Below are 57,671 nucleotides of genomic sequence, written 5' to 3'. Positions count from 1 at the left end.
TTCTTTCCTCCGCGCTTGTCTGTGCGCTCAAAGCTCTTTCCTTTGCGGTTAAAGTCTTTGCCTTTGCCTGCGAAGGGCTTCCCGCCGCGCTCGGACGAACGGCCACCACGCTTGTCATCGTGGTCGGCATACGATGTCGTTCGTTTGCGTTTGCGTTCTTCGTTGCGCTCCTCGGTGTGCGCGAAGTGGTTTTTAAAGGTGTACGAACGTATGTCGTCGGTGTCTTGCGAACCGTCGTCGTCCAGCCTTTTCTTAAATTCGCGGTTCTTCTTAAACCTGTTTTTCTCGGCCATTTGGCGCTTTTCTTCGTCGGTTTTTACCACTCCACCCTCTTGGCGGAAGTCTTTTAACGACCCGTCGAATATGGCATACTTGCGAAATTCGCACTCCAACGACCCATTATATACGGGAATTTTGATGGATGGTTTCAGTCCAATCTGGTCGAAACACTCCTCGCGATAGCTCAACACCCACGCATCGTTGCCCATGAATTGGTGTTTAAGCCTCTCTCCAATCATCTTATATGTCCCAAGAAGGTTGGGTGTAGAGATGCGTTCGCCGTAAGGCGGATTGGTAACGAGTATGCTTTTGTTCTCAGGTTTCTTGAAATCCTTGAAGTCGGCTTGCTCAATGGTGATGTCTTTGGTAAGTCCCGATGCGCGAACGTTTAGTCGTGCCGTGTTCACAGCCTTCATATCTACGTCGTAACCGTAGATGTGGTGGTTAAATTCGCGTTCGTTGCTGTCGTCGTTATATATGTTGTCGAACAGCTCTTGGTCGTAGTCGGGCCACTTTTCGAAAGCGTAGCTCTTGCGGAAAACGCCTGGCGAGATGTTGCGAGCGATAAGTGCGGCCTCTACCACGAGCGTTCCCGACCCGCACATGGGGTCGATAAAGTCGGTTTCGCCTTGCCATCCCGTCATCAATATCATGCCGGCGGCCAACACTTCGTTAAGCGGAGCCTCCACCGACTCTTGCCTGTAACCGCGGCGATGCAGACTTTCGCCACTCGAATCCAGCGATAGCGTACAGTCGTACTCGGCAATGTGGATGTTCAAACGTATGTCTGGGTTGCTCACCGATATGTTGGGGCGTTTGCCCGTGCGCTGGCGAAACTGGTCCACGATGGCGTCTTTCACCTTATAGGTAACGAAACGTGAGTTGCGGAACTCTTCCGAGTACACCACAGAGTCAACCGAGAAAGTCTTTCCTTCCTCGATATGCTTGCTCCAATCAATCTTTTGTATCTCCTCGTACACGTCGTCGGCCGACCTTGCCTTGAACTTGGCGATAGGTTTTAAAATCCTAATGGCCGTGTGCAGTTGGAAATTGGCGCGATACATCGTTTCTTTGTCGCCCGTAAACGACACCATACGCCTGCCAATTTGTACGTTGTTTGCCCCCATTTGGGTAAGCTCCTTGGCCAAAACGGGTTCCAGGCCCATGAAAGTTTTGGCTATGAGTTCGAATTCCATTGTATATAGTTGTTGTTATTTCGTTTTCTTAAATATGCGCGTATTAGGCTCCACGTCTTCTGTTACCCACACATTGGCGCCCACCACGCTGCCTTTGCCGATGGTTACACGGCCTAGGATGGTGGCATTAGAGTAAACCACCACGTCGTCTTCCAATATCGGGTGTCGGGCTATGCCCTTAATGGGGTTGCCATCTTCGTCCTTGGGGAAACTTCGTGCGCCAAGCGTAACGCCTTGATACAGCTTAACGTTGTCGCCAATGATGCAGGTAGCCCCGATAACAACGCCCGTACCGTGGTCGATGGCGAAGTGTTGGCCAATCTGTGCAGCGGGGTGTATGTCTATTCCCGTTTCCGAATGCGCCATTTCGGTTAGCATTCGCGGTATCAGTGGCACGCCCATAAGCAGCAGTTCGTGCGCAATGCGATAGTTAACCAATGCCTTGATGGATGGATAGCACGATATTATCTCGCCGAAACTGCCTGCTGCTGGGTCGCCGTTGTATATGGCGGCCACGTCGGCAGCCAGCATTTGGCGCACGGCAGGCAGCCTTTTAATCAGGTCTATCGACATTTCTTCGGCTGTGCAGCGCATGTCGGTGTCGGTGTCGCTTGTGTTGCAGCCATCGCAGCTGGCAAAGCACAGGCCTGCCTGTATCTGGTCGGTAAGAAGTTGGTTGAGTTTTTCTACATTAACACCAACATGAAACTTGATGGTGCGCGAGTTAACGGTAGACTTGCCGTAATATCCGGGGAAGATAATGGCACGCAACAGGTCCACAATCTTTTTGAGAACCTCTCCCGAAGGGATAGGGTTTCCATCCTTGTGTTGGTGAAAAATGCCTTTCAATGCCTTGGCATCCGAAAGCTCTTCCGCGATATGGGTCAGCGTGCGCGTTAAGTCGGCAGTGGTCATCAATGTTGTTATGTCAATGTAGATGTATGTGTGGTGTTGCCGCTAGTGCCTGCAAGAGGTGCTTGTTTGGCCTTTGCGAATACAGCCTATTTAGTGCAAAAGTAGCAATAATTTATCATTTGTCAACAGATTAAGGCCGAAATTTATATTAAAATGTGCAACTACTTGACCGCTGATAAGGAAATGCGTGAGTACGAACCCGTCGAACTCACGCATTTCCGTTATTATAATGGTAAAAGATATGCACGATGCACCCTGTTAAAATAGCTTTCGGGGGCGTGCCGTTTACTTCACCAACTTTTGCAATATGGGTGTGGTTTGTCCGGCAACGCTTGTTTGAGGTGTGTCGTTTTGCTGTTCGAACACCACAATCTTGTTTTCGCCCTTCTTTAAGAAACAACCGGGAAGGTAGAGCGTTTGTTGCGGTCCGCGTTTCCAATAGCGGCCAAGGTTAATGCCGTTAACAAATACGATGCCCTTACCCCAGGTCTCCATGTTGAGGAAAGTGTCGCCAGTGGTGTCTAGGTTGAACGTTCCCGAATAGAGTGTAGGCAGCCCCTTGTTGTTGGCCGTAGGCAAGGCGTTAACGTCGGGAGCATCGTTCATGGGCAGTTTGTACATCTGCCAGTTGCCCGTTATCTCGTTTCCGTCGATAACCACAGGTCCGTTAATGCCCTTGATGCTTTGGGTGATGCGTGCGCCGTAGTTTATTCGGCCCATGTTTTCAATCAAGATGTCGAGCACGCCGTTGAACGGAATGTTTATCTCGATGCTGTCCACATCGCTAACGCGGTCTAGTTCGCCCACCTTCTGGCCGTTTACGTAAACCAAAGCGTAGTCGGCCAAGCCGGCAACTTTCAGCATTCCGCCGATGGGTTGGTTAAAGTGTCTTCTGTATAGCACGTAGCCATGCCCTTGGTTCAGGTCTTCAAAGGTAAGTGGCTTATCGCTTTCAACGGCTTTACCCTTGGTAAGCAGGTTCAACACGTCGGCACTTTTGTTCAGCTTGATGTTGGGGATGGCTATAACGGGAATGCGTTGGGGCACGGCAGGCACGTTATACTTAACGTTCTTTATCATCAATGCGCGCAACGCATCGTACTTAGGCGTGTTCCAACCAGCCTCGCTGATGGGTGCATCGTAGTCGTACGAGGTGAGGTCGGGCTGCAAGTTGGTGGCGGTGGTGTAGTTGGCACCCGACGTAAAGCCGAAGTTTGTTCCGCCATGCACCATATAATAGTTAAAGCTAATGCCGTTTTCAAGATACTTGGCGGTTTGTTTCACTATCGACTCGGTGCTTACTTGTGGGAAAGGCTCTGCCCAATGCGACAGCCATCCGGGGTAGAACTCGGCTACCATGTACGGACCTTTGCCGCCATTATATTCGTTTACCACCTTTTTAAGTTTCTCGATGTCGCTTTCTCCGTTAGCCGTTGGCAGTGCGCCTTCTATCGTACCGCCCTTGAAAAGCCAACTTCCGTCTGATGTGAACAAGGGAACATCGAAACCCGCATCGAGCAATTGCTGCTTAATCTTGGCACTATAAGCACGATGGGTTTCTAAGGGTATGTCTTTGCGTTGTGCTACATACGAACCGAACTCGTTTTCGGCCTGCACCATAATGATTGGTCCGCCCTTGGTTATCTGCAAGTCGCGCATCTGCGAGGCCAATTGGTTGATGTAAACACGGCACGAATCGAGGAATGGCTGATTGTCGGCGCGTATCACCAAGCCCTTTGCCTTAGACAGCCACCAAGGGTAGCCGCCAAACTCCCATTCTGCACAGCAATAGGGACCAGGCCTAAGAATAACCAGCATACCTTCTTCGGCAGCCGTCTTAACAAACTGTCGCAGGTTGCGGTTTCCCGTTTTCCAATCCCACTTGCCGGGTTCTGTTTCGTGATAGTTCCAAAACACGTATGTGGCAACAGCGTTCAAGCCCATTGCCTTCATCATTTTCATTCGGTGACGCCAATAAGGGGCAGGCACGCGGGCATAGTGCATCTCGCCCGAATGCAATTGCATGGGCTTACCGTTGTAAACGAATTGGCCATCTGCGATGGCGAAAGTGTTACGCGTAGTTTTTGTTTGCTTGTTTTGTTTGGCCTCGGCATTTGTTGCGGCAAGCAACATCAAGGCTGCCACGGCCAAGAATTTAAGATGTTTCATCTGTCTATTCTAGTTAGAAAAATATCGGGTTTCGGTTTTAGTTCATTGTCTTCTTGTGGCATCGCATGGCTCGTTGTACGGGCATTGGCGATAATCGGTACAAAAATAACAAAAGATTGGTAGATGAGAACTAATATAATGGAGGTTTAGATAAATTTAACGAGTGGCAAGGTGTTGCGTAACTAAACAAATGATGGGCATGATGTGCTTTTAACTCGATGTGGTTATGTGTGGATTAATTATATATAACTCTGTCGTGCCTGTAAGAAATATAACGGAACATTTGCGGAATCTCAAAAAGGTGAAGTATTTCTTTGTTGAAAATTAATTTCTTCGTATATTTGCAAATATCCAACAATAACTTTATCAACTAAAAACTTATATTATGGATAAATTGCTTAAACTTATGCCGTTAATGCTACTTCTATTTTTAGCAGGATGTAGTAGCAAGAATGACGATGAAGAGTCGGAAGTGTTTAGCACAACCCTCAACATGATGAATGAGGATAATGGTAAAACGTTGTTTGAGAGTACTGGATATTATATTGACAACGCGGGTAATTTTACGTCGGAGTATGGCTATTGGTGTATTGTTGATGCTGGCAATACTTCCTTGTCAAATACGAAGTGGCAAGCCGACTTGGAAAACAGAGTTCGGACGGCTGCGGTACAATATAATCACAGTTACCATTTTTTCAGGAATGCCGATTTAATAGAATTTCCTTCTGGAACATTTGCCGTCCCATTGGAAACAGACTTTTATAAACTAAGAGTGGAAGAGCCTATCAAGGAAAATGGCGTGACCAAAGGAGCTGTTGTTAAGTTTGTGAAGTCTAAAGTATCTTCTAGAACTCTTCCTGCAAAAGGAAGTGTTATTGGAAGTATGGTGAATACTGCTGGTAGCAAAATAGAAATCCCCGTGCCAAAAGGTGCGGAATATTGTGAAGGAGAAAAAATAAAATCTATCGGTAACATTTTCGATATTCAAATAAACGATGGTAAGCTTATAATTAAACCAAATTATTGGAGCGATGGTTCTTCTAGGAGGGAGGAATTTGACTTATATATCAGACAAGGGAGTATATGCACAAAAGTGCTTTTCTATGTTGTCAGTTAATTATAGTTGATGTAGAAAATACTCCGTATCTTTAACTGGTATGAATACTGTCTTGGTGTTCGTACCAGTTTTTTTTGTTAAACCCCAATTGGGCATTAGACTGCTTGTCAATTATTTTAAGTTGTATGCATCGCTTCCTGTTCGTCTTTCGTTTGCTTGTCGGCATCTTGCCTGTTTTATTCTCTTGACGTAGCTCGCTAAGACTTCAAGAATAAAACAGACCTTATGCTTAACAATCAAACAAAATCAGCATAGGCTCTAATGTTGGATTTGGGTTAAATTTCCCGAAGGTAACACTCTTCTAGAATAAATTAGATAATCTTACTGTAAACTAGGAATGTTTAAGGTATATTAGTTTTCTTGATTTTTTCAATTTAACTTAAAAGTAAATCTCGCCCTCGCCATACATAGCTTAAATTACGAAGTTGTCCTCACTTTTAATGTTTGGCCTGCAGCCGCTCGCACTGGCGGTAGTAAGTGTACGTGCTTTCCATATTGTTGTCCATGCGCTTGTACGTGGCATAATCGTTTTTATTGTCTAATTTTTAGTAGAGAATTTAACATTCTGAGTGCCCATTTTGTCCACCGATTGTTATCTTGCCGCAAAAAATCGATTCTCGCGAAGGTTGGATTTGATGCAAAAAGGGGGTAACCCGTGAATACGACAAAATGAATTTTTATTTAAAATGACCGCCATTTGTACCAGCTTTTGGGCTATTTGCTGCTAAAAGCACTGTAATTTGGTGCTAAACGCAGTGCGTTTTGATGCTAAATGCAGTGCGTTTTGATGCTAAATGCAATGCGTTTTGGTGCTAAATGCAATGCGTTTTGGTGCTAAACGCAGTGCGTTTTGATGCTAAATGCAGTGCAAAATGCTGCTAAATGCGAGGCGAAAAGAATAAAAATACATCGTAATGGTATAAATAATATCTTTTAGAGTTATTGAAAACATGGCCGAAAAGGACAAAATAGCCATTAAAAAGTGGCATTTTAGGGGTTAAAAGCGGGTAATTGGGCATGAAAAATTACGAGTTGGCAGCTAAACTAGAAAGGCTAAATGGTGCAAAATGCAGGTTTTGGTCTTAAAAATAGACAAAACGAGATGCGTGAAGAGCTAGAAATAGTGGATTTTTACCTACTTTATGACCGATTTTTTCGCTAGAACGGAGTGAAAATTAGAACGATTTTGTAAAATAAAAGACAGGAATTTAAGTTTTTGAGTTAGTGAGTTGGTGAGTTAGTGAGTTGATGAGTTAGTGAGTTGATGAGTTGGTGAGTTGATGAGTTGGTGAATTTGTGAGTTGGTGAGTTGATGAGTTGATGAGGTGGTGAGTTGATGAGTTTTTGAATTTATGAGTTGGTGAGTTTATGAGTTGGTGAATTTGTGAGTTGGTGAGTTGATGAGTTGTCGAGTTGATGAATTGATGAGTTGGTGTGTTAGGGAGTTGTTGGGTTTTCACGAGTTTATACGCCAGTGAGTTGATTTGCCCTGCACTTTGTATATGGGACGAGTGCTTATCTTGTGTTGGCATCACAGAGATAACAAACTCCTCTCAATTTATTGGAATATTATAAGTCAAGACGTTTTCAATGAGTGTACAAGTTGATAAGTTGATGGGCATATCCATTTTTTCACCTTTTCACCTTTTCACCTTTTCACCTTTTCCCTTTTTCACCTTTTCCCTTTTTCACCTTTTCCCTTTTTCACCTTTTCCCTCTTTCACCTTTAAACGCTTTCTTTACTTTAAGAGGTAACGTTGGCGCGACTCAATAATCTCACCCATGTGTTCGGTTGCCCACGCAAGTAGGTTACTAATGTGTGGAAGTAGGCTCTTGCCCTTGTCTGATAGCGAGTACTCTACGCGTGGCGGAACTTCGGGAAAAGCAACGCGGGTAATAAGTGCATCGCCTTCGAGCATCTTTAAAGTAGCCGTGAGCATCTTTTGAGATATGTCTGGAATGTTGCGTTGCAACTCTTTGAAACGCAGGTTGCCATTTGTTTCTAAGGTGAAAAGCACCAACATCGACCACTTATCTCCCACTCTAGATAGTATATTTCGGACGGGACAATTAGGGAAAAGCGCGTCACGTACTTCTGTTCTGTTCATGTCAATAGGGTTTTTAAGTTGCATTACTGCACAAAAGTAACTATTATCCTTTGCAATGCTTGTTTGTTTATTGTTAAACAGTGCTAAAACTTAAAGACATAACTCGATATATTTCAGCATTACTTACTTCAAGGTAACTGACTCACCTTATTGTGCCTACTTGTGCGAGCCATTGATTGTGAATACCTTTGCATCGTCAGAACAATGACGATTAAACACAAAATTAATTATACAATAAAGATTATGAAGACTGTAAAGACAACAACAGAAGGTAAGAATTTCACAGCAGTGAACATCGGTAAGTTAAGCGAAGTGAAGGATTATGTACTGCCTTTGGGCGACATTGAAATACCTGGAAAGGTGTTTGTGGGCCAGGCATTGCAGGCAACAGGTAGCGAAGTGTCGTTCCAAACGCTGGTTCCTGGTCAGGATAGCGGTTTCCTTCATACGCATAAAACCCACGAAGAACTGTACTTTATCCTTAAAGGCGAGGGCGAGTATCAGGTTGATGGCGAGGTGTCCCCCGTGTCGGAAGGTAGCATCGTACGAGTTGCGCCAGCGGGTAAGCGCGCCTTAAAGAACACTGGTGAGGGCGAGATGCTGATGCTTTGCATACAATACAAGGCCGATAGCTTTGGCGAGAACGATTCTCCTGCTGGGGATGGTGTGATACTTGGCGATAAGCTAACATGGTAATCGATCCGCAATTTCCTACATGTCCAATCCGCAATGTCCTTTCAAGGCTTTGCGGATTAGATGCTTTATGGGTGATACTTGTTCTAGCAGAGCGCGTGTCGGGTTCAATGGAGCAACTTTGTTGGGGTATAGTAGGGATGAAGCATCAACAGGTTGCATCTGCCGTTCGTATTTTGATGGAAGACCATCTTGTTGAGAAGTCAAGCGGTGTATATCGCTTATCGCCATTAGGGCAATCGGTATTGCCTTATGTTAAAGAACTTGTGGGTTGGTGCGAGATGCAAAGTAAGTGCTGACAAAGTGCAGTGCCATTGCGCATTAGGTGTTATGGATGGGCATGTATTATCTAGTAATGCCCGCGTTTAACGAGAAAAAGCCCCGAAAGCATAACGCTTTCGGGGCTTTATTACTTGTGTGCCCTTAGGAGAATAAGTGTCCTATCCTCGTGGGCAAGATGGTTCGTAGGGTTTACAAGGCTGCGAAAATCCAGTCGTACACGTAGCTGCAAACACCGAAGAGTGCAACGCCTAGGGTGCAGATGGCTAAGGCCAAGCGCGTGTTGCAGTCGCTTTTGAAGGCTGGCAAGGGGTTTTCGCTCTTGTTGATATACATCGCCTTAACGATGAGCAAGTAGTAGTAAAGGCTGATAACGGTGTTAATCAACGCGATGAACACAATTAAATAAGCCCAAGCACTGCCCTGTTCGAGAGCGGCCATAAATACGAAGAACTTGCTAAACATACCTGCAAAGGGCGGAATGCCACCAAGCGAGAAGAGGGCCAACGTCATAAGGAAGGCCAACTTGGGGTTGGTGGAGTAGAGTCCGTTGTAGGCATCCATGTCGGTTACGCCGTTGTTGCGCTCTTCGATGGCACTGATGATGGTGAAAACACTCATGTTGGCCACCACATACACCAATATATAATAGGTGAGAGCGGTTACGCCCATGCCCGAATCGCCCATCACGGCCAGCATGATATATCCTGCTTGCGAAATAGAGCTGAACGCCATGAAACGTTTAAGTTCGGTTTGGCGTATGGCGAAAAGGTTGGCAATGGTGATACTCAACACAATGACAATGCCGAGAAGATATTGCCATTGTTCTAACAATACACCGAAAACGTGCATCAGGATAGAGCAAAGCGCAAAGGCAGCGGCACCCTTAGACACTACGGAGAGATAGCCCGTGATGGTTGTTGGCGCACCTTGGTAGGTGTCGGCTGTCCAGAAGTGGAAGGGCACAAGCGAAATTTTAAAGCCCAATCCGCTGAAGAAGAACACCATTCCCATAACCGTCATGGGCGTGGCCGATAGGTGTTGAGACACTTCGTTGAAGTAAAGCGAACCTGCATCGGCATAGATGAAGGTGAGGCCATAGAGCATCACGCCGCTTGAAAAGGTTGCGGTGAGGATGAACTTGGCACCAGCCTCGGCCGAATTGTGGCGATACTTGTCGAATGCCACCAAGCAAGCCATAGGCACGGATGCCATTTCGAGCCCTAAGAAGAAGAGCAAGAAGTGGTCGGCACTTACCATCATGTTCATTCCAAGCAGTGTTGAAATGATGAGCATATAAAATTCGCCTTCCTTAAAAGTGCTGTCGGGACGCGAAAGCCACGTGCGTGCCTGTATGAAAACGATGAGTGTTCCGAAGGCAAGGATGGTTTTCAACACGCCAATCATGGGCGTGGTGGCATACATTCCGCCAAAGGCCGTGGCTGGTTCGGTGGAACAACAGTTCAGAAGAATATGTATCAGCATGAATGCGCACACCAAAGGATTGAACCAAGGACGTGGCGAAGGTGCCGTCTTATCGTCGGTTATCACGATGGGGGCTTTATGAGCTGTGGCGAAATCTATGATAAAGACAATCACCAACATGGCCATCAAGGTAACCTCGGGCATCATGTGGAAAAACTGACTATAATCTAAATTCATTGTACGAAACGTTTAAAGTGATGCTATTGCGGTTACGTTGTGGATGTGGTCGATAATCGGACCTAGCGTGTCGCTGATGATGTTGCTTGCCCAAAGCGGTGCGAGGCCAAGGCCTGCAACGCAGAAGATGAGGCAGCCAACGGCGAAACGTTCGTCCCAGGTGGCGTCGGTGAGTTGCTCGTAGTGGGGGTCGGCAACCTTGCCAAAGAGTATCTTACCCACAACACGCAGGATGTAGACCGCCGTGATAACGATTGCGGTACAGGCAATGATGGTGGCCGTGCGGTGGAATACGTCGTTGTTTTGGAACGAACCCACGAAGATGGTCATTTCGGCAACGAAACCAGAGAAACCTGGCAAGCCCAAGTTGGCCAAACCTGCAATGACATAACCCACGCTAAGGAAGGGCATTATCTTCATCAATCCGCCCAGCTGACGGATGTCGCGCGTGTGTGTACGGCCGTAAATCATACCGATAAGGGCAAAGAAAAGGGCCGTCATCAGTCCGTGAGAGAGCATCTGCAAGATGGCTCCCGTACACGAAGTCTGCGTCATCATGAGCAGGGCAAAGAGCACCAAGCCACAGTGCGACACCGAAGAGTAGGCGTTAATGTACTTCAAGTCGGTTTGCACGCAGGCCGAGAAGGCACCATATACCACCGAAATGGTGGTGAGGATGATGAAAATCCATGATAGCTGATGGGCAGCTTCGGGCAAAAGCACGATGGCAATGCGGAAACATCCATAGCCTCCAAGTTTCATCAGTACTCCCGCATGGAGCATAGACACGGCTGTTGGAGCCGATGCGTGACCGTCGGGCGACCATGTGTGGAAGGGGAAGAGTGCGCCAAGCACGCCAAATCCGATGAAAACGAAGGGGAAAAGCACCTTTTGTACACTCTCTGGAATGTTGTGCAGGGCTTGCAATTCGAGGATGTTCATCGTGGTTGCACCACTGAAGAAGTAGATGCCGATGATGCCGATGATGAGCAAAGCCGAACCACCCATAAGCATGAGGGTTAGTTTCATGGCCGAATACTCCTTCTTGCCGCTACCCCAAACGCCGATAAGCAGGTACATGGGGATGAGTGCCACCTCGTAGAACATGAACATGGTGAAGAGGTCTACCGAGATGAAGAAACCGTAAACACCAATGCTAAGCAGGGTGAACCAAAGGAAATATTCTTTTGTTAGTGGCTTTAACTGCCACGATGCAAATGTGCCTGTGAAGACGATGATGCTAGAAAGGAGGAGCATCACCACCGAAATGCCGTCGACACCAACGGCGTAGGCTATGTTGAGCGGCTTAAACCAATCCACGGTGTATTGAAACAACATGGCATCGGTGTTGCCTGCATCGCGCATTTGAAGGAAAGCGATGGTGAGCCAAACCGAAAGTACCAACAAGCACGACGAGCCGACAACCATCACACCGCGCACTTGATTGAGGTTGCGCGAAAGCCAAAGGCCCAGCAACATCAGCACGGGGATAACTACGAATAATGTTAATATACTCATTTTGTTTTTCTTTTATTTGGTTGTTACCTCATATTACAACATATATAGCAAAACCAAGGTAAGGGCAACGGCTCCGGAGAGGAACCAAATGGCGTAATGACGCACGTCGCCGCTTTGCCAGGGACGTATGCTTTCGCCCGCTTCGTTGGAACTCCAAGCTAAGAAGTTGAACGTGCCGTCGATTACATGGCGGTCGAACCACGCGATGGGCTTGGATATAAGGCGGAAGATGATGCGATGGGTAACGTATTGCCAAATCTCGTCCATATAGAAACGCTTGTAGGCTGCACGGTGAAGTGCGGGGAACGTCTTGGCCAACTTGTCGGCGAAAGGCGTTTCGGCCTTCTTGTACATCAGCATCGCTGCTGCAATTCCAATAAGGGCCAATGCCACACTGGTGCCTGCAACGGCCCAATTGATGTGGGTATGGAAGCCTATGCCGTTGGCTGAAACGAGTTCGCCGAAGGGCAAGAAACCGCAAGTTACCGTGATGATGGACAGGAATATCAAGGGGAAAGTCATCGTGAGCGGAGCCTCGTGGGGCTTGTGCGCTCCTTCGTTGATGTGCGTTTCGTAGTAGCTCTTGCCCCAGAATATCACATAGTAGAGTCGGAACATGTAGAAAGCCGTCATCATGGCGATGCCGCTCATCACTGCGCCCATAACAGGACTGAAATTGTAACAAGCTACTAATATCTCATCTTTCGAGAAGAAGCCTGAGAAAGGCGGTATGCCAGCGATGGCGAGACAGGAAATGAGGAACGTCCAGTGCGTAATGGGCATGTACTTGCGTAGTCCGCCCATGTATTCTTTCTCGTTTGAGTGTACGGCATGTATGATACAGCCTGCACCTAAGAAGAGACAAGCCTTGAACATGGCGTGAGTGAAGAGGTGGAACATGCCTGCCATGTAGCCAAGGCCTTGCACATCGGCGTATTCTTCGGTCATAGCCACGGAGCCTGTTGCAGGGTCGGGCAGACAAACGCCAAGTGCCACGAGCATGAAACCAATCTGCGAGATGGTAGAGAAGGCCAAAACGCGCTTGATGTCGCTCTGTACGCAAGCCACAGCAGCGGCATAGAAGGCCGTGAAAGCTGCGATGTAGGCTATCCAATGCAACTGTTCGGGGGCGAACTCTACGAAGATGGGGAAGAGGCTGGCCACAAGGAACACACCTGCTACAACCATCGTTGCGGCATGGATAAGCGCCGATACGGGCGTAGGACCTTCCATTGCATCGGGCAACCAAATGTGCAAGGGGAACATCGCGCTCTTACCAGCACCGCCGATGAACATGAAGAACAGGGCTACGGGCATCATTACGGCCGAACCAGCCACCTGCTCGTGGAGCGAAGGCATGGCGTTGAGGTCGTAGTTGAACGTTCCGACGTAGAAACTGTAAATCAAAATGCCGATAAGGAAGAACAAGTCGGCAAAGCGGGTTACGATAAATGCCTTCTTCGATGCGGCAACGGCAGCCCCTTGGGGGTAGTAGAAACCGATGAGAAGATAGGACGACACACCCACAAGTTCCCAAAATAGGTACATCTGGAAGATGTTCGTGGCCACAACCAGGCCCAACATCGACATGGTGAAGAGCGAAAGGAAGGCGTAATAACGCTGGAAACCCTTTTCGCCGTGCATGTAACCGAACGAGTAGATGTGCACCATGAGGCTCACGGTGGTGATAACCACCAGCATCATCACCGAAATGGGGGTGAGACGGAAACCTAGGTTGAACGTCAGCAGTTCGGAAAACTTCAACCACGAGAAGTTAAACGCCGTAACGTGGGGGTAAAGTCCGTCCGCTCCACGGCCTTGTCCGATGAAGTATTCGTACGCCGTATAGATGGAAAGGCAAAAGATTGTGCCCAAAACCGCCGTACCGATGGAACCTGCCACCTTATGCGGCATCTTCATGCCTAATAGTCCTAGCACGAGGAACGATAGCGCAGGCAGAAGTAGTATCAAAAATACAAAATTGTATTCCATTGTCGTTTATAGTTTCATGTTTTCAATACTGTTCACCTGATCACTGTGGAACCTGCGGTAAACGTTAAGGATGATAGCGATGGCCACTGCCGTTTCGGCGGCGTTGATGCCGATGGAGAACAAGGAAAAGAAGAAACCTTCGAGTTCGCCAGGGTAAAGTATGCGGTTGAATACGGCAAAGTTGATGTCAACCGAGTTGAGTACCAGCTCAATGGAGATGAGCATCGCGATGAGGTTACGCCGCGTTACAAAACCGAAAAAGCCAATGAAGAAGAGCAAAGTGCTCAGTCCCAATAACAATTCTACGGGTATCATTTCTTATCCTCCTTTCTTGCAATCATTATTCCGCCGATGATACATGCCAAGAGAAATACGGAAATGAACTCGAAAGGCAGCACATATTGATACTTGCCTGCACCAACGAGCTTCTCTCCGATAACCGACATGGGCACTTCGGCATCGACCATGCTGGCCGACATGTCTATAAATTGGTTCTTAAGCAACACCAATGCCACGGTAACCAGTCCGATAAGGGCCACCAATGCGCCAGCGACAACGGTCTTTCCGCGTTGTCTTTCTTGCAAGCCTTGCAAGGTTCGCTTGGATACCAGCTGGATGGCGAAGATGTAAAGCATCGTCAATCCGCCGGCGTAGATGGCTATTTGTGCCGTGCCTAAGAAGGTATAGTCTAACAGGAAGTAAACACCTGCGACGCCAAAGAGCACGAACAGCAGGAAAGTAGCCGCCCGCATAATTCTCTTTGTGAATACGCATACGATGGCCGAGCCGATAATTATCACGGCCAAGATGCAAAACATGATGATATTTGCCATAAAGATGTCTACTCCTATTATTTTGTTTTAGTGTTGAAAGTTCCGATTTCATTTTCCGCACCGCCGTCGATGATGTTGGGCAAAGAACTCTTATAATGTTCCTTGTCTAGCTCGATGACAAGCTTGTCGCGGTTGAATACGGCATTTTCGAAGTCGTTGGTGAACTCGATGGCGTCGAAGTTGCAGGCGTTTGTGCACAATTCGCAGAACATGCAGTCGCCCAAGTCGTAGTCGTACTTCACCAATTGGCGTTTCTTCTTGCCCTCCTCGTTGGTCACCATTTCCGAAACGATGCGAATGGTTCCATTGGGACATGCCTTTTCGCACATCAGGCAGGCCACACATTTCACCACATCGTTCTCATCGCGTTTCATAACGAGCCTGCCACGCGAACGCTTTGCCACGTGCAAAGTGGTCTTTCTGTTTTCGGGGTATTGTTCAGTTACCTTCGGCGTAAAGTACTCGCGCAGCGTGACACGTAGGCCCGTGACGAGCGACTTGATGCCCTCTCGTATACCGCCAAAATATGATTTCTTGTTATCTTCCATGTCTTTTTCGTTATTTAATATACCAACCAAAGGCCACGACAATAGTCATGAACACGAGGTTGAGCAAGGACAGGGGCATCAGGTATTTCCATTCCAACTTCAATATCTGGTCGATGCGAAGGCGGGGGAACGTCCAACGTATCCACATGAGCACCCAAACCAGGGCGAATGCCTTGCCCAAGAACCAAACGATGCCTGGAATATAGTCCATCACCTTATCAAAACCTTCAACACCGATGTGTATCGGCATCCATCCTCCAAGGAAAACCATCGAGGCAACACCTGCTACAATGAAGAGGTTTAGATACTCGGCCAAGTAGAAGAAACCGAAACCCATACCCGAATACTCGGTGTGATAACCTGCGGTAAGTTCGCTTTCGGCCTCGGCCAAGTCGAACGGACCACGGTTTGCTTCGGCATTTCCTGTGATGAGGAACACCACGAAGGCGATAATGGCAGGGATATGGCCCTGGAAGATAAGCCAACCGAAGGGGCCGCTCTGTGCTTCCACGATGCCGCTAACCTGCATTGTGCCCGTAAGAACCACGGCTGCGATGAGGCAAAGGCCCAAAGACATCTCGTAAGAAATCATCTGCACCGCACCACGCATGGCCGAAATAACGCTATATTTGTTGTTGGAACTCCATCCGGCGATGAATATACCAATAACGCCGATACTCGAAATGGCCGTCATCAGGAAGATGCCGACGTTGAAATCCAAGATTGTAGCGCCTTTGTTCCACGGCATGAACGAGAAAGCACCCACCGAACCAATCAGCACCAGAATGGGAGCGATGGAGTAGAGCAGCTTGTCGGCCTTGTCGACAGCGAAGATTTCTTTGATAAGCATCTTCAAAACGTCGGCGATAACTTGGAAAATACCCCACGGACCAACACGCATCGGGCCAAGACGGCATTGGAAAGCCGCACACACCTTGCGTTCCATGAAGATAAGTAGGATAGCTAATATGGCGTAGGCAGCCAGTATGAATACACCCACGAGCACACATTCGATGAGTATGGCCCAAAAGCTGCTCAGTCCGCAAGTGTCTCGCAGCAGACTGTCAAACCACGTCGTAACGATTGAAAAGTCAAACATAATTATCTGTCAATATCGGGTATAACATAATCTAACGATGCGCCGACGGCGATAAGGTCGGCTATCTTCTCGCCACGTAGCATGGTGTCTAAGGCCGAAACCAAAGGAAGACCCATCGGACGGAACTTCAAACGATAGGGGCTCTTGTCGCCTTTGCTGTCAAGGAACACGCCAATCTCGCCGCGCGAACCTTCGCATGAGAAGTACCATTGGCCTTCGGGAACCTTGATGATGGGCTTTTGCTTGATATAGAAGTCGCCTTCGGGGATGTTGTCGATAAGCGTTTCCATGATATGAACGCTCTGTTCCATCTCCTTCATGCGCACCATATAGCGGTCGTAGCTGTCTCCGTTGTTGTAGGTAATCTCTTTAAAGTCTACCTTATCGTACACGCCGTAGCTGTGGTGCTTGCGAACATCGTTCTGCCAGCCCGTTGCACGACCTGTTCCGCCCGTACAACCATAGCTGATAGCATCCTCACGAGATAGCACACCCACACCTTTGAAACGGTTTTCGAGAATAACGTTGCCCGTAAACACATCTTGATATTCTTTGAACATCGGCTTGATGTAGGCGCAAAGTTTCTTTACGTTCTGCACAAAGTTGGGGTCGATGTCTGCTTGGCAACCGCCAATGCGATAGTAGTTCATGATGAGTCGGCCACCAGTGGTCTCTTCCATCACGTTGATAACCTGCTCGCGGTCGCGCATTCCATATATAAATGCTGTCAAAGCGCCAAGGTCTTGCGCACAGCAGCTGTAGAACAGCAGGTGCGAGTTAAGGCGTTGCAGCTCGTCCATGATGGTACGGATATATTTAATGCGGTCGGTAAGCTCCACGCCCATAGCCTCTTCAATCACGCCCACCAGTGCATGGCGGTTCATTGTTGCGCTGAGATAGTCCAAACGGTCGGTAAATGCCAGTGTCTGGGGATAGACATAGCTTTCCGAAATCTTCTCCACGCCGCGGTGAATGTAGCCCAAGTGTGGGTAAATCTTCCTAATCACCTCGCCATCGAGTATCGTTTGCAGGCGCAACACACCGTGTGTGGCAGGGTGCTGCGGTCCGATGTTCACCACGTAGTCGTCTTCTCCAAACAGTTTATGGCGTGTTTCCACCAAATTCCCGTCTTTATCTAGGCTATATTGTAAGGTATAGTCGGGTTCGGGGTCGTCGTACATGTGAGCCTTGTTCTTCTCGGGGTCCATGTCGTAGTCTTTTCTTAGGGGGTAGCCCGTGAAATCGCTACGCAGATAGAGCCTTCGCATGTCGGGATGTCCGATGAACTTGATGCCGAAGAAGTCGTAAACCTCGCGTTCCAGCAGGTCGGCGGCCTTCCAAAGGCTAGTCACCGATGGTAGGTAAGGGTTCTCGCGGTCGGCTGAAACGACTTTAACCGAGATGCGTTCGTAGGTTTGAGTGTTCTCCAGAATATAGATACACCCGAAACCTTCCTCTCCGAAGTCTTCACCAACGATGGTGACGAGGAAGTCGAAATGTTTTTCATTTCTTAATTTTGCCATCTCGTTGGCAAAATCGTTCGCGTTTAATTCAATGTTATTTAGTTTCATAATAGCGTCTCATTCCTTGTCCTTATCGAAATCCTTTGGCACATCCATGATAACCATGGGTTTCTTTTCCTTGCGGTTTGCTCCGCCAAAGAATTTCTCAACCTTCACTTTACGTTGCAGCTGCATCATTCCGTAGAGAATGGCCTCTGGTCTTGGAGGACATCCGGGAATGAAAACGTCTACGGGAACAATCTCTTCGATGCCTCGCACCACGTGGTAGCTCGACTTGAAAGGCCCGCCGCTGATGGCGCATCCGCCAACGGCGATAACGTATTTCGGGTCGGCCATTTCGTCGTAAAGGCGTTTCATAACGGGCGCCATCTTGTTGGTGATGGTTCCTGCGCACATGATGAGGTCGGCCTGACGGGGCGAGTTGCGTGTTACTTCAAAACCGAAGCGTGCGAAGTCGTAGCGGGCACATCCCACCGACATGAATTCGATACCGCAACAGCTCGTTGCGAAGGTAAGCGACCACAGCGAATTGCTGCGTCCCCAGTTGATGGCTTGGTCTAGCGAACCAACAACAACGTTCACGCCACCTTCGTGTAGTTCGTTCATGATTTGTTCGAGCGTGTCGTTGTCTTTAAATTCCGCGTAGGGAATACTCTTGATATGGGGTTGTTTCACTTCCATTCCAATGCTCCTTTCCGCCAAGCGTAGGCCAGGCCAAATACAAGTACCACCAAAAAGAAACCAATGCTCGCCAGAGCCAAAGCTCCAAACTGCTTAACAACTACTGCCCAAGGATAGAGGAATACGGTCTCTACGTCGAACATGAGGAAAAGGATGGCAAAGAGATAATAACCGATGTGCACGGGAATCCACGAGGAACCGCGCGTCGGGATACCACTCTCGAATGGCTCACCTTTCACCGCATTGTACGACCGAGGCCCTATCGCCTTGGCTATGGCAAATGCCGCCACAACCAAAAGGACAGCCGTTATCAGAACGGTAATAAATAAAATAAAAGACATATAACGTTATTATATAATTGTTTGTATTCAGCCAAATATGGTGCAAAGGTAATAATAAATATGAAAATGATTACATGTTTTCCCAAAAAATGTAATCCCCATGTTGCAAAATGTGGGTATAAACGTCATCATTATTGGGTAGCGGTGAGTTTTGCTTGGTTTTATATTCATTTTGGCTGTTCAATTTTGGTGTAGCTTTGCCTATTGTACCACGCAAAAAACGCTTTCGGCTGCCTCTCTGTGCTTGCCGAAAGCGTTTCTTGGGTTTGTGGTTGCCTATATAAATAAGGTGTGGGGCAGGGGGCGAGTGCCTAACTTCCCATTATCAAACTGCCCACTTGATATACCGCGGCACTAACAACCCACGCCAGTCCTGTTGTGTAAATGGCGGCGAACAAGGCCCAACGCCACGAGCCGCTTTCGTTGCGAATGGCCACAACAGTGGCTATGCAAGGGAAGTAAAGCAACACGAAGATGAGGTAGGCATAGCCCGATAGGGGCGAAATGCCATCGTTTATCATTTGCTTTCGCAAGCGGGTGTATTTCTCGGTGTCGTCGCTGTAACTGTTGTCATCACCAAAACTGTCGTCGTCGGCATATAGCACGCCCATCGTAGAGGCCACAATCTCTTTTGCACCAACGCCTGCAAGCAAACTAACGTCTAGTTTCCAATCGAAACCTTGCACACGGAACACAGGTTCGACGGCCTTACCCATCCTTCCGATAATGCTTTGTTCTTGCTGCTGTTGCTTGTCAAGCTCGTCGTTATGTGGGAAATATCCCAATGCCCAAACAATGATGCTGGCCACGAGAATAATGCCACCCATCTTTTGCAAGTATTGTTTGCCTTTCTCCCAGGTATGTCGGGCGATGGCCTTCTTGGTGGGGAAACGATACGGCGGCAACTCCATCACGAAGGGCGTATCTTCGCCTTTCACCAAGAAACGACTGAAAATCTTGCTCATTATCACGGCCATGAGTATGCCCACAACGTAAAGCGAAATCATAATTGCCGAGCGATACTTCAAGGCAAAGAACGTTCCCGTTATCATGATGTAGATGGGCAGGCGCGCCGAACAGCTCATCATGGGCAGGATAAGCATCGTTATCAGTCGGCTTCGCCTACTTTCGATGGTGCGTGTGGCCATTACCGCAGGCACATTGCAGCCAAAACCCATGATAAGGGGTATGAACGACTTGCCGTGCAGCCCCATCTTGTGCATCAACTTGTCCATGATAAAGGCAGCGCGTGCCATGTAGCCGCTGTCTTCCATGAACGAGATGAAGAAGTAGAGGATGAGAATTTGTGGCAGAAACACGATAACCGCGCCCACGCCGGCAATAATTCCTTCGGCCAACATGGCCTTTACTGGCCCATTGGGCAGGGTCTGCTTTACCCATTCTCCCAACCAATTTACGCCTTGGTCTATCCAATCCATAGGGTATTGACCCACGGTGAACGTTACCTGGAACATGATGTAGAGCAGCAAGAAGAAAATGGGGAACCCCCAAAACTTATGGGTAATGATGGCATCTAGCTTGTGGGTAAGTTTGTAGGTGTCGTTGGCTTTACCCTCCTTGTAGCCAGCTTTGGCCAAAACGCCATGAATAAAGGCGTATTTGGCATCCATAATGGCTGTTTCGCAGTCCTCGTTAAGTTGTGTTTTTATGCTTTGTGCCTCCTTGTCGCGCGTGGCCAATATGGCCTTGGCGTTGCTTAACGAGGCCACTTCGCGTTCTGTTTCGGCATCGTTCTCCAACAGTTTGATGGCCAAGTATCGCGTATGGAACTTGTGCATTACCTCCGGGTTCTGCTCAATTTGCAGTTTCAACCGACTGATACATAGTTCTAGCCTTGGGCCATGATTGATGTGTATGTGTCTCGAAACCTTGTTGTGTGGTCGGGCATCGGTTGTGGCAAAGTCTTCTTGGTGCTCGGTGGGCACGTCATTCTTATATTCCTCGTGCCACTTTTGCAGGTCGGCGGCCACTTCGGGGTTGATGTTGCCGTCCTTGTCGATAAAGTCCATACCCTCATACATGTTGATGATGATGTGGAAAAGCAGCTGCACGCCCCGCCCTGTCTTAAATACGGTGGGTATCATGGGTACACCCAATTGCTTGCCTAGCATCAGCAGGTCTATGGTATCGCCGCGTTTCTCAAACTCATCGTACATGTTTAGGGCGCACACCATGCGCAAGTTCATGTCTACGAGTTGGGTGGTGAGGTAAAGGTTGCGTTCCAAATTGCTGGCATCTAGCACGTTGATAACCACGTCGGGCGTTTTCTCTACGATTTGTTTGCGCACGTACAGTTCTTCTGGGCTATATGCTGAGAGCGAGTAAGTGCCCGGCAGGTCTACCAAATGAAACTCATAGCCCTCGAAACGTGCGACACCTTCCTTGGCATCGACGGTTACGCCCGAATAATTTCCCACCTTTTCGTGTGCTCCGGATGCGAAGTTGAAGAGCGATGTCTTTCCGCAGTTGGGGTTTCCCACCAGTGCCACGTTTATCACGCGGCGCTTGTGGCGTGCCGCTTGTTGCATCTTTTCTTCGCTAACGGGCATGTCGGTTGCCGTTGGATGAGGCATGTCGTCCCTTTCGGTGTTCGTGGCCAATGTGTTTTCGGTGTCTTTCGTTTCGTCGTTGGACGTGTCGATAAGCTTGGCCTCTTCTTCCGAAACCACTTCAATCATTTGTGCCTCGTCGCGGCGGAGCGAAATTTCGTAACCAAGTATCTTGTACTTCACGGGGTCTTGAAGGGGCGCATTGAGCAACACCTCCACGGTTTTACCCTTAATAAAGCCCATCTCTACGATGCGTTTTCTAAAACCGCCGTGGCCCAAAACTTTCACCACAACGGCTTTTTCTCCCGTTCTTAGTTCCGATAATCTCATTTCCTGTTTGTCTGTGTTACGTGTTTATGCCTACACAAAGTTATAACATTTCCGTTTGAGGGGTGGCAAATGGTGCGTTATCTTTTTTTAAAATACCTAGAAGTGGGTACTGCGCGGGTGTGTGATTGCCTCTTGCCTTACCTATTATTAATGATTTTTCTACCTTGTATTTTGCTTTTCTCTTGTGCTAGTTAATGTGAGTAGTGCAGTTGTTGCACGGCATATCACGGCATTTACCCCAAACGGTGTAATGCGCGATTTGGGTTAAAGAAGAATGGATGTACCAATTTATCCGCCAATTTTACCCACCTGTCACAACAGTAAGTATAACTATGATTTGTTAAATGGGTAATAATGTTTTACAAAACATACTCTTTGTGACACCACCTTCTAGACGAAAATGAGGTGAAAACACATATAAAATGCGCCGATATAATCAATTTTGCGCATCGCTCCAGCACGTTTTCTCTACCATTTTTTGCAATCTCATATAACATTGCATCTCTCTTTGTTGAAAATAATCGCCCATTTTGCATTCTCAATAACACGAAAATGTATGAATATCTCTCGCTAATATGTGGTAAATATGCAGCAAAACCTACTGCAATATGCACCAAAGCGTATTGCGTTTAGCATCAAAACGTGCTGCATTTTGCACCAAAACGCACTGCGTTTAGCACCAAAACGCAATTCAATATGCTGCAAATTGCCATATTTTGGTGTTGATTTGTGGTCTATATCCGAGATAAAATGGTTTAGAATGTATATTTGACGGCAGGTAGCGACAAAGAAATGAGAAATAGCTTGATGAGCGTTTGGTTGACGCTTAAACCGTATAAATATCCTACTTGCCGACCATTAATGTGGCTGTTTTGCCTAATATTGTTATAATTGGCAATAAATCAGACTGTTAAGAACTTGAAGAATACAAGCGAAAATTCGCCCAATGTCCAGAATTTTTGCGGTGAGGGCACTCATAATGTTAAAAAACAGTACAAAAATTTTACATTGTTTGCGTGCAGCTAGGGGCAAGTAAACTCGTATTAGTGGTTCGCCAGCTGGTGCCAATGGCTTATAAACACGATGTATTAGTGTCAATTACTACCAGTTTAACCAACTTATACACCTTTGTAGTTGGCATCGCTAGGCCAGCAAAAGTTTGTGAAGAGGTACTTACAGAATGGCTTGCCTTTGGTTGCAACCGAAATAGGTGGAGTGGGGAATGTGGGTGCGAGCAGTGTCACATCGTGTTGCGACTATCTCCAAAGCATTTGAACAATCTGTGCTTCGGTATATTCAAAGTATTCGCCTTTATCGTTTATATTCCTTTCAAACAGTTTAGGGTCGTACGTATTAAAGTTCCTTTCCAAGAACAACTTATAATACTCGTCTAGATGATATTTAAAAAGCTCTTTCAACGAACCATCTTCGGAGGGAGTGTAAATGTCGGTTTTAAGCCTTTTTACAACCTCATAAAGTTCGTCCATAGTGATATTGTGTACGCATTGAGGTTCGGGCAGCACAATTCTGAAGGCCAAAACCTCGGCACCTTCTTCTTCCCACCATTCCCGAAGATTAAACTGCGACATGTCTTTACCCGTAAGCTGATGAAGATAGTCGGCCAATTTGTTATACTCCACCAAGTCTTCGTCCCCGTTTTCATCGCAATACGCTGTATAACTCATTATTGCTTTAAGGACTATTGGGTAGCTTTTTTCAACCGTTTTGAAGTCGGGTTCTATCTCTTTTCTTAGTTGCATGTTCGCAATTGTGTTTATGCACGTCCTTTCTTATAGTGGTGCGTTTATCGCATATCTAGGTGCTTAAAGCCACGCCATGCTTGGGAAAAAACATCCTTGTAGAGGCTATTGGGCAGCGAAATAGTTTTCCAATTCGCGTATGGCAGCCGTATCAACAGTCTTGAAGTCGTTGATGATGAGGCCTTTTTCTAGTAAAACGATGCGTGTGGAAATGTCGATGGTGTGTTGTAGGTTATGGCTCGACACGATAATCGTTGTGCCTTCGCGTTGTCCAAACTTAGAAAGTATGGCCTTTAAGGCATTTTGGCTTGTAGGGTCGAGAAAGTTAAAGGGTTCGTCGAGAATAAGAAATTGCGGGTGTGCAAGCATGGCGGCAATGATGCCCACCTTTTGTTTGTTGCCTGCCGAGAGGTCGCGTATAAGTTTCTTTTGGCCAAGTATTTCGCCAGCCATAAAGTTTTCAAACTGCTGCAACGTTTGTGTTAGGCTTTCATTGTCTATGCCCGATATGCTTGCAACGAAGTCGAAATACTCTTCGGGCGTGAGATAGTCGATGAGAAAGCCCTCGTCGAGGTACACGCCCGTGTGCTGTTTCCACGACTCGCTTTGGGTTGGGTCCACACCATTGAGGCTCACTTCGCCCGTGTTGGCTTTAACCAAGTCGGTAAGAAGTCTGAAAAAGGTGGTTTTTCCAGAGCCGTTGTTTCCCACTAGTCCTACAATTTCGTTGTCTGACATAGAAAAAACGGGGATAGAAACTGCCGTTTTATCCCCGTATTTTTTTGTAAGGTTGTTGATGTTTACTTGCATCTTGTGCTTGTTTATGGCGGGTTATGCAATGCCATAGGCTCAACTTAACCCGCTTTGTTGGTGTGTATTTTCCTCCCCACAAAAGCATTTTGTAGGGAGGAAAATGTTGTTGCGATGTTGTATAGGCATGTTCTATAAATTCCCCGCAAGGGTTCAATTGGCGTTCGTTGTATTGCTCTTCACTGTCTTTTTGCTTTTGTCTGGCATCTTTCGCTTACGCTTTCAGAAAGCATAGCTCACTATGCTCCATCAAGAAGTAAGCAAAACCTGCTGAGCTAAAAGCTAAAAATACAGCAAAGGTAATTTTTAGAACCTGCCTATAGCCCTGTTAGTGGCTTACACGATGCCCCTTCCGTGGCAGTCTTTAAACTTCTTTCCGCTACCGCAAGGACATGGGTCGTTCCTTCTGGGCATGTGTTCCTTCATCACGGGCGTACGGTTTTGCGGTGCAGCACTCTCGCGCGTGTCTTGCTGCCTAGCAGATCTTTGCGCCTGCTCGTCGAGGTCTTCTTTGCTCTCGGTGTACTGTTGTTGGTGGTGTACTTCGGGCGCCGCCTCTTGCACTTGCTGTTCAACGTGCAGTTGTGCACGCATCAGCAAGCTTGTTATGCGGTCGTTCATCTCGTTAACCATGTTGTCGAACAGTTTCACACTTTCGAGTTTAAACACCAGTAGTGGGTCTTTTTGCTCGTACGATGCGTTTTGTACGCTGTGTCGCAGCTCGTCTAGCTGTCGCAGGTTCTCTTTCCAACAGTCGTCGATGATGTGCAACATCACATTCTTTTCGAACTGCTTAATCACCGATTTGGCCTCCGTTTCGTAAGCCTCTTTCAGGTCGCACACAATCTGTACGATGCGTTTACCGTCGGTTATGGGCACAACAATGCGTTCAAAGCGGTCGCCTTGGGTTTCGTACACCTCTTTAATGGTGGGGTAGGTTACCTCTTGCAGGCGGTCGGTTTTGCGTTTGAAGGTTCCCATAGCCATTTGGAAGGTTCTTTCTTCCAATACATCGTGTGGGGTATTGATGAATTCCTCTTCGGTGAAGGGGCATTCCATAGCGAATATCTTGATGAACGCCTCTTTGCAACCTTCGTAATCGTTGGTTTGTATGATGTTGATAACGCGGTCCCAAATAATGTTGGTGATGTCCATGCCGATGCGTTCGCCCAGCAAGGCGTGGCGTCGTTTCTCGTAAATCACGGTACGTTGCTTGTTCATCACGTCGTCGTATTCAAGCAGGTGCTTACGAATACCGAAGTTGTTTTCCTCTACCTTCTTCTGTGCACGCTCAATACTCTTCGAAATCATTGGGCTTTCGATGCGTTCGCCCTCTTTAAATCCAAGGCGGTCCATGATGCTTGCGATGCGTTCTGATGCGAAAAGGCGCATCAGCTTGTCTTCGAGCGAAACGTAGAATACAGAAGAGCCGGGGTCGCCTTGACGGCCGGCACGTCCGCGCAGCTGTCTGTCTACACGACGGCTTTCGTGCCTTTCGGTACCGATGATGGCCAAACCGCCTGCTGCTTTCACTTCGGGCGACAGCTTAATGTCGGTACCACGACCTGCCATGTTGGTGGCAATGGTCACAGCTCCCAGTCCGTTGGTTGACTGTCCGGCCTTTGCCACGATGGATGCCTCCTTTTGGTGTTGCTTGGCATTAAGCACTTCGTGGTCTATCTTGCGCATGTTGAGCATCTTGCTAAGCAACTCGGATATTTCAACCGACGTTGTACCAACGAGCACAGGGCGACCTTGCTTGCGCAGGTCTTCAATCTCGTCGATAACGGCAGCGTATTTTTCTCTGGCCGTTTTGTACACGCGGTCGTCCATGTCGTTACGTGCGATGGGGCGGTTAGTGGGAATTTCCACCACGTCTAGCTTGTATATGTCCCAAAACTCGCCTGCCTCGGTAGATGCCGTACCCGTCATACCAGCCAGTTTGTGGTACATACGGAAATAGTTTTGCAGGGTAATGGTTGCGAACGTTTGCGTAGCGGCCTCAACTTTGACGTGTTCTTTGGCTTCAACAGCCTGATGCAGTCCGTCGCTCCAACGTCTTCCTTCCATAATACGGCCCGTTTGCTCGTCCACAATCTTCACTTCGCCGTCGATAACCACGTATTCGTCGTCTTTATTGAACATGGTATAGGCTTTGAGGAGTTGTTGGAGGGTGTGCACACGCTCGCTTTGGATGGCGTAGTGGTTAAGAAGTTCGTCTTTAAGGTCAATCTTTTGCTCACTGCTCATGGTCTTATCGGCTTCAAGTGCCGAGAGTTGGGTAGCGATGTCGGGCAAAACGAAGAGCTCGGAGTCGTTAACCTGCTTGGCCAACCATTCTGTACCCTTGTCGGTAAGGTCGCACGAGTTTTGTTTTTCGTCAACAACGAAGTACAACGGTGCAACGGCCTCGGGCATTTTGCGGTTGTTGTTCTCCATATAAATCTCTTCGGTCTTCAGCATTCCTGCTTTGATGCCCTCTTCGGAGAGATATTTGATGAGCGGTTTGTTCTTTGGCAGCGACTTGAACGAACGATAGAGCGAGAGGAAACCCTCGTCTAGTTTCTTTTGGTCGTTCTGTTCCTGGCCTTCTGTTATCAGCTGTTTGGCCTCGGCAAGGTATTGTGTGGCCAGCTTGCGTTGTACGTCTACAAGGCGTTCTACCAAAGGTTGGTATTCTTCGAACATTTGGTCGTCGCCCTTGGGGATAGGACCTGCGATGATAAGCGGCGTACGAGCATCGTCGACAAGTACCGAGTCGACCTCGTCGACAATGGCGTAGTTGTGTGCCCTTTGCACCAAGTCTTCGGGCGAGTTCGACATGTTGTCGCGCAGATAGTCGAAACCGAACTCGTTGTTTGTACCAAACGTAATATCGGCCATGTATGCCTTACGGCGTTCGGGCGAGTTGGGGCGATGCTTGTCGATGCAATCAACCGACAGACCGTTGAACTCGTAGAGCGGACCCATCCACTCGGAGTCGCGTTTGGCAAGGTAATCGTTCACTGTAACAACGTGTACGCCGTTGCCAGTAAGCGCGTTTAGGAATACGGGGAGCGTGGCCACGAGGGTTTTTCCTTCACCCGTTGCCATCTCGGCAATCTTTCCTTGGTGCAAGGCAATACCGCCGAAGATTTGCACATCGTAGTGAATCATGTCCCACTTGGTGTCGTTTCCGCCTGCAATCCAGTGGTTAGAGTATATGGCATTGTCGCCTTCGATGCGCACGAAGTCTTTGGTGGCGGCCAAATCGCGGTCGAAGTCGGTAGCCGTAACCACAATTTCTTCGTTCTCGGTGAAACGTCTGGCGGTGTCGTGCATAATGCCGAACGCCACGGGCATCACCTCGTTGAGGGCCACTTCGTAAACTTCGAGGGCCTCTTTCTCCAACTTGTCAATCTGATTGAACAGCGATTCGCGCTCGTCGATGGGCGTTTCTTCTATCTGTGCTTTCAGTTCGGCAATTTTTTCCTTTTGTTCTTTTGCCGCGTTTTGCACATGCGCCTGTATTTCTTTGGTTTTGGCGCGCAGCTGGTCGTTGCTAAGGGCCTTTATTTCGTCGTAAGTGGCCTTTACCTTTTCAACAAGTGGCTGGATAAGTTTCATATCGCGCGTCGACTTATTGCCGAAGAGCGATTGTAGGATTTTATTTAAATTCATTTTCGTTGTATTATCTGTGTTGTGTGATGAAAGTTTGCACCATTGGCGTAGGCCTATCGTGGGCTGTGCCACATGTTGTTTTTGGCATTGCGCCTAAATGTCTGCAAAATTACAAATAAATTGGTTTATTTGGCTAGAAATTAGCCAACAATCCGCCTTTATCGTAGAATTATTTAAGTGGGAGCGGCGGTACAACACAGGCATTGGGCGCCCTGATGCGGATAAAGCGGGCAATGGTGGGCGCAATGCGGTTGGTGGTTACAGGCGTGGAAATGGTATTGGGTTTCACGCCTGCCCCGTAAATGATGATGGGGAAAGGCAGGCTTGCTGTTGCAGGCAATTGCTCTTCCTTGGTTTCTTCGTTGTAAATCTTCCATCCCGGAGCCACTTTCACGATGATGTCTCCGCTTACGGCATGGTTGAAAGCGTTGCGCACTTTCGAGGAAACGCCGTTGTCGATCAGTAGTTGGTCGGCTGTATATACTTCTTTCACACCCGAAATCTGTACGAGAAACTCGCGTGCGTGGCGCAAAACCTCGCTGATGTTGATGCGCTTTTGCTCTAAGATGGTTTTGTTGATGTATATTTCGTTGTTCAAAACGCCGTCTACCAGTCGGTTAATGCCGTATATGGCGTTGAGATACATGTTCAGAAGGTTGGCCGTTCGGTTAATGTAGAACGTGCCAGTGGGTACGTTATACTTGGCGTAGTGTTGTATGTTGCTTTCCGAACGCCCCGTGGCGGTAAGCACAAAGAGCACGTTTTCTTTGCCCACCTTTTGCTCGATGTTGAGGATTAAGTCGGCCAGGGTTTTGTCAAGTTCCCTATAAGTGTTCTCTCTGGCGAGCAAAGGGTTGCTTTCGGCAGTGGAATTGCTGGCCGAAAGGGTGACGAAGAGCAAGTCGGCCTGTGCGTCGCGCCCCATAACATGGTCGCTAATGCAGTCTAAGGCAAATTGGCAAGTGGCTTGGTTGGGGTTTTTCTTCGCCACATCTAGCCCCGGCATGCGCAGGTAAGTGTCGAGCCATGTTTGTGCGGAACGCGGATAGAAGGCCGATGTTTTCCAAGTTTTCGTGGCCTCGTCAATCCAAAAAGCCCCGTCGGCAGCGTGTCCGCCCTGCAATACGGCCGCATCTTGGTTGGCAGCTACCGAAAACACCAATGCGTTTCCGTTGCTGGCCATCTTCATTTCGTCGCCGATGGTAGACGATTTCACGTTGTTTGGCGAGACGAAAAACTTCTTGTCGAAGGTGCATCCCACGGGTCGGAGTGTTTCGCGACTAACCCATCGCTCGGCCGTTATGCCGTTGTCTACAGGCGATGCGCCCGTGGCAATGGCTGTTGTGGCCGATGCCAAGTTGATAGGAGCGAAGTCGTATTGGGCGTTTTCGTACACCACGCCTTCTCGGAGCAGCTTTTTGAAACCGCCATTTCCGTAAAGTGCGGCGAACTGTTCCATGTCGTCGCTGTTCAGTTGGTCTACGGTAATGCCCACAACAAGGCGCGGAACGGCCACGTTAGGCTGTGCCTTGCATTCGATGTTGGCAAGCGTGGCCAACGCAAAGAGGGTTATGTACTTGTTCATGCCCTTTTATGTCGATATATTAAATATATGTATCTAATGAGCAAAGATAGTGCCAAAAACCTCACTCCTTCGGCATAGTGTTGGAAAAAGCCGCCAATGAGGAAGAGCGAAATAAGTATGCACCATATCTTTATGCTGCGCAAGAACTGCGTTTCCTTGCCTTTTTTAACGGCCCTATATATATATAATAAGGTGTAAGGGCAGAAAAAGAGTATTTGGAGGTTGAGGCTGACGGTGGGATGTTGCGAGAAAATCATCACAAACAATGGGATGCCGATTAGTCCGCAGATAAGAAACCAAAAGCCATCAAACCATCTGAAACGCGTGTTAAGCTTGCTTTCGATGGCTGTTGTGCCGAGAATTATCGCCGCAAGAATGAGCATGAGGGCCGTGGGCGATAGGGGAAACGACGACGAGGAGGTTTGAACGCCTGGCTGAACAACCCATCCCGAAGAGACAACAAGTTTGCGTTTGGTGGGCGAACCATTGTTTAGCGTGGCGCTTTGGAAGTCGTTCATGAGGTTTGCAGGCAAGAACTGGCGTTGCGCCCTGTCGATGGGCAGGTCGGCCTTAATGCCTAACAGCATGTCGTTTCCAAACCTTATCCAAGGCGTTTGACTGGCGCATTGGTGCACAATCTGGCGATAAGAGGTGGCATCCTCCGCTTTTTCGTTGCCATATTCTACGCTAGCTTGCAGGTGGTTGGTAATCATGTCGCGTGCACGAGTGGTACAATTGTCGTAGAAGTAGTTGTACCTGTACACGCGATTTTGCGGTTCGTAGTTGGTGTCGATGGCCTTGGCGATGGTCAGTTTCTCTTCGGGCGTGAGGTTAAGCACCTGCTCGTACACGCCACTTCCGTACGAGGCGTATTGCGCGCAGAAAGCGTCGAACGACTCGATGCCCATTTCGTAGTCGGTAAGTCCGAACACGAAACGCAGCACGAAGTAGGGCTTGTGAAACGAGAACATCCCATAGTTCACGGCTAAGTCTGTTCCGCGTGCCACATCCTGATATCTGATGGCCGTGTGTCCGTAAATGCTATATACTTCTTCGTGGGGCTGACAAGTGAGTAAGGATATGCGCACGGCGTCCATATCCTTTAATTCAAGTGTGCCTTGAGCCTGTGCCGAGAGTTGGAAAGCACATAACAAAACAGCGGCAAGAAGGTGCCGCAAAAGCAACATAATTGGTTTCACGATGCAAAAATAACCTTATTTTTGAACATTTGATGCGATTATATCGTTTTTTTTCGATAATTTTGCCCCTAATTTGGCGTACCATAACAAGTCTGTATGTTTTTCGCCACATTTCAAAACGGATAAATGGAGCCCCCAGCTCCGCAATAAACATATAACTCATAATGAAGAAAGTAATAGGCATTGTCTTAGCGTCTACTGTCAGTATGGCGGCTTTTGCGCAGAGTGGAACTAATTCTCCTTATAGTCAGTTCGGCTTAGGTGTGCTCTCCGAGCAGTCCAGCGGATTTAATCGAGGCATGAATGGACTGGGATTAGGTTTCCATGAAGGCAATCAGGTGAACTACCTAAACCCCGCATCTTATGCTCGACTGGATACGCTTACATTCCTTTTCGATGCCGGCATATCGTTGCAACTCACCAATTTCTCGGAGAAAGGCGTGAAGCGTAACGCTAAAAACGCCAATATAGAATATGTGGTTGCAGGCTTTAAGGCCGCCCGTAGGCTGGGATTGAGCTTTGGTTTGATACCTTTCACAAACGTGGGGTATCAGTATTCGGCCGCTCAGGCATTGACAGATCAGCCAGATGCTACCATATTAACCAACACCTACACGGGTACGGGCGGCGTGCGCCAAGCTTATTTGGGTATTGGTTGGGAACCCATTAAGGGCTTGGCCTTGGGTGCTAACATGTCTTACATGTGGGGAGACTACGATCGCAGGCTCATCAACAGTTACAGCGACGGCTCTGTTAACAACCTTGTGCATCAGTACACGATGGACATACGGAGCTATAAGGTAGACTTCGGTGCGCAGTACACAGCCAAAGTGTCGTCTAAAGACAACATCACTTTGGGCCTAACGTTTAGTCCTGCGCACAAGATTGGCGGCAAACCCAAATTGCAAGAGATACTTACCAACTCGCAAACGAACGTGTCGGACACCACCTCTTATGGCGGAAACTTCGACATAAACTTGCCGAACTTCTTCGGTGTGGGGCTTATGTGGGACCACAACGGCAAATGGAAGGTGGGCGCAGACTACACTTTACAACAGTGGTCGAGCGTTAAATTCCCCAGCTACGAAATCGTCGGGGGCTTTTCTAGCTTTGCCTTGCGCGACAATTTGCTTACCGACAGGCACAAGTTTACCCTTGGCGGCGACTTCTGCCCTGCGCCATTTAGCCGCAATTTCTTCAATCGCATACACTATCGCGCAGGCGTTTCGTACGCCACTCCTTATATAAAGGTGTACGGCAACGATGGTCCAACGGAGATGAGTGCCAGCATTGGCTTTGGCATTCCCATCATCAACCCGTACAACAACCGCTCGTTTCTCAACGTTAGCGCACAATGGGTGCATTCAACGGCCAAGAACTACATCACCGAGAACGTGTTCCGCATCAACGTGGGGCTGACTTTCAACGAACTATGGTTCAAGAAATGGAAGTTGGAATAACCCCGTTATCGTAAAGAAAAACAGCGCATGTACACCTTGTTAAGAACTTCGGGCTTGGCGTTTATGCTGAGTTGCATCGTGGCATTGACCGCTTGCGAGCAGGCGGTGGAGCATACCGCACCTGCGGTAAATCCCAAAGACTCGGTGCCGACGATGGTAACTTATGGCGTTAATACGCTTATTTCAGACTCAGGTCTGGTAAAATACCGCATCGTTACAGAGCGTTACGAGGTGAACCAAGTGAAGAATCCACCGCGTTGGACTTTCGATAAGGGCGTTTTTCTGGAAGAGTTTGACGAAAACTTTCACGTACAACTCTACATTCAGTGCGATACGGCCTACTATTACGACCAACAACGCCTATGGGAACTGCGCGGAAGAGTGCGCGTAAAGACCAAAGACGGCGTGCGCTTTTATAGTGAAGAGCTGTTTCGCGATGAGAACAGACACGAGCTTTACTCCAATAAGTTCTCCCGACTTATCACTCCCGACCGCCAGTTGCAGGGCAATTACTTCCGTAGCGACGAGCGTATGACCAAGTATTACGTGTCTAACTCGAAGGGTTCGTTTGCACGAACCGACATCGCCGGCAAGAACGACAGCCTCAGTTCAGCGCCCGATACCCTCAAAGAAACCATTCGCCCCTCGGCCATGCCCCAGCGCAAGTTGGGTGGTTAGTAGCGATAGCTTGTGCCAACACACGGCTCAACACATCAACCCATAACAAAAAGACAACTCTAAGTTCTATATGGACGACCCTATTAGTATAAGCCTTGTACTCGGCATACTCGTTACGATGGTGTTTTCCGCGTTCTTTTCGGGCATGGAAATAGCCTTTGTCACCAGCAATCGCATGCTTGTTGAGATGGACAAGGAACGCAACGGCCTCTCGCAAAAGGTTCAGGCCATCTTCTATAAAAATCCCAACAACTTTGTAAGTACGATGCTTGTGGGTAACAACATTGCGCTTGTGGTATATGGTATACTTATCGCTAAATTCTTCGACAATACCATCTTCCGCGGCATGGATGCCAGTTTCACCGTGCCTGCCGACACCATCCTCTCAACGCTTATCGTGCTTTTTACGGGCGAATTTCTGCCAAAGACCTTCTTTAAGAGCAACCCCAACAGGCTGTTTTCTTTCTTCGCCGTGCCGGCTTACCTTTGTTACCTGCTGCTTTGGCCTTTCAGCCGATTCTCAACGTTTCTGGCGCGCGTCCTTATGCGCATCGTTGGCGTTCGGATTGAAAAGGAAAACGAGAACATCCTCTTTTCAAAAACCGACTTAGACTACCTCGTACAGAGCAGTTTAGACAGTGCCAAGAACGAAGACGACATCAACGACGAGGTGAAAATCTTTCAAAACGCCCTGGAATTTAGAGATACCAAGGTGCGCGATTGCATGGTGCCGCGAACCGAAATCAACTCGGTAGACCTCAACGAATGTACCATCGACGAGCTTACACAGAAGTTTATCGAAAGCGGAAACTCCAAACTTATCGTCTACCAAGAAGACATCGACCACATAGTTGGCTATATACACTCCTCCGAACTGTTTCGCAATCCCGAACAATGGAAACAGCACATCCGCAAAATGCCATTCGTTCCCGAAACGATGGCGGCACAAAAGCTGATGCAAACCTTCTTAATGCAGAAACGTAGCTTAGGAGTTGTGGTCGACGAGTTTGGGGGAACCAGCGGAATAGTTTCACTTGAAGACATCGTTGAAGAGATTTTCGGCGATATAGAAGACGAACACGACAACCAAAAGTATGTGGCCAAGCAAACAGCAGAAGGCGATTATGTGCTGTCGGCCCGCTTGGAGATTGATAAGGTGAACAATATGTTTGATTTAGACCTGCCCGAAAGCGATGATTATATGACCATCGGCGGACTTATCTTGCACCATTATCAGCGTTTCCCGAAGATAAACGAGGAGGTAAACATCGGTTCTTACCAGTTTCGCATTCTCAAAAACACGATGAATAAAATCGAACTCGTGAAACTAAAAGTGCATCAATAAAGCACTTTTTGCACGAAACGTTAAAGAATATCATTTCTTTTTCGTATTTTTGTGCGCATTTTAAAGCTCATTAGCCCTAGCCAATTGCTTTTGCCATGCAAGCATCTACGGCGTGATGACAGCTTGGGGCTCGCCCCAACCAAAGCTCGAATAATAAATTAAACAACTAAAATAATAATGGCAGTATTAGGAAAAATTAGAAGCCGTGGCATGATTCTCATCGGAATCATTGGTCTTGGCTTGTTGGCATTTATTGCCGAAGAGGCATTCCGTTCTTGCGAGGCCACACGCAACAACCAACGACAACAGGTTGGCGAGGTGAATGGCCAGAAAATCAGCGTTCAAGAATTCCAAAAAATGGTTGACGAGTACGCTGAGGCCATCAAAATGCAACAAGGACAGGATAACCTGAACGACGAGCAGCTTAACCAAGTGAAGGACATGGTGTGGACTAGCTATGTGCAAAACAAGCTCGTGGAGAAGGAGGCCAAAGAGTTGGGGCTCACCGTTACCGACCAAGAGATGCAAAACGTCTTGAACCAAGGCACCAATCCCATGCTGATGCAGACGCCCTTTGTTAACCAACAGACGGGTCGTTTCGATGCAAGCTCGCTCAAAAAGTTCTTGGCCGAATACAAGAACCAACAAACAACCAATCCCCAGATGGCTCAACAATACGAATCCATCTACAAGTTTTGGACGTTTATCGAGAAACAGCTGCGCACACAGTTGCTTGCACAAAAATATCAGAGCCTGCTAGCTCACTGCCTGCTCTCTAATCCCGTAGAGGCTAAGATGGCTTTCAAGGAAGAGAACGAAGAAAGCCAAATACAGTTGGCCGCTTTCCCTTATTCGAGCATTGAAGACAGCAAGGTGCAAGTTTCCGAATCAGACCTCAAAGCCAAATACGAAGAACTGAAACCGCGCTTTAAGCAATATGTTGAAACACGCGATATCAAATACATTGACATACAGGTTGAGGCTTCTCCTGAGGACAAGGCTGGCTTGAAAAAGCAGTTCGCCGACTACACGAAGGAACTGACTGAGGCTGCCGACCCAACTAACGTGGTACGCAAGAGTTCGTCGCTTGTAAACTATTTGGGCCTACCCGTTGGCAAAGACGCTTATCCAAGTGACATTGCAGCACGTCTCGACTCGATGGGCGTTGGCTCGGTATATGGTCCTGTTGAGAATAAGCAAGACAATACGCTTAACCTGGTTAAGCTTGTTGCCAAGGTTCAGCTGCCCGACTCTGTTGAATACCGCCAAATCCAAGTGGGTGGCGTAACGCCAGAGGCTGCACACAAAACCGCCGACTCTATCTACACTGCCCTCACCAACGGCGCCGACTTCGAGGCTTTGGCTAAGAAATACGGACAAACTGGCGAGAAAGCATGGATGACCACCCGCCAATACCAAATGGCACCCTCGATGGACAAGGACACAAAAGACTATATCAACAGTCTGAACACGATGGGTGTGAACGACATTAAGAACATCACCTTGGCGCAAGGCAACATCATTTTGCAGGTGCTCAACCGCAAAGGCATGGTTACTAAGTACCAAGCAGCCGTTGTAAAGCGCACCATCGACTTCTCGAAAGAAACCTATCGCAAGGCTTACAATCAGTTCAGCTCTTTCGTTAGTGCCAATGCCACAGCCGATGCCGTGGTGAAGAATGCCGCAAAGAACGGCTATCGTGTGCAAGAGGCTAAGGATGTTACCACCTCTCAGCACAACTTGGCTGGCATCCGCAGTACGCGCGAGGCTTTGAAATGGCTCTTCGATGCTAAGGAAGGCAGCGTATCGCCCCGTTACGAGTGTGGCGACAACAACCACTTGCTGCTTGTGATACTCGATCGCATCAACCCTGTGGGCTATCGTAGCCTTAACGACTCGCAAGTGAAAGAGATGGTGAAGGCCGAAGTGATAAGGGATAAGAAGGCCGAACAGATTTTGGCTAAGCTCAATGGCGTAACAAGCATTGCCGCAGCAAAGGCTAAAGGTGCCGTGGTAACGCCCGTTAACCAAGTTACTTTTGCCTCGCCCGTGTTCCTTACCGCAACAGGTGCAAGCGAACCTGCACTTAGCGGTGCCGTTGCAGCCACTGCCAAGGGTGCATTCGATAAGACTCCCGTTAAGGGTAACGCCGGTGTTTACATGTTCCAAGTAACAGGTCGCACCATGCGCCCCGTGAAGTATAACGCTAAGGAAACCGAACTACGTCTCCGCCAGCGTGCCATGCAATATGCGGGCAACTTCATGAACCAGCTGTACATCAACGGCAAGGTTGTAGACAACCGCTATTTGTTCTTCTAAATCATTGCTACAAACGGGGGCATAAGCCGTTAAGTTGTTTTAATAACCCAAACAGCTTTTATGCCCTGCGATAAAATCGCGCTGTTGTGTGTCAACGCGATGCACATAGTAGCGCGTAACAGTCAACCTAATGGCTCCGAACATGTTTCGGAGCCATTTTTACTTTTTAAAACGATGAAAACAAAACAAATGTATCCTTGGCGCACGCTCGCCTCTTTCCTAGTTGTGCTGTTTTCCATGCCCTTGGGCCATGCGCTGATGATTATCATGGAGCATACCATGAATCCTTCTGCCATGCACGTTGCAGGTTTCCTTTTGGGGCTTGTTGGCCTTGTTATGGTTATTGTTGGCGTGTTCGTCAAGGGCGATACGCGGCAAACCATTTGGGGGTTGATAGGTGGCCTGCTCTTTTGGACAGGTTGGGTAGAGTTCCTTTTCCTTTATTATGCTCGCCGTTATGGTGTTCAGCCCGAAATAGAGAATGGCGAAGTTGTTACCAAACCCGAATATCTCATCATGCCCGCATCCTTTGGCTTGTGGATGATGGTGATGGTGATGTACATTTTCAGTACGCGCAACGGTTGCGATTTCATCACCTGGATACAAAAGGTTTGTTTCCGCGACCAGCGCAAAGTCATCGTTGCACAACCCATGACGCGCCATACCAGCATCGTAACCTTTATGGAAGTGAACATGATGTTGTGGGGTTGTTATCTGCTTTTGATGTTCTGTTACGACAAGAATTTCCTTGGCGATCACCATCCTGTTACCTTCCTCGTTGGCCTAGGTTGCTTTGTTGGTTCGCTTTTCATGTTGAAACGGCAATTGTATTTAGCCTCATGGGGAGCCAATATCCGCATGGCCATCGCCACAGTAATTGTCTTTTGGACGCCCGTTGAGATATTGGGCCGCATCAACTTCTTTAAGGAGTTTTGGACAGAACCCCAGCATTACGTCTTCGAGTTGTCTTCCATCCTTGTTGTTTTCCTGCTCCTCCTGCTGTATCTTTGGATGAAAGGAGCCAAGAAAAAGAAGGGATAACATGCCGCTTGTCTTGCTCTATGTAGCATAGGCATAGCTATACGAAATAGCGATAAGTGCGTTATACACTTGCTTGTAGGGTGAAACTAGCGTGTAAACGCACTTATCATGTTCTACTTACAGGTAGCTGTGCCAAAATGCCATCGAATTTATAAAACCATTGCAAGTGCTTTTCACAGCCTATGCCACGTTACTTACATCACAATAATACATGCTTGCATGAGAAAAGTTTTTTGTAATACAGCTTTTCTCTGGCTTTTAGTCCAACAAGCATTCCTTATGCTTTGGCAATAGGCATTTAGCTGTCGGCATCTTTAAGTGTAATACCATATAAAACCATTCTATATGAATACAATAAAAGTTTCTGTTTTGTTGATAGTTGTTCTTGTTGTAGCTGCAGGATGCAACCATACTGGTAAGCCTCGCACTTTTGATCGTGAACAAGCAAGACTTTACCCTCGTGTGCTTTACAAAGCCATTAACGACAATAAAGATTCTCTTGACTTTATCCTGTTATTAGAAACGTTTTATGAGGAGTTTGGGAATGATAAGAAACCTTATCAATTGTCGGTTGATGAAATGAAAATGGCCAAAAAAATATTGGAAAAGTATGTGGAGAATGGGGGAGACCACCTCGTTGTCGATTCTAAGGCGAGCACGAAAACGGGGAAAGAGGGGTGCGACGTAATGGAGAACATAAAGCCCTTACCTCTCACACATTATTATAAGCAGTACCTTGGGTACGAGCAAAAGGGGCATCTAATTGTGGAAATAAACTTGCTTGCTTTTGTTTATGTGAACTATGGGGAAAGTGTGAGTGCTTACCTTCAACGTGTTTACAGTCTCCCGCATGACGGCGGAAAGCATTTTGGCAGAGTGTTGGTCGACCTTACAGAGAAGAAGGTGATACGTTTCTCTTTGAATGCAGTTGCGTAAGGCCGCTCGTTTTATACTTACTTCTAGAATGTGGCAGTTACCGTTTATGTTTCAATACGATGCAGTAACGTTTTTGTTTCGTTTTGAGAAGTTCTTTCCATGTTCTATCAATGTCTCCCTCATACACCATGATAATGCCTTTGATAAGTTAGCGTTTTATTGGGCGACATCACTTTTTTTCGTACCTGCTTGGATTTTCTTCGTTGTTCCATCGTCTAACGAGCATTAATATTAACCAAAGCTGTGGTTTGGCGTAAGGATAACTCGTCTAACGCACATCACATCGTTAGTATGTTAACCACATTACCGACTTTCTAATTTAAATCATTGTGTCTTATACAACGAGGTCGTCTTGACTTTTAATATTTCTATAAATTACGAGAAGTTTATTGTCTTTGTGCCGTAAAACCAAGATAAACCCTCCTATCATATACGAAGAGCAGGACAAATCAACTCACTGACTTATAAACTCACAAAAAACAGCAACTCCCGAATACATCAACTCATCAACTTGCAAAGCCAAAGACCCATCAACTCAAAATCTTAAATTGTTGTCTTTTATTTTACAATCCATCTCTATTTTTCACTTCGTTCTAGCGAAAAAACAGGTTAAAAAGTAGGTAAAAAGCCTCTTTTTCTTGCCTTTCAAGCATCTTGTTTTGTCTATTTTTAAGCACAAAACCTGCATTTTGCACCATTTTGCCTTTCTAGATTGCTTGCCAACTCATTATTTTTTACGCCCCAAAACCCACTTTTAGCCCCTAAAATGCCACTTTTTAGTGTCTATTTTGCCCTTTCCAGCCATGTTTTTAATGGTTCTAAAAGGTTTTATTTATACATTTGCGGTGTATTTTTATGCTTTTTACCTTTCATTTAGCAGCACTTTGCCCTGTATTTAGCACCATTTTACCTTGCATTTAGCGCCAAAACGCACTGCATTTAGCATCAAAACGCATTGCGTTTAGCGGCATATTACACTGCGTTTTGCAGCAAAACGCACTACATTTTGCTGCAAATCGCCAAAAAACGGGTGTTAGTGGCGGTCAGTTTAAATAATTATTCATTTTGCCTGCATGTACAACTAACCCCATTTTGCATCAAAACGAACCTTCGCGAGAATCGGTTTTTTGCGGCAAGGTGGGCGATTGTTGGCGAAAACTGCACTCATAATGTTAAATTTCTTACTGAAAACAAGACAAAATAGATTGCGCTGTGTACACATGCAAAGGCAACGGCGACGGAAAGCACGTTTGCTTACAACCGTCAACGCGCGCGGTTGCAGGGCATTCTGCCCACGGCCAACGGAAACAGCATCATGCAAACACAGAAGTAATCTGCCATTGGCAACCAGTTTTCAACTTGTAGAAAATACATTGAATAACTTCCGCCAGGTCACTTTTTGAGGCATAACCACGTTTTGACACAGACAAATGGCGCAAAATTTCAGATTTTATCGTATCTTAGTCTAGTACTTCGTACATGCGCGGAGTGTTTATCTTGGCCTTACGGTACAAAGATAATAAGCACCTCTCACTTTGTAGAAATATTAAAAGTCAAGATGAACTCAATAAATAAATTACTCAAATTATTTTGATAAAATTGGCGTATAGTTTAAAATATTGATTATATTTGTAGCGAATATCAGAAGATTCACAAACTTAAAATAAGATAGCTTTGATAATACATTGATTTTAGCAGCAATACTTATAATAAACTAATCAACCTTGACTATTAGAGTAGGTTTGATTCAGTTTAATAAGATGTTGATATTGATCATTGAGTATGACAAGAGAAAAACAAGAACAAACTAATAGTATAGATATTATGTTTACAAGTGATAATCCAACTTCATATCGTGTGGAATACAAGTTTATTGTAGTGTATGATAAGTTTACTAAGCCTGTAGCTAACTCTATAAAGAACAAGGCTCGAGATCTGTCTATCAGTAGTACAGCTTGGAGTGAGGAACAGTATCTTAGTCAAGAACCAAGTCTGAGTAACGATAACCATGTTCTTTTTCTGTCAAAGTCATTGTTAAAGGAAAACTTATCAAATCCTCAACTTCAATTAAAGAAGTTAACTAATGGCACTAAATACAAGAGTCAGGGAAATGTAGCGGGTATTTTTGTTGAAAAGGTTGATTTTATTGAAGTTGCAAGGCAGCTTAGTGCTAGTTTGAACGAAAAATGGTTATATGTTGTTGGAACTCTAATTTGTACAACAACTATAGGTCAATTATTAGCTGCATGGCAGTACATGTCTAAGAAAAAGAAAGCAGAGCTGTACTTACTTTACAAGGCAACTGACAAGTTTGCGAAAGATAATCTTAAATCTTTTGTGGCTGGTAAATTGAAGTAGTTATGAAGTTATCTTTTGAAAGAGGATATGAATCTTTTTCCAACATAGTTGGTGCTGTACATGGAGTGCATAGTGCGGCAGGTTATGTTGGCAAAGTATCTGATGCTTGTAATGAATTGCAATCTAACATTAATAAGTTTAAGGGATTTGAAACAGGCATTAAACAGTTGAAAGGTGATGTTTTTGAGTTTCGTTCATCTGGAAGTTTTAATATTAGTGCTGCAATTAATGAATCTCAATATTGTACGATAGTTGATAGAAATCACGGCTATGCATCAGCTGATATAACAACGAATTGGGGTGAAGATTATGGATTAAAGGCTTTATTTAACGGAGTAGCTTCTGCTAAAGCGCAGTCTGTAAGCCATTTTCAGAGGTTCATAGAGTATAGAGCTGCATCGGGGAGAGCTGATTTGACATTTGAAACGTTTGTTACTGAAAAGGGATTAGATCCATTAGTCGTATTGAAAACAGACCCAATCTATTTAGGTCAAAAGCGTTTGTTCCCTTCAGACCAGTTGAAAGAAGCAGTAATTTATTTGAAAAAACAAATAGCAAACAGAACGATTACCAATCCTGATGAAGTAAGAAGATACCAGGAAACTCTTGAAAATTTAACTTCAATGATTATTGCTCCAGATGGAACCACGTCTTATGCTGTTAGTACAGAACACTTGCTCGATATAGCAGAAAAGGCTAAGAAGGGAGAATATGATGCAGCAAGAGATGGTTTTTCCACTGAGCAATTAATAAAGATTGAACATGTTCTTAAACAGGGAAATAAAGCTGGGCTTACTTCTGCAACAATTTCACTTGTTCTTAAAACTGCTCCAGAGATTTATAAGTGTCTTGATGAGCTTATTTCTACAGGAAGAATTAATGAGCAGCAACTCAAGTCACTCGGCTTTGCAGCCCTTGATGGGTCTACCGATGGATATATCCGTGGTTTTGTTTCTGCAACAGTAACTGTATCTTGCACCGCAGGGTTATGGGGGGAAACGCTTAAATCAGTTAGCCCTGAAGTTGTAGGGGCATTGACGGTTGTAGTGATGAATACACTTAAAGATTCATTTTTGTTAGCTAAAGGTAGTATTTCACGACATGACTTTACGTATAATTTGCAAAGAAACATGTTTGTTACTGCTTGTGGCTTAGGAGGTGGAACGCTTCTTCAAAGCTGCTTGCCCATGCTACCATTTGCTTACTTACTTGGAAGTTTTGTGGGTTCAATGGTAGGCTCCTTTGCTTTTTTTGCGTATGACCAAGCGATACTTTCATATTGTGTTTCTTCTGGAAGTACTTTCTTCGGCATTGTAGACCAAGACTATAAACTCCCTGAAGAAGTCTTGAAGGAATTAGGCCTGTCATTATTTGAATATGAGAAGTTTCTCCCTCATGAAAGTTCATTCAGTACTTATATACCAGGCCGTTATGAGATAAATCAATACAGTTCATCAATGATTAAGGTGTTAAGAAGGGGGGTAATAGGAATTAGACAAATTGGTTATCTATAAAGGCATGAGTTTTGGTGTTCAATAATGAAAGCTCATGACTTCTGAACCTTGCATGTGTATATTGTTGAGATAACCTTTTGATTTGAATAAGTAGCATAGTTGCTGTTTAATAGAAAGACTCAAAAGAATTGTGGATAAGCAAACGGCATGCTTGTTTGCCATTTGCTTATCCCCAATAGCCTTAAATGTAAAGCCATTTCAAGCTTATTTACCCATTTCTAGTTCTTGTTTTAAGAACTTGGGGGTAAATCCTGCCTTGCTTTTGGCCACCTCTTCGGGTGTTCCAGCCGAAAGGAGGAGGCCGCCGTTGCGCCCACCTTCGGGACCCATGTCGATGATATGGTCGGCAAGTTTAATCACATCGAGGTTGTGTTCGATGATTAGCACCGTGTTGCCGCGGTCTACCAGTTTCTGTAACACGTCCATTAGGATGCGAATATCCTCGAAGTGCAGTCCTGTTGTGGGTTCGTCGAGGATGTAGATGGTCTTTCCTGTGTCGCGTTTGCTTAGTTCGGTGGCCAACTTTACACGCTGACTCTCGCCGCCCGACAGTGTTGTGGAGGGTTGCCCCAGTTTGATATAGCCCAAGCCCACATCCTGAATGGTCTTTATTTTCTGCAAGATGTTGGGCACGTTTTCGAAAAACTCCACCGCTTGGTTGATGGTCATGTCCAGCACATCGGCAATGCTCTTGCCCTTATACCTCACTTCCAGCGTTTCGCGGTTATAGCGTTTGCCGTGGCAAACCTCGCAAGGCACCATCACATCGGGCAGTACATTCATCTCAATGGTTTTGTATCCGTTGCCCGAACAGGCCTCGCAACGGCCGCCCTTGACGTTAAACGAGAAACGACCAGGCTTATAACCCCTTATCATTGCCTCTGGAAGATTTACGAAAAGGTTGCGAATGTCGTTGAAAACGCCCGTGTAGGTTGCGGGATTAGAACGTGGCGTGCGCCCCAAGGGCGACTGGTCTACGTTTACTACCTTGTCAACGTTGTCAATTCCCTCCACATCATCGTATGGCATGGGCCTTTTCAGCGAGTGATAGAAGTGTTGCGAGAGTATGGGTTGCAGCGTTTCGTTGATGAGCGTCGACTTTCCAGAGCCGCTTACGCCCGTAACGACAATCAGTTTGCCCAAGGGTATCTCCACATCCACGTTTTTTAGGTTGTTGCCTTTGGCTCCGCGTATCCAAATGCTTTTGCCGTTGCCCGCTCGTCTGTGGGCGGGCACATCTATTTTCATTTGCCCATTAAGGTAATTAGCGGTGATGGTGTTGCCTTTCAGCATGTTTTGGGGCGTGCCTTGGTACACCACTTCGCCCCCTTTGCGGCCCGCCTTGGGGCCGATGTCTATGATGTAGTCGGCGGCCAGCATCATATCCTTGTCGTGTTCCACAACGATGACGGTGTTTCCAAGGTCGCGCAGTTCTTTAAGAGAGGCAATCAGCCGCTCGTTATCGCGCTGATGCAGGCCAATGCTTGGCTCGTCGAGGATGTAAAGCACGTTAACCAACTGCGAACCAATCTGTGTGGCGAGCCTGATGCGTTGGCTTTCGCCACCCGACAGCGACACCGACTGGCGGTTAAGCGTGAGGTAATCGAGCCCCACTTCGAGCAGAAAGCTCACGCGCGTTCGTATTTCCTTCACAATTTCGGCCGCAATCTTTCGCCCTTTGGTGTCAAGATGCTCTTCAACGTTGTCTAACCACGTCTTCAAGTCGCTGATATCCATGCTGGCTAGCTCGGCAATGTTCTTGTCCCACACGCGATACGCCAGCGATTCGCGTTTTAGTTTCTGCCCTTTGCAGTCGGGACACTGGCATGTAGCCAAGAATTGGTCGGCCCATTTCTGACTGCTGGCCGAATCGTCGTTGTCCATCACGCTTTTAAGATACTTTATCAGACCATCGTATGTGCTGAAAAAGTCGCTCGAAGTGTGTACGAGTTCCTTTGCAATCTTCACCCTTTCCATCGAACCATAAAGTATTTCGTCGAGCGCATCGGCAGGAACATCCTTGATGGAGGTCTTTAATTCGCAGTCGTACTTTTTGAGAATGGCGTCAATCTGCCAAAAAATCATTTGGTTTTTATACTTTCCCAACGGTGCGATAGCTCCTTCGTAGATGCTTTTATTGGTGTCGGGGATTACCTTTTTGAGGTCAATCTCATTGACATAACCCAGTCCCTTGCACTTAGGGCATGCGCCTTCGGGCGAGTTGAACGAGAAGTTGTTGGGTGCAGGCTCGGGGTAAGAGATACCCGTAACGGGGTCCATCAGTCGTTTAGAGTAGCTTTTCAGTTCGTCGTTATCTTTATCCAGAATCATAATAACGCCGTCGCCCTGTTTCATGGCCACCTCAACGGTCTTTTTCAGGCGTTGGTCGTCTTTTCCTTGAACCTTCAACTTGTCTATCACCACTTCGATATTGTGGTTTTTGTAGCGGTCTACCTTCATGCCGCGGGTAATCTCTGTTATTTCGCCGTCAACGCGCATGTACAGATAACCCTTTCGCCGCATGCTCTCGAACAGTTCTCGATAGTGCCCCTTTCGTTGGTGCACCAATGGCGCGAGAATGTAGATGCGCTTGTTGGCATAGCGTTCCAAAATCATTTGTATCACCTTCTCTTCGGTGTACTTCACCATTTTCTCGCCTGTGGCATAGCTATATGCAGTGCCGGCGCGTGCATAAAGCAGTCGCAGATAGTCGTAAATCTCTGTTGTTGTGCCTACGGTAGAGCGTGGGTTTTTGTTGGTTGTTTTCTGTTCGATGCTGATAACTGGGCTCAGGCCAGTTATCTTGTCTACGTCGGGGCGCTCCATGTTGCCCAAGAAGTTGCGTGCGTAGGCAGAGAACGTCTCCATATAGCGACGTTGACCTTCGGCAAAGATGGTGTCGAAGGCCAACGACGACTTGCCCGAACCCGACAGTCCGGTGATGACTGTGAGGCTATTGCGCGGTATTTCCACATCTATGTTTTTGAGATTGTGCACCCGCGCGCCCCACACATTTATCTTTTCGTCTTGCATTTTGTTGTCCTGTTGTTATTATTGTTGGGCGATGTGCTTTTTTGTTTGTCACCCTTAGCCGGCCCATGTCTTAGGGGCACATTATTCTATATAGCTCCTTAGCAGGTTAACGTCTTTCTTGATGTTAAACACTTTGCCGTCGGCACCTTTGGCATTAACCTGTACGAAGTACACGCCCTCTTTCACATCTTGTCCGTTAAACTTGCCATCCCAACCGCCAGCAGGGTCTTTCCATTCGTATATTTTCTGCCCCCAGCGGTTGAATATGTATGCCTTGAACTCTACAAGCGACTGATAACCGGGCTTAGCCCGATACACATCGTTCACGCCATCGCCGTTGGGTGTAAAGGCATTGGGCATTTCGAGCTTGCTCTCGGCAATGCTAACGCGTATGGGGTCGGCCGTTTTCCAGTACTCTTGCGTATATTCTACGGTGTCTGTGCCTTGCACAAAGGTGGCGTAAAGCTCCACATAATGGATGCCGGCCACGGTGAACGTCACCTCGGTGTCCTTTTCAAATCGCGAGAGATATGGTGTTTGGCGTTTGGGGTCGGTGTAAAACCGCCACTCGTAGTGTGCGTTCCAGCCGTCGGCATTGGCAACGTTGGCCTGAAATCGTGCCCTAAGCGGTGCCGAACCTTGGTAATCGCTGCTTTGTTCTTCGCCGTTTGGGGTGAAGAATGTGGCCACGGGGCTGATGGTTGGTGTGTCGTCGGCAAAGGCGAAGGTTGCCATAGCCGCGAAAAGCAGTGTGAATGTAGTGCGTATGATGGTTTTCATCCTAATCGTTATTTATGTTTGGCGAGTTGTTTGCCTCCATTTCGTCGGCCACAATGTCTGTCAATATCCTTATGTCTATGGCCGAACGGTTGTATTTCTCGGCCATAGAGTCTAGCAAATGCAATATTTCGTCTATTCCAGAGCGGGTTTCGTTGGGCTTTTCGCCTGTTTTTTTGAGGAAGTTCACAAACAGTTCGATGGCCTTTTGCGTGTTGTTGCCCAACCAATAATGGGCGGCCGCCAGGTAGAGAATGTCTCTTGCATCGCTTTCATTGTTGTTGTAAACAATGCTGTTCAGCAGGTCGATGGCGGTTTCAGCTTTGCCCTCTTGCAGTTGGGTTAGTGCCAACTGGCGTTTCACTTCCATGTTGTCGGGGTGCTCGTAGTTGAGTTTGAACAACAGTTCGATGGCTTTCTCGGCTTTTCCTGCACGGGCATAGCCCTTGGCCAGGAACAGTTCTTGCTCGGGCGAGATGTTTCCTTTGCCCTGTAACCGTTCTAACACCTGCTCTGCTTGCGCGAAATCGTGGCTTTTAATACATGTTTCCACATAGCCGTGAGCCACTTTGTCGTCTTCGGGCAAGCGGTTCATCAGCTCGGCGAAGTGCCTTTTAGCCTCGCCGTACTTACCTGTTTGCATGGCTGCCACGGCGCGAAAGTAGAGCCACTCGTTGCTGGTTAGGGTGGTGTCTAACTCGTATATCGAGGTAAATAGTTGCAGCAGCTGCCAAAGTCCCCTTTTATAAAGGAACTTACCAAAGGTTACGAACTGCGACGACAGCCCCACTTGTGCCAGCAATTGGTTGCCGAAAAACAGTCCGCGCATCACAATTCCACCGCCTCGGAAAGGGTTGACGAACTCTTCTTTCATGTTGTTGAGGAAGAAAAAGCGGTATAAGTCTTGCAGATACATGCGCCTGATGTAGGCCGGGTTGCTTTTGTCGACGTCCATGTCGCCCTGTATCTCGATGCCATTGGCGTTGATGGCGTTTTTCAGTTCGGCAGGAATTTGGTTGGCAATCATGGCCATAGCCAATTCCAACGAATACTTATCCGAGTTGCAGAACGAGCTGTGCGCAAATATGTTTTGCTCTAAACGGGTTTCGTCTAGCCCTTCAAGGGGTTTCAGTTCTGGGTGTTCGGGGTAGTATGGCACGAACCAATTGCTGGCCCGATTGAAGAATGGGAAACGTTTCATTTGCGAAAAGCCCCCGAAATACACGTCCACGCCCTTTTGTTGCATGTCCATCATGCGCATATAGCTTTTCTCCAGGTCCTCCATCGCCCGTTCCTCGGCATCGGGGTTGAGGATGTCTTGCAGCTTTTGTTCTTCTGTTTCAGTGCCCAAGACGATGTTTTGGCCGCGCATCATTGTGGGGAGAATGTCGCGATGTATTTCTTGCATGGCCTTTTCGGCGTTGATGCAATACACTATTTGGTATTGTAGTTCAAGCAATTCGCGCTGAACGGCTTGCGAACTAACGGTTTTGTGCAGTTGTTCGGCCAGGTTGGGATAAAGCGTTATCTCTATTTTTGGCAGCGTAAGTGCCCATCCCACCAAGGCGCGTTGCTTTACTTGTGGGTCTGTGGCGTACTGATAGAGGTAGAGTAGGGTGGAAAACTTACGCGCATCGAAGGCTAAGAGCAAGGCTAAGAGCAAGGCACCGACGAGCAATTGTGCATCCATGCTGTCGATAGTGGGCGACAGCAGCAGTTCTTGGTAGAACTTCTGTGTCTCTTCATTCCAATGCGTGTCGGTCATCAGGTGATAAAACAGGGCTGTCGTCAGTTCGTGATGCTCTGCGTATATCGCCTTTTTCTTTTCGCTGTTAGTTGCCGACGGGTCGAGCGAAAGTAGTGCGGTGTCTTGCACGAAACTTTCCAATCGTTGCCTGATATCGTCTAGCGGCATGGTGGCCACGTTGAACGGCGAGTAATAGTTAAAGCCCGTCGTGTTTTGCTTTCTGCGCGTTATCATCACGTCGCAGTGCAGGTGGTACAGTCTTTTAAGCAGACTGTTGTACACTTCCTCGCGCTTGGGGTCGTCGAAACCGCGCTTAATGAAGTCTTTCATCAAGCGATAGTCTTCCTCGATGCTTTCCAAACGTTCGTAATACTTCCTTAGTCCGAAACTGTTTATGTCGTTACGCATTCTGTTGAGTGCCTCCCCTAGTTCTTTCGACAAGAGGATAAGTCCGGGGATGCTTTCTCTCTCAGGCTTGATACTCCACCTGATGTTGTTAATGTCGTCTTTATTCATTGCGTTGGAAAGTCTTTAATGGCGTTTCTGTCTTTCTCTCTCACGGGCGACATCTTGGCAAAGGCTGTTTTAGGCAGTGCCTTTACGGCAGCGTCGTTCAGTTGGAAGTGGGTCTTCAGCACCTCGGCATAATGTTGTATGCCCCTGATGTTGAGCGAATCGCACGCCCTATCGTATGCCTTAACAAAGGCAGGCAGTGCTTGGCGCACCTTCTTTTGGTCTTTGGCGGCCATGCTGAACACGGCCACGCCTAGCCTAATGTCCTTCGTTTGGGTGTCGGCCAGCACGTTATTCTTGCCCATTCGGGCCACAGTGGCTTGCGGTTCGGGCATGAAAGCGGCATCTATTTCGTAGCCAACGAGCATCTTCAAGCGGATAAACACATTGTTAACCTGTATGCGGAAAACCTCGTTTTTGGGCTTACTGCGGTCGATGAGGTCGGCAGTAAGAAAGTCGGTTGCCGAGAAACGGGTCATGCCCACCATCTTATCTCCTAGTTGTCGCACGTCCTTTATGCGCGCATTGCGGTTACTTATCAGCTGCCAATGCAGGTTTGTTGCGCCCACTTCGTGCAGATTGGCTCCCTTTTGGCGCAGGCGTTGGGCACGAACCAAGTCGGTGAACACGCCCTGAACCCTGCCTCTAAGTATGGCCGTGTCGCAATCCATCTGTGCCGTGTACTTCATTAATCGCACGTTGATGTGCTCTTCGCCGAACAATCCCGTTGCATCTGCCACGTATAGCGGTAGGCAATCGAGTGTGGGCATCACCGCAATTCGCAGTGTCGAGTCGTTTGTCGTTTGCCGTTCGCTTTGCTTTTGCGGCGCATTGCCCTTGCCGTTGCAGGCAAAGAGCAGCGTGGTTAGCGTGGCCAAGGCGAGCGTGCGAATGTGAAATAGGGTCATTGTAATTGGTGTTTGCAGTTAAATACCTTGTTTGCCGTATTCAAGGCGGCCTCTTCGTGAGGTTTTATCCTTGCAAATTTAGCAATAATTTTGTTGTGAAAAAAAAGATTTCGTAATTTTGTAGGCCATGGCAAAAGATAAAACAGCATACGTCTGCGACAATTGTGGACACGAGTCGGTGAAATGGATTGGCAAGTGTCCGAGTTGTGGGCAGTGGAACACCTTTAAAGAGATACGCGTAGCACCCGCTGTGTCGAGTGGCGCGCGCCGACAAGTTGCGGGTGGGGTAGGCAATGCCTCTTCCGCAAGAAACAAACCTATGCCCATATCGAAGGTGCAAGCCAAAGACGAACCGCGTATCGACCTGCACGACGACGAGCTTAACCGCGTACTTGGTGGCGGACTAGTGCGTGGCTCTATCGTTTTGCTTGGTGGCGAACCGGGTATTGGCAAAAGTACCCTTGTTTTGCAAACCATTTTGCGAATGCCCGAAAAGCGAATACTCTACGTTAGTGGCGAAGAGAGTACGCATCAGCTGAAAATGCGCGCCGATCGCATAGAAGAGAACGTGGCAGACAACGTTATCGTGCTGAGCGAAAACGCGTTGGAGAAGATTTTGATGCAGGTAGACGAAGTTAAGCCCGACTTGCTTATCGTGGATTCCATCCAAACCATCGAGAGCGAAGTTATTGATAGCTCGCCAGGAAGTATCGTTCAGGTGCGCGAATGTGCCTCGGCGTTGCTTAGGTATGCCAAAACGTCGTCTGTTCCTGTGCTGCTCATTGGCCATATCAACAAAGAGGGGGTGCTGGCTGGCCCCAAAATATTAGAACATATCGTAGATACGGTGCTGCAATTTGAGGGCGACCAGCATTATATGTACCGCATATTGCGCTCTATTAAGAACCGTTTTGGCTCTACTTCCGAGTTGGGCATCTACGAAATGCAGCAAAATGGACTCCGCCCAGTGTCTAATCCCAGCGAACTGCTGCTTACTCGCGACCACGAAGGCCTTTCGGGCATCGCCATTAGCTGTGCCATCGAGGGTCTACGGCCGTTTTTGGTAGAAACGCAAGCCTTGGTTTCGACTGCCGCCTACGGCACACCGCAACGTAGCACCACGGGTTTCGACCAACGCCGACTGAACATGCTCTTGGCCGTACTTGAAAAACGTGTGGGCTTTAAGCTTATACAGAAAGACGTTTTTGTGAACATCGCCGGCGGTTTGCGCGTAACCGACTTGGCAATGGACCTTAGTATCATTGCCGCCGTGCTGTCTAGCAATGTAGATACGCCCATAGATAAGGAATGGTGTATGGCTGGTGAGGTGGGACTTAGTGGCGAAGTGCGCCCCGTGAACCGCATAGAACAACGCATTGCCGAGGCCGAAAAGCTTGGCTTTACCGATATGGTGATACCCAAAAACAACCTTTCGGGCATCGACCCATCGCGTTATCGCATCAAACTGCACCCCGTTCGCAAGGTAGAAGAGGCGTTGCGCATCTTGTTCGGATAACGCTTTATCACCAAGCTTTGCTGACTTTCATGGTCCTTTTTTGAAGGTGTTGTGGCGCAGTTGGTAAGTTTTTATTTAATGATATAATAAGCAAATGAAAGATTCGGTAATTGTAGTGAGTGGCGGAATGGACAGCGTTACGCTGCTTTACGAAAAGAAAGACGAGATTGCATTGGGCATTTCTTTCGACTATGGCAGCAACCATAACCACAACGAACTGCCTTTGGCGGCCTTGCATTGCCAACGCTTGGGCATTGAGCATGTGGTTGTTCCACTTGGCTTTATGCACCAATATTTTAAGAGTAGTTTGTTGGAGAGTGGCGACAGCATACCCGACGGTAGTTACGACGAGGAGAATATGAAGTCGACCGTTGTGCCTTTTCGCAACGGCGTGATGCTTGCAGTGGCGGCAGGCATAGCCGAAAGCAATGGGTTGACTAAGGTGCTTATTGCCAATCACGGCGGCGACCACACCATTTATCCCGATTGTCGCCCCGAATTTATCGCCGCTATGGATGCTGCTGTTGAGGCAGGCACATTCGCTCGTGTACGCGTTGTGGCACCATATACCAACATCAGCAAGGCCGACATTGCGCGCCGCGGCAGGGCTTTGGGCATAGATTATGCCGAAACGTGGTCGTGTTATAAGGGTGGCCACGTGCATTGCGGCACTTGCGGCACTTGTGTTGAGCGTAAGGAGGCTTTGCGCGAGGCCGGAATAGAAGACAACACCACATACCAATCGTAATGCCGATGTTTGCGAAAGCGTAGCTTGGCGCGTGATTTTCGCGAGTTAATGATAACCAACACAGCACATATATATAATGAGTAAACCGGCAAAATGGCAACAACTGCTAAGTCTTATCACCTGTTTTTTGCTTGTGCTTGGCGTGAGCATTTGCAGGGATGGTAAGATACAAGGACACGACCTGTTGCAGAAGGAAAAGGCAATTGCAGCCGGCGAAGACACGATAAGGACGTTGGACGACGGCACGGTGGTTGTTAATACCACTGCCCTAGGCAAAGATGTAGTGGGTTATAGCGGAACGGTGCCTTTGGAAATATCGTTGAAAGACGACCATGTGGTTGGTGTAAAGGCACTGGACAATGCCGAAACGCCTGAGTTTTTTGAAGAGGCTTCGCAGCTGCTCACCAAGTGGAACGGTAAATCTATTGATGAGGCACAACGCATGCAGGTGGATGCAGTGTCGGGTGCAACGTTCACTTCTAAAGCCATTGTAGAGAACATGCGTAGGGGATTGCTGTATGCGGCCAAGGCTAAGGCCGACGCCAACATTTGGTCTAAGTTAGACCTTTCTGCCAAATCGCTTGTTGCATTGGCCGTTGCATTGATGGCTGCCATACTTCCGCTCTTCATTAAGAATAGGCTTTACCGACTTGTGCAGCATGTGTTGAATGTGGCAATACTAGGCTTTTGGTGCGGTACGTTCCTCAATTACACCTCAATGGTGAGCTACATGTCTAACGGCATGAACGTTCTTGCCCTGCTCGTTCCTGTTGTGATGCTTGTCACGGCTTTTGTTTATCCGCTTTTTGGTAAGAAATCGTACTATTGCACCAACGTGTGCCCCTATGGCTCGTTGCAAGAATTAGCAGGCAAGTGCGTGCGTTACAAGATAAAGATGAGGCCCAAGACTATGAAACGCCTAGACCTGTTCAGGCAAATACTTTGGGCCGTGCTGATGTTTTGTTTGTGGACAGGCGTGTGGTTCGATTGGATAGACTATGAACCTTTTTCTGCATTCATCTTCGGGTCGGCCTCTTGGGTGGTCATTGGCATAGCCTTAGCTTTCGTTTTGCTTTCAACGGTGGTCGTTCGTCCCTATTGCCGTTTCGTTTGTCCAACGGGTTCGCTCTTTAAGTATAGCCAATATTCAACTCCGTTTGATAAGAAATAAAAGTCATGAAGATTTCAACAATACTCAATTTTGCGCTGGCCTTGGCTTTGGTGTTTCTTTGCGCCAAGCTAGTCATGAGTGGTGCTGTCGGTTCGCAAGCCTCTGCTAGCGATGATGTGGTGTACAACAACATCCTTTCGCGCACATCTGTTCGTGCCTATCAAGGCAAAGCCGTGGAGAAAGATAAGGTGGAAAAGTTGCTCCGCGCTGGTATGGCGGCGCCTACGGCTGTGAATAAGCAGCCGTGGTACTTCGTGGTGGTTGCCGAAAAGAAGTTGTTGGCGGCTCTTGCCGAGACCAACGCCCAGGCTGATTTTGCAAAAGATGCACCCCTTGCCATCGTGGTTTGTGGCGACATGACCAAGGCCATTGAGGGAGCAGGGCGCGATTTTTGGGTTCAAGACTGCGCTGCTGCCACCGAAAACATCTTGCTTACTGCCCATGCTATGGGGCTTGGGGCGGTGTGGACAGGCGCTTATCCCCTAGAAAAACGTAGTTCCGAAATGAGCAAAGTGCTGAAATTGCCCGAAACGATGGTGCCTCTAAGCATGATTGTTATTGGCTATCCCAAGGGCGAAACGAAGGCAAAAAACAAGTGGGATGCCCAAAAGGTATCGTATAACGTGTATGGCGGACAAGAGATGTAGCGGAGCAAAGCGGAAACGAACGGCATAAAATATGGGACATCGTGCCTGGCATAATGTGGTTTCCCCCACATTCAGCGTGCGTGGTCTGCACGTGGGGCAGTGTCGTTTCGCTTGTCTGCCTGGCGAATGCGTTTGGCAAGTGTACATTGCAAATTACGTTTGGTGGTGCCAGTAAAGCCGTATCTTGTAAGCAAAAAGGCGATTTTCCTATCAAAAAAAGCTGTATATCAAGATAAATCACTAACTTTGTGCATGTCAATTCAGGCATAAAACAAAATATTCATAACATTAATAAAGATGAAAATCGAACAATTCAACTTTGCCGGCAAAAAGGCAATTGTACGTGTGGACTTTAACGTGCCATTGGACGAGAACGGAAACATCACCGACGACACCCGTATTCGTGGTGCTCTCCCCACTTTGAAGAAGATATTGGCCGACGGTGGCGCCGTTATTATGATGAGCCACATGGGCAAACCCAAAGGCAAGGTGAACCCCAAATTGTCGCTCTCGCAAATCGTCAACAAGGTATCAGAACGCTTGGGCGTACCCGTAAAGTTCGCCGACGATTGCGCTAACGCCACCGATGCAGCCGCCAACCTCAAGATGGGCGAGGCCCTGTTGCTAGAAAATCTACGATTCTACCCCGAAGAAGAGGGCAAGCCTGTGGGCATTGACAAGGCCGACCCCGCTTACGATGAGGCAAAGAAGGAAATGAAGGCTAAGCAAAAAGACTTTGCCAAGAAGTTGGCCTCGTATGCCGACGTATATGTTAACGATGCTTTCGGTACGGCTCACCGCCGTCATGCCTCAACTGCTGTCATCGCCGATTACTTCGATGCCGACTCGAAGATGTTGGGTTACTTGATGGAAAAAGAGGTGACAGCCATCGACAACGTGTTGAAGAATGCGCAACACCCCTTCACGGCCATCATCGGTGGCTCGAAAGTAAGCTCCAAGTTGGGCGTAATTAAGAACTTGCTTGACAAGGTAGACAACCTCATCATTGGCGGCGGCATGGGCTATACCTTTGTAAAAGCACAGGGCGGGAAGATTGGCGACTCGCTGCATGAGGACGATTTGATGCCCGAAGCGCTGAACGTTATCGCTGCTGCAAAGGAAAAGGGCGTTAACCTAAGCTTGTCTGTGGCCACCGTTGCTGCCGATAAGTTCGACAATAACGCCAACCGTAAGGTGGTGCCCATCGACCAAATACCCGACGGATGGGAAGGTATGGATGCCTCGGAAGAGTCGTTGGCCATCTGGAAGAAAATCATTCTCGAATCTAAGACCATCCTTTGGAACGGTCCCGTAGGTGTATTCGAGTTTGAAAACTTTGCTCACGGTACGGGCGAAATTGCCAAGTACGTTGCCCAAGCAACACAAGAAAACGGCGCATACTCGCTTGTAGGCGGTGGCGACTCGGTTGCTGCGGTTAACAAATTTGGTCTTGCCGACAAGGTTTCTTACGTTTCTACGGGTGGTGGTGCCATGCTCGAGGCCATCGAGGGTAAGGTTCTGCCCGGCGTTGCTGCCCTGCAAGGCGAATAAGTTTCCTCGGAAGGGTGATGGTTTTGACAGCACATTGCGGCCTTGTTTGGCCAAAGCGTGCCTGCATAACACGCCTTAAACGATAGAAATAAATATGTATCGGCAAGCCTAAACCCATGTGTTAGGCTTGCCGATTTTTTCTTTCTCCTACCCCCCTTACACCTTTTATCGCATGCTTATGCGCCCATTACGATTTACCCTTTTTATGCTCTGCCTGTGGCTTTCGCTTGCAGGCTGGGCTCAGCGCAACCGCATTTTAAACCCCGACATAGCCTCGTTGCTGGTGGTGGCCGGCAACAATTGGCTCTCAATGCCTGTTATCGGCTTGGGGGAAGGCGTGCCGGTGAACATCGCTTTCGACGACCTGACGCACGAATATCGGCGTTATGCCTATAAAGTGGAGCATTGCAACGCCGATTGGAGCACGTCTGGCGACCTCTTTGTGAGTGATTATATAGACGGATTTAATACAGACAACGTGATAGAGGATGTGGAACAGTCGATAAACACAAACGTGCTGTATACACATTATCATCTGCAGATTCCCAACGAGCGGTGCAAACTGACGATGAGCGGCAACTATCGCGTTACCATCTACGATGCCAACGACGACGACAAGCCCGTGGCCGAATGCTGTTTTATGGTGGTTGAACCACGCATGGGCGTTAAACTCAGCGTAGATGCCAATACGGATAAGGGCATTAACAGCCGTTGGCAGCAGGTGGCAATGGAGGTGAAGTATGGCGGAGGCTTGTCTGTTACCGACGTTCAGCGGCAAATCCACACTGTGGTGATGCAAAATGGACGATGGGATAACGCCGTTGTGAACGCCAAACCCCAATTTGTGATGGGCGACGGACTGCGTTGGTCGCACAACGCACAGCTTGTTTTCGAGGCAGGTAACGAGTATCGCAAGTTCGAAATGCTGGATGTACGACATGCCAACATGGGCGTTGAGAAGATAGATTGGGACGGCGATGCCTACCACGCCTACCTTTGGCCCGACGAACCACGCGGCAGTTACGTGTTCGACGAAGATGCCAACGGTGCGTTTTACATCCGCAACAGCGACAATAGGGAAAACAACAGCACCTCCGAATACATTCATGTGCACTTCACTTTGCGTTCGCCGCGTTTGGCTGGCGATGTGTTTGTGAACGGCGTGTGGACAAACGACCAGCTTTCCGCGCCTTACAAGATGCAGTTCGACGAGGGGGCGCAGTGCTATCGCTTGTCGCTCTTGCTCAAACAGGGTTATTATTCGTACCAATACGTTTGGCAACAGCCCAACGGACAGATAGCGACTGTACCTTCGGAGGGTTCGTTTTACCAAACCGAGAACCGCTATCAGGCCCTTGTTTATTATCGAAAAATGGGCGAAAGGGCCGATAGGCTGGTGGGGTTTGCAGAGATAAGGCGGTAGTTGAGTGGTTAAGGAGTTAAGGTGTTAAGGGGTTAGGGAGTTGAGGAGTTAAGGGGTTAAGGTGTTGAGGAGTTAAGGAGTTAAGGAGTTAAGCCAAATGCGTGGTTATAGAGTGCTATGTAGCCTTGTTAACACGTTAACTCGTCAACTTATCAACTCGTCAACTCGCCAACCAGTCAACTTGTCAACCCGTCAACCAATAATCCGACATTGAAGTCATCTAGACTTTTTAAATCTCGACAAATTGAGAGGAGTTTATTATCTTTAAAGTCGTCTTGACTTTTAATGTTTCTATAAATTGAGAGAAGTGTGGGACAAGCCAACTCACTGGCTTATAAACTCACAAAAGCCCAACAACTCCCGAAGACGTCAACTCACAAATTCACAAACGCCCCAACTCCAAAGCCCATTAAACCAAAACATCATCAACTTAAAAGTTCATCAACTCAAAAGTTTCCCAACTCCAAAACCCATTAACTCCAAAACATCATCAGCTCAAAAACTTATCAACTCAAAAACTTATCAGCTCAAAAACTTATCAACTCAAAAACTCATCAACTCAAAAACTTAAATTGCTATCTTTTATTTTACAATGTCGTTCGAATTTTCGTTCCGTTCTAGCGAGAATATTGGCCATAAAGTAGGTAAATTGCCACTATTTTGGGTCTTTTACGTCTTCCGATATGTTCAATTTTAAGAAAAAGACCTGCATTTTGTACCATTTAGCCTTTCTAGATTGGTTGCCAACTCATTATTTTTTACCCCCAATTACCCACTTTTAGCCCCTAAAACCTCACTTTTTAACCACCATTTTGCCCTTTTTTGCCATGTGTTTCATGATTCTTAAAGGTTTTGTTTATACCATTGCGGCGCATATTTATTCTTTTCGTCTTGCGTTTAGCCGCATTTTGCACTGCATTTTGCACCATTTTACCTTGCGTTTAGCACCAAAACGCACTGCATTTAGCACCAAAACGCACTGCGTTTAGCGGCATATCGCACTGCGTTTAGCGGCATATTGCACTGCGTTTTGCAGCAAATTGCAGTACATTTAGCAGCAAATAGCCCCAAATATGGTACAAATTGCGGTTTCTTGAAATAAATATTCATTTTATCGTA

General features: G+C 47.4%; 40 protein-coding genes and 1 pseudogene (1 of these 41 running past the window's edge). 16 read left to right on the top strand and 25 right to left on the bottom strand.

The window, feature by feature from the left end; genetic code table 11:
• The 3 genes from HMPREF2955_RS07040 to HMPREF2955_RS07030 all read right to left on the bottom strand — a co-directional run.
• A protein-coding gene (locus tag HMPREF2955_RS07040) for a THUMP domain-containing class I SAM-dependent RNA methyltransferase (protein WP_070722177.1) crosses the window boundary here: on the bottom strand, positions 1 to 1,475 show its 5' portion. 43 nt of this gene lie to the left of the window's left edge; only the first 1,475 of its 1,518 coding nucleotides appear in the window; its start codon is at positions 1,473 to 1,475; its stop codon lies beyond the left edge, outside the window.
• Between the two features lie 15 nt (positions 1,476 to 1,490).
• Positions 1,491 to 2,390, bottom strand: a complete 900-nt coding sequence (locus HMPREF2955_RS07035) for a serine O-acetyltransferase (RefSeq protein ID WP_070722175.1) — start codon at positions 2,388 to 2,390, stop codon at positions 1,491 to 1,493.
• A gap of 285 nt (positions 2,391 to 2,675) precedes the next feature.
• Positions 2,676 to 4,559 (bottom strand): beta-galactosidase, encoded by a 1,884-nt coding sequence (locus HMPREF2955_RS07030; RefSeq protein WP_070722171.1) that lies wholly within the window; start codon positions 4,557 to 4,559, stop codon positions 2,676 to 2,678.
• Positions 4,560 to 4,944: 385 nt separating this feature from the next.
• Between HMPREF2955_RS07030 and HMPREF2955_RS07025 the strand changes: the two genes are divergently transcribed.
• Complete coding sequence (locus tag HMPREF2955_RS07025; protein ID WP_044077739.1) at positions 4,945 to 5,676, top strand: DUF5036 family protein; 732 nt, start codon at positions 4,945 to 4,947, stop codon at positions 5,674 to 5,676.
• A gap of 1,739 nt (positions 5,677 to 7,415) precedes the next feature.
• On the opposite strand, the gene HMPREF2955_RS07020 is transcribed toward HMPREF2955_RS07025, so the two are convergent.
• A complete protein-coding gene (locus HMPREF2955_RS07020) occupies positions 7,416 to 7,784 on the bottom strand; it encodes a winged helix-turn-helix transcriptional regulator (RefSeq protein WP_070722220.1) in 369 nt (122 codons plus the stop codon).
• Between the two features lie 243 nt (positions 7,785 to 8,027).
• On the opposite strand from HMPREF2955_RS07020, the gene HMPREF2955_RS07015 reads away from it, so the two are divergent.
• Positions 8,028 to 8,480 (top strand): cupin domain-containing protein, encoded by a 453-nt coding sequence (locus tag HMPREF2955_RS07015; RefSeq protein WP_070722218.1) that lies wholly within the window; start codon positions 8,028 to 8,030, stop codon positions 8,478 to 8,480.
• A 468-nt stretch (positions 8,481 to 8,948) separates the two neighbouring features.
• Here HMPREF2955_RS07015 and HMPREF2955_RS07005 read toward each other — a convergent pair whose 3' ends face one another.
• The 16 genes from HMPREF2955_RS07005 to HMPREF2955_RS06930 form a co-directional block, all read right to left on the bottom strand.
• Positions 8,949 to 10,418 carry an NADH-quinone oxidoreductase subunit N gene (locus HMPREF2955_RS07005; RefSeq protein WP_070722169.1) on the bottom strand — a complete coding sequence of 490 codons (1,470 nt, stop codon included), beginning with the start codon at positions 10,416 to 10,418 and terminating at the stop codon, positions 8,949 to 8,951.
• Between the two features lie 12 nt (positions 10,419 to 10,430).
• On the bottom strand, positions 10,431 to 11,936 hold the full coding sequence (locus HMPREF2955_RS07000; protein WP_070722166.1) for a complex I subunit 4 family protein: 1,506 nt from the start codon (positions 11,934 to 11,936) through the stop codon (positions 10,431 to 10,433).
• 33 nt (positions 11,937 to 11,969) lie between these two features.
• Positions 11,970 to 13,928 (bottom strand): NADH-quinone oxidoreductase subunit 5 family protein, encoded by a 1,959-nt coding sequence (locus HMPREF2955_RS06995; RefSeq protein ID WP_070722165.1) that lies wholly within the window; start codon positions 13,926 to 13,928, stop codon positions 11,970 to 11,972.
• 6 nt (positions 13,929 to 13,934) lie between these two features.
• On the bottom strand, positions 13,935 to 14,243 hold the full coding sequence (gene nuoK / locus HMPREF2955_RS06990; protein WP_009162889.1) for an NADH-quinone oxidoreductase subunit NuoK: 309 nt from the start codon (positions 14,241 to 14,243) through the stop codon (positions 13,935 to 13,937).
• Positions 14,240 to 14,761 carry an NADH-quinone oxidoreductase subunit J family protein gene (locus HMPREF2955_RS06985; protein WP_070722163.1) on the bottom strand — a complete coding sequence of 174 codons (522 nt, stop codon included), beginning with the start codon at positions 14,759 to 14,761 and terminating at the stop codon, positions 14,240 to 14,242. The genes nuoK and HMPREF2955_RS06985 overlap by 4 nt, the downstream gene beginning before the upstream one ends.
• Before the next feature lie 17 nt (positions 14,762 to 14,778).
• Positions 14,779 to 15,309 carry a NuoI/complex I 23 kDa subunit family protein gene (locus tag HMPREF2955_RS06980; protein WP_070722161.1) on the bottom strand — a complete coding sequence of 177 codons (531 nt, stop codon included), beginning with the start codon at positions 15,307 to 15,309 and terminating at the stop codon, positions 14,779 to 14,781.
• A gap of 10 nt (positions 15,310 to 15,319) precedes the next feature.
• Entirely contained in the window at positions 15,320 to 16,408 is a 1,089-nt protein-coding gene (nuoH, locus tag HMPREF2955_RS06975) for an NADH-quinone oxidoreductase subunit NuoH (RefSeq protein WP_070722160.1), read from the bottom strand.
• Between the two features lie 2 nt (positions 16,409 to 16,410).
• Positions 16,411 to 17,979, bottom strand: a complete 1,569-nt coding sequence (locus HMPREF2955_RS06970; RefSeq protein ID WP_070722157.1) for an NADH-quinone oxidoreductase subunit D — start codon at positions 17,977 to 17,979, stop codon at positions 16,411 to 16,413.
• Positions 17,980 to 17,988: 9 nt separating this feature from the next.
• The gene (locus HMPREF2955_RS06965) at positions 17,989 to 18,612 is read right to left on the bottom strand and encodes an NADH-quinone oxidoreductase subunit B (RefSeq protein ID WP_009235973.1); all 624 of its coding nucleotides are present in this window, start codon (positions 18,610 to 18,612) and stop codon (positions 17,989 to 17,991) included.
• Positions 18,603 to 18,953: an NADH-quinone oxidoreductase subunit A gene (locus tag HMPREF2955_RS06960; RefSeq protein WP_009230141.1), complete on the bottom strand. Its 351-nt coding sequence runs from the start codon at positions 18,951 to 18,953 to the stop codon at positions 18,603 to 18,605. Before HMPREF2955_RS06960 ends, HMPREF2955_RS06965 begins: the two co-directional genes overlap by 10 nt.
• A gap of 311 nt (positions 18,954 to 19,264) precedes the next feature.
• The gene (gene feoB / locus HMPREF2955_RS06955) at positions 19,265 to 21,853 is read right to left on the bottom strand and encodes a ferrous iron transport protein B (protein ID WP_070722155.1); all 2,589 of its coding nucleotides are present in this window, start codon (positions 21,851 to 21,853) and stop codon (positions 19,265 to 19,267) included.
• A 1,256-nt stretch (positions 21,854 to 23,109) separates the two neighbouring features.
• Entirely contained in the window at positions 23,110 to 23,613 is a 504-nt protein-coding gene (locus HMPREF2955_RS06950) for a hypothetical protein (RefSeq protein ID WP_070722154.1), read from the bottom strand.
• Positions 23,614 to 23,718: 105 nt separating this feature from the next.
• On the bottom strand, positions 23,719 to 24,423 hold the full coding sequence (locus tag HMPREF2955_RS06945; protein ID WP_070722151.1) for an ABC transporter ATP-binding protein: 705 nt from the start codon (positions 24,421 to 24,423) through the stop codon (positions 23,719 to 23,721).
• Between the two features lie 336 nt (positions 24,424 to 24,759).
• Positions 24,760 to 28,083: a preprotein translocase subunit SecA gene (gene secA, locus HMPREF2955_RS06940; RefSeq protein ID WP_070722149.1), complete on the bottom strand. Its 3,324-nt coding sequence runs from the start codon at positions 28,081 to 28,083 to the stop codon at positions 24,760 to 24,762.
• Between the two features lie 169 nt (positions 28,084 to 28,252).
• On the bottom strand, positions 28,253 to 29,668 hold the full coding sequence (locus HMPREF2955_RS06935) for an alkaline phosphatase family protein (protein ID WP_070722147.1): 1,416 nt from the start codon (positions 29,666 to 29,668) through the stop codon (positions 28,253 to 28,255).
• The gene (locus HMPREF2955_RS06930) at positions 29,665 to 30,867 is read right to left on the bottom strand and encodes an Lnb N-terminal periplasmic domain-containing protein (RefSeq protein WP_371326382.1); all 1,203 of its coding nucleotides are present in this window, start codon (positions 30,865 to 30,867) and stop codon (positions 29,665 to 29,667) included. The genes HMPREF2955_RS06935 and HMPREF2955_RS06930 overlap by 4 nt, the downstream gene beginning before the upstream one ends.
• 164 nt (positions 30,868 to 31,031) lie before the next feature.
• Here HMPREF2955_RS06930 and HMPREF2955_RS06925 point away from each other — a divergent pair, with 164 nt between their 5' ends.
• The 6 genes from HMPREF2955_RS06925 (at position 31,032) to HMPREF2955_RS06900 (ending at position 38,646) form a co-directional block, all read left to right on the top strand.
• Complete coding sequence (locus tag HMPREF2955_RS06925; protein ID WP_070722142.1) at positions 31,032 to 32,327, top strand: BamG family beta-barrel-assembly machinery protein; 1,296 nt, start codon at positions 31,032 to 31,034, stop codon at positions 32,325 to 32,327.
• 27 nt (positions 32,328 to 32,354) lie between these two features.
• Complete coding sequence (gene lptC / locus HMPREF2955_RS06920) at positions 32,355 to 33,005, top strand: LPS export ABC transporter periplasmic protein LptC (protein ID WP_083317651.1); 651 nt, start codon at positions 32,355 to 32,357, stop codon at positions 33,003 to 33,005.
• A gap of 70 nt (positions 33,006 to 33,075) precedes the next feature.
• Positions 33,076 to 34,350 carry a hemolysin family protein gene (locus HMPREF2955_RS06915; RefSeq protein WP_070722139.1) on the top strand — a complete coding sequence of 425 codons (1,275 nt, stop codon included), beginning with the start codon at positions 33,076 to 33,078 and terminating at the stop codon, positions 34,348 to 34,350.
• 177 nt (positions 34,351 to 34,527) lie between these two features.
• Positions 34,528 to 36,669: a peptidylprolyl isomerase gene (locus HMPREF2955_RS06910; RefSeq protein ID WP_070722137.1), complete on the top strand. Its 2,142-nt coding sequence runs from the start codon at positions 34,528 to 34,530 to the stop codon at positions 36,667 to 36,669.
• A gap of 174 nt (positions 36,670 to 36,843) precedes the next feature.
• The gene (locus HMPREF2955_RS06905) at positions 36,844 to 37,710 is read left to right on the top strand and encodes a hypothetical protein (protein ID WP_070722135.1); all 867 of its coding nucleotides are present in this window, start codon (positions 36,844 to 36,846) and stop codon (positions 37,708 to 37,710) included.
• A gap of 345 nt (positions 37,711 to 38,055) precedes the next feature.
• Positions 38,056 to 38,646, top strand: coding sequence for a hypothetical protein (locus HMPREF2955_RS06900; RefSeq protein ID WP_070722133.1), 591 nt, complete (start codon positions 38,056 to 38,058; stop codon positions 38,644 to 38,646).
• 1,316 nt (positions 38,647 to 39,962) lie between these two features.
• On the opposite strand, the pseudogene HMPREF2955_RS16830 reads toward HMPREF2955_RS06900, so the two are convergent.
• Positions 39,963 to 40,100, bottom strand: a pseudogene (locus HMPREF2955_RS16830) (transposase); the annotation flags it as partial.
• Between the two features lie 328 nt (positions 40,101 to 40,428).
• Here HMPREF2955_RS16830 and HMPREF2955_RS06890 point away from each other — a divergent pair.
• Positions 40,429 to 41,004 (top strand): hypothetical protein, encoded by a 576-nt coding sequence (locus tag HMPREF2955_RS06890; protein ID WP_070722129.1) that lies wholly within the window; start codon positions 40,429 to 40,431, stop codon positions 41,002 to 41,004.
• 2 nt (positions 41,005 to 41,006) lie between these two features.
• Positions 41,007 to 42,518: a hypothetical protein gene (locus HMPREF2955_RS06885; protein ID WP_070722127.1), complete on the top strand. Its 1,512-nt coding sequence runs from the start codon at positions 41,007 to 41,009 to the stop codon at positions 42,516 to 42,518.
• 204 nt (positions 42,519 to 42,722) lie between these two features.
• On the opposite strand, the gene uvrA is transcribed toward HMPREF2955_RS06885, so the two are convergent.
• From uvrA to HMPREF2955_RS06865, 4 genes are all read right to left on the bottom strand, one after another.
• Complete coding sequence (uvrA, locus tag HMPREF2955_RS06880) at positions 42,723 to 45,551, bottom strand: excinuclease ABC subunit UvrA (RefSeq protein ID WP_070722126.1); 2,829 nt, start codon at positions 45,549 to 45,551, stop codon at positions 42,723 to 42,725.
• Between the two features lie 81 nt (positions 45,552 to 45,632).
• The gene (locus HMPREF2955_RS06875) at positions 45,633 to 46,331 is read right to left on the bottom strand and encodes a T9SS type B sorting domain-containing protein (protein ID WP_070722124.1); all 699 of its coding nucleotides are present in this window, start codon (positions 46,329 to 46,331) and stop codon (positions 45,633 to 45,635) included.
• A 1-nt stretch (position 46,332) separates the two neighbouring features.
• Positions 46,333 to 48,591, bottom strand: a complete 2,259-nt coding sequence (locus tag HMPREF2955_RS06870) for a tetratricopeptide repeat protein (RefSeq protein ID WP_070722122.1) — start codon at positions 48,589 to 48,591, stop codon at positions 46,333 to 46,335.
• Positions 48,588 to 49,496 carry an ABC transporter substrate-binding protein gene (locus tag HMPREF2955_RS06865; RefSeq protein WP_070722120.1) on the bottom strand — a complete coding sequence of 303 codons (909 nt, stop codon included), beginning with the start codon at positions 49,494 to 49,496 and terminating at the stop codon, positions 48,588 to 48,590. The genes HMPREF2955_RS06870 and HMPREF2955_RS06865 overlap by 4 nt, the downstream gene beginning before the upstream one ends.
• Positions 49,497 to 49,623: 127 nt before the next feature.
• Here HMPREF2955_RS06865 and radA point away from each other — a divergent pair, with 127 nt between their 5' ends.
• The 6 genes from radA to HMPREF2955_RS06835 all read left to right on the top strand — a co-directional run bounded on the left by radA (position 49,624) and on the right by HMPREF2955_RS06835 (position 56,552).
• A complete protein-coding gene (gene radA / locus HMPREF2955_RS06860; RefSeq protein ID WP_070722118.1) occupies positions 49,624 to 51,012 on the top strand; it encodes a DNA repair protein RadA in 1,389 nt (462 codons plus the stop codon).
• 94 nt (positions 51,013 to 51,106) lie between these two features.
• A complete protein-coding gene (gene queC / locus HMPREF2955_RS06855) occupies positions 51,107 to 51,760 on the top strand; it encodes a 7-cyano-7-deazaguanine synthase QueC (protein WP_044259719.1) in 654 nt (217 codons plus the stop codon).
• Between the two features lie 76 nt (positions 51,761 to 51,836).
• The gene (locus tag HMPREF2955_RS06850; protein ID WP_070722116.1) at positions 51,837 to 52,931 is read left to right on the top strand and encodes an FMN-binding protein; all 1,095 of its coding nucleotides are present in this window, start codon (positions 51,837 to 51,839) and stop codon (positions 52,929 to 52,931) included.
• Between the two features lie 5 nt (positions 52,932 to 52,936).
• Entirely contained in the window at positions 52,937 to 53,578 is a 642-nt protein-coding gene (locus tag HMPREF2955_RS06845; protein WP_070722113.1) for a nitroreductase family protein, read from the top strand.
• A 297-nt stretch (positions 53,579 to 53,875) separates the two neighbouring features.
• Complete coding sequence (pgk, locus tag HMPREF2955_RS06840; protein ID WP_009230113.1) at positions 53,876 to 55,129, top strand: phosphoglycerate kinase; 1,254 nt, start codon at positions 53,876 to 53,878, stop codon at positions 55,127 to 55,129.
• A 172-nt stretch (positions 55,130 to 55,301) separates the two neighbouring features.
• A complete protein-coding gene (locus HMPREF2955_RS06835) occupies positions 55,302 to 56,552 on the top strand; it encodes a type IX secretion system plug protein (protein WP_371326384.1) in 1,251 nt (416 codons plus the stop codon).
• Positions 56,553 to 57,671 lie beyond the last annotated feature (1,119 nt).

The sequence above is a fragment of the Prevotella sp. HMSC073D09 genome (assembly GCF_001814145.1).
Classification (GTDB): Bacteria; Bacteroidota; Bacteroidia; order Bacteroidales; family Bacteroidaceae; genus Prevotella; species Prevotella conceptionensis.
This window is presented reverse-complemented; position numbering and strand designations above follow the sequence as displayed.

Coding starts and splice junctions, on each gene's coding strand:
- HMPREF2955_RS07035 (WP_070722175.1), bottom strand. CDS start 2,390: ATGACCACTGCCGACTTAACGCGCACGCTGACCCATATCGCGGAAGAG.
- HMPREF2955_RS07030 (WP_070722171.1), bottom strand. CDS start 4,559: ATGAAACATCTTAAATTCTTGGCCGTGGCAGCCTTGATGTTGCTTGCC.
- HMPREF2955_RS07025 (WP_044077739.1), top strand. CDS start 4,945: ATGGATAAATTGCTTAAACTTATGCCGTTAATGCTACTTCTATTTTTA.
- HMPREF2955_RS07020 (WP_070722220.1), bottom strand. CDS start 7,784: ATGAACAGAACAGAAGTACGTGACGCGCTTTTCCCTAATTGTCCCGTC.
- HMPREF2955_RS07015 (WP_070722218.1), top strand. CDS start 8,028: ATGAAGACTGTAAAGACAACAACAGAAGGTAAGAATTTCACAGCAGTG.
- HMPREF2955_RS07005 (WP_070722169.1), bottom strand. CDS start 10,418: ATGAATTTAGATTATAGTCAGTTTTTCCACATGATGCCCGAGGTTACC.
- HMPREF2955_RS07000 (WP_070722166.1), bottom strand. CDS start 11,936: ATGAGTATATTAACATTATTCGTAGTTATCCCCGTGCTGATGTTGCTG.
- HMPREF2955_RS06995 (WP_070722165.1), bottom strand. CDS start 13,928: ATGGAATACAATTTTGTATTTTTGATACTACTTCTGCCTGCGCTATCG.
- nuoK (WP_009162889.1), bottom strand. CDS start 14,243: ATGATACCCGTAGAATTGTTATTGGGACTGAGCACTTTGCTCTTCTTC.
- HMPREF2955_RS06985 (WP_070722163.1), bottom strand. CDS start 14,761: ATGGCAAATATCATCATGTTTTGCATCTTGGCCGTGATAATTATCGGC.
- HMPREF2955_RS06980 (WP_070722161.1), bottom strand. CDS start 15,309: ATGGAAGATAACAAGAAATCATATTTTGGCGGTATACGAGAGGGCATC.
- nuoH (WP_070722160.1), bottom strand. CDS start 16,408: ATGTTTGACTTTTCAATCGTTACGACGTGGTTTGACAGTCTGCTGCGA.
- HMPREF2955_RS06970 (WP_070722157.1), bottom strand. CDS start 17,979: ATGAAACTAAATAACATTGAATTAAACGCGAACGATTTTGCCAACGAG.
- HMPREF2955_RS06965 (WP_009235973.1), bottom strand. CDS start 18,612: ATGGAAGTGAAACAACCCCATATCAAGAGTATTCCCTACGCGGAATTT.
- HMPREF2955_RS06960 (WP_009230141.1), bottom strand. CDS start 18,953: ATGTCTTTTATTTTATTTATTACCGTTCTGATAACGGCTGTCCTTTTG.
- feoB (WP_070722155.1), bottom strand. CDS start 21,853: ATGAGATTATCGGAACTAAGAACGGGAGAAAAAGCCGTTGTGGTGAAA.
- HMPREF2955_RS06950 (WP_070722154.1), bottom strand. CDS start 23,613: ATGCAACTAAGAAAAGAGATAGAACCCGACTTCAAAACGGTTGAAAAA.
- HMPREF2955_RS06945 (WP_070722151.1), bottom strand. CDS start 24,423: ATGCAAGTAAACATCAACAACCTTACAAAAAAATACGGGGATAAAACG.
- secA (WP_070722149.1), bottom strand. CDS start 28,083: ATGAATTTAAATAAAATCCTACAATCGCTCTTCGGCAATAAGTCGACG.
- HMPREF2955_RS06935 (WP_070722147.1), bottom strand. CDS start 29,668: ATGAACAAGTACATAACCCTCTTTGCGTTGGCCACGCTTGCCAACATC.
- HMPREF2955_RS06925 (WP_070722142.1), top strand. CDS start 31,032: ATGAAGAAAGTAATAGGCATTGTCTTAGCGTCTACTGTCAGTATGGCG.
- lptC (WP_083317651.1), top strand. CDS start 32,355: ATGTACACCTTGTTAAGAACTTCGGGCTTGGCGTTTATGCTGAGTTGC.
- HMPREF2955_RS06915 (WP_070722139.1), top strand. CDS start 33,076: ATGGACGACCCTATTAGTATAAGCCTTGTACTCGGCATACTCGTTACG.
- HMPREF2955_RS06910 (WP_070722137.1), top strand. CDS start 34,528: ATGGCAGTATTAGGAAAAATTAGAAGCCGTGGCATGATTCTCATCGGA.
- HMPREF2955_RS06905 (WP_070722135.1), top strand. CDS start 36,844: ATGAAAACAAAACAAATGTATCCTTGGCGCACGCTCGCCTCTTTCCTA.
- HMPREF2955_RS06900 (WP_070722133.1), top strand. CDS start 38,056: ATGAATACAATAAAAGTTTCTGTTTTGTTGATAGTTGTTCTTGTTGTA.
- HMPREF2955_RS06890 (WP_070722129.1), top strand. CDS start 40,429: ATGACAAGAGAAAAACAAGAACAAACTAATAGTATAGATATTATGTTT.
- HMPREF2955_RS06885 (WP_070722127.1), top strand. CDS start 41,007: ATGAAGTTATCTTTTGAAAGAGGATATGAATCTTTTTCCAACATAGTT.
- uvrA (WP_070722126.1), bottom strand. CDS start 45,551: ATGCAAGACGAAAAGATAAATGTGTGGGGCGCGCGGGTGCACAATCTC.
- HMPREF2955_RS06875 (WP_070722124.1), bottom strand. CDS start 46,331: ATGAAAACCATCATACGCACTACATTCACACTGCTTTTCGCGGCTATG.
- HMPREF2955_RS06870 (WP_070722122.1), bottom strand. CDS start 48,591: ATGAATAAAGACGACATTAACAACATCAGGTGGAGTATCAAGCCTGAG.
- HMPREF2955_RS06865 (WP_070722120.1), bottom strand. CDS start 49,496: ATGACCCTATTTCACATTCGCACGCTCGCCTTGGCCACGCTAACCACG.
- radA (WP_070722118.1), top strand. CDS start 49,624: ATGGCAAAAGATAAAACAGCATACGTCTGCGACAATTGTGGACACGAG.
- queC (WP_044259719.1), top strand. CDS start 51,107: ATGAAAGATTCGGTAATTGTAGTGAGTGGCGGAATGGACAGCGTTACG.
- HMPREF2955_RS06850 (WP_070722116.1), top strand. CDS start 51,837: ATGAGTAAACCGGCAAAATGGCAACAACTGCTAAGTCTTATCACCTGT.
- HMPREF2955_RS06845 (WP_070722113.1), top strand. CDS start 52,937: ATGAAGATTTCAACAATACTCAATTTTGCGCTGGCCTTGGCTTTGGTG.
- pgk (WP_009230113.1), top strand. CDS start 53,876: ATGAAAATCGAACAATTCAACTTTGCCGGCAAAAAGGCAATTGTACGT.
- HMPREF2955_RS06835 (WP_371326384.1), top strand. CDS start 55,302: ATGCTTATGCGCCCATTACGATTTACCCTTTTTATGCTCTGCCTGTGG.